The 42,872-nt window shown below is 75.4% G+C and carries 42 protein-coding genes; 24 read left to right on the forward strand and 18 right to left on the reverse strand.

The annotated features are described in order from the left end of the window. The first annotated feature begins 352 nt into the window (after positions 1–352). Both DT057_RS01085 and DT057_RS01090 read left to right on the forward strand, forming a co-directional pair. Entirely contained in the window at positions 353–1,168 is an 816-nt protein-coding gene (locus DT057_RS01085; RefSeq protein WP_128560281.1) for a hypothetical protein, read from the forward strand. Between the two features lie 197 nt (positions 1,169–1,365). Next, complete coding sequence (locus tag DT057_RS01090) at positions 1,366–1,713, forward strand: hypothetical protein (RefSeq protein ID WP_128560282.1); 348 nt, start codon at positions 1,366–1,368, stop codon at positions 1,711–1,713. A gap of 102 nt (positions 1,714–1,815) precedes the next feature. Here DT057_RS01090 and DT057_RS01095 read toward each other — a convergent pair whose 3' ends face one another. Both DT057_RS01095 and DT057_RS36390 read right to left on the reverse strand, forming a co-directional pair. Beyond that, positions 1,816–2,058, reverse strand: a complete 243-nt coding sequence (locus DT057_RS01095) for a hypothetical protein (protein WP_128560283.1) — start codon at positions 2,056–2,058, stop codon at positions 1,816–1,818. A gap of 393 nt (positions 2,059–2,451) precedes the next feature. Next, on the reverse strand, positions 2,452–3,342 hold the full coding sequence (locus tag DT057_RS36390; RefSeq protein ID WP_238312988.1) for a PAS domain-containing protein: 891 nt from the start codon (positions 3,340–3,342) through the stop codon (positions 2,452–2,454). A 238-nt stretch (positions 3,343–3,580) separates the two neighbouring features. On the opposite strand from DT057_RS36390, the gene DT057_RS01110 reads away from it, so the two are divergent. Both DT057_RS01110 and DT057_RS01115 read left to right on the forward strand, forming a co-directional pair. Then, the gene (locus tag DT057_RS01110; RefSeq protein WP_128560284.1) at positions 3,581–4,504 is read left to right on the forward strand and encodes a LysR family transcriptional regulator; all 924 of its coding nucleotides are present in this window, start codon (positions 3,581–3,583) and stop codon (positions 4,502–4,504) included. 394 nt (positions 4,505–4,898) lie between these two features. After that, positions 4,899–5,684: an SDR family NAD(P)-dependent oxidoreductase gene (locus DT057_RS01115; RefSeq protein WP_128560285.1), complete on the forward strand. Its 786-nt coding sequence runs from the start codon at positions 4,899–4,901 to the stop codon at positions 5,682–5,684. Positions 5,685–5,751: 67 nt separating this feature from the next. Here DT057_RS01115 and DT057_RS01120 read toward each other — a convergent pair whose 3' ends face one another. After that, positions 5,752–6,783 (reverse strand): aldo/keto reductase, encoded by a 1,032-nt coding sequence (locus DT057_RS01120; protein WP_128560286.1) that lies wholly within the window; start codon positions 6,781–6,783, stop codon positions 5,752–5,754. Between the two features lie 362 nt (positions 6,784–7,145). Here DT057_RS01120 and DT057_RS01125 point away from each other — a divergent pair, with 362 nt between their 5' ends. From DT057_RS01125 to DT057_RS01170, 10 genes are all read left to right on the forward strand, one after another. Further along, positions 7,146–8,396 (forward strand): urea ABC transporter substrate-binding protein, encoded by a 1,251-nt coding sequence (locus DT057_RS01125; RefSeq protein WP_128560287.1) that lies wholly within the window; start codon positions 7,146–7,148, stop codon positions 8,394–8,396. Positions 8,397–8,417: 21 nt separating this feature from the next. Beyond that, positions 8,418–9,284, forward strand: coding sequence for an ABC transporter permease subunit (locus DT057_RS01130; RefSeq protein WP_128560288.1), 867 nt, complete (start codon positions 8,418–8,420; stop codon positions 9,282–9,284). Next, on the forward strand, positions 9,281–10,375 hold the full coding sequence (locus DT057_RS01135; RefSeq protein ID WP_128560289.1) for an ABC transporter permease subunit: 1,095 nt from the start codon (positions 9,281–9,283) through the stop codon (positions 10,373–10,375). Before DT057_RS01130 ends, DT057_RS01135 begins: the two co-directional genes overlap by 4 nt. Further along, positions 10,372–11,118: an ATP-binding cassette domain-containing protein gene (locus tag DT057_RS01140; protein WP_128560290.1), complete on the forward strand. Its 747-nt coding sequence runs from the start codon at positions 10,372–10,374 to the stop codon at positions 11,116–11,118. Before DT057_RS01135 ends, DT057_RS01140 begins: the two co-directional genes overlap by 4 nt. After that, positions 11,118–11,873 carry an ABC transporter ATP-binding protein gene (locus DT057_RS01145; protein WP_128560291.1) on the forward strand — a complete coding sequence of 252 codons (756 nt, stop codon included), beginning with the start codon at positions 11,118–11,120 and terminating at the stop codon, positions 11,871–11,873. Before DT057_RS01140 ends, DT057_RS01145 begins: the two co-directional genes overlap by 1 nt. Before the next feature lie 165 nt (positions 11,874–12,038). Then, the gene (locus DT057_RS01150; protein ID WP_238313029.1) at positions 12,039–13,547 is read left to right on the forward strand and encodes an amidase; all 1,509 of its coding nucleotides are present in this window, start codon (positions 12,039–12,041) and stop codon (positions 13,545–13,547) included. A 60-nt stretch (positions 13,548–13,607) separates the two neighbouring features. Next, positions 13,608–14,360 (forward strand): DeoR/GlpR family DNA-binding transcription regulator, encoded by a 753-nt coding sequence (locus DT057_RS01155; RefSeq protein WP_128560293.1) that lies wholly within the window; start codon positions 13,608–13,610, stop codon positions 14,358–14,360. After that, positions 14,335–15,639 (forward strand): Zn-dependent hydrolase, encoded by a 1,305-nt coding sequence (locus tag DT057_RS01160; protein ID WP_128560294.1) that lies wholly within the window; start codon positions 14,335–14,337, stop codon positions 15,637–15,639. The genes DT057_RS01155 and DT057_RS01160 overlap by 26 nt, the downstream gene beginning before the upstream one ends. Continuing rightward, entirely contained in the window at positions 15,636–16,574 is a 939-nt protein-coding gene (locus tag DT057_RS01165) for a phosphotransferase family protein (protein ID WP_128560295.1), read from the forward strand. Before DT057_RS01160 ends, DT057_RS01165 begins: the two co-directional genes overlap by 4 nt. A gap of 65 nt (positions 16,575–16,639) precedes the next feature. Next, positions 16,640–17,578, forward strand: a complete 939-nt coding sequence (locus DT057_RS01170; RefSeq protein ID WP_128560296.1) for a choline kinase family protein — start codon at positions 16,640–16,642, stop codon at positions 17,576–17,578. Positions 17,579–17,602: 24 nt separating this feature from the next. Here DT057_RS01170 and DT057_RS01175 read toward each other — a convergent pair whose 3' ends face one another. The 12 genes from DT057_RS01175 to croR form a co-directional block, all read right to left on the reverse strand. After that, entirely contained in the window at positions 17,603–18,376 is a 774-nt protein-coding gene (locus DT057_RS01175; RefSeq protein ID WP_128560297.1) for an SDR family NAD(P)-dependent oxidoreductase, read from the reverse strand. A 59-nt stretch (positions 18,377–18,435) separates the two neighbouring features. Continuing rightward, positions 18,436–19,851, reverse strand: coding sequence for an amidase (locus DT057_RS01180; protein WP_128560298.1), 1,416 nt, complete (start codon positions 19,849–19,851; stop codon positions 18,436–18,438). Between the two features lie 55 nt (positions 19,852–19,906). Then, a complete protein-coding gene (locus DT057_RS01185) occupies positions 19,907–21,031 on the reverse strand; it encodes a glycosyltransferase family 2 protein (protein WP_128560299.1) in 1,125 nt (374 codons plus the stop codon). Then, on the reverse strand, positions 21,028–21,771 hold the full coding sequence (locus DT057_RS01190) for a lysophospholipid acyltransferase family protein (protein ID WP_128560321.1): 744 nt from the start codon (positions 21,769–21,771) through the stop codon (positions 21,028–21,030). Before DT057_RS01190 ends, DT057_RS01185 begins: the two co-directional genes overlap by 4 nt. A 92-nt stretch (positions 21,772–21,863) precedes the next feature. Then, complete coding sequence (locus tag DT057_RS01195) at positions 21,864–23,402, reverse strand: phytoene desaturase family protein (RefSeq protein WP_407068077.1); 1,539 nt, start codon at positions 23,400–23,402, stop codon at positions 21,864–21,866. A gap of 143 nt (positions 23,403–23,545) precedes the next feature. Next, entirely contained in the window at positions 23,546–24,199 is a 654-nt protein-coding gene (locus tag DT057_RS01200; protein ID WP_128560301.1) for a histidine phosphatase family protein, read from the reverse strand. 12 nt (positions 24,200–24,211) lie between these two features. Next, the gene (locus DT057_RS01205) at positions 24,212–25,393 is read right to left on the reverse strand and encodes an ABC transporter permease (RefSeq protein ID WP_128560302.1); all 1,182 of its coding nucleotides are present in this window, start codon (positions 25,391–25,393) and stop codon (positions 24,212–24,214) included. After that, positions 25,390–26,355, reverse strand: coding sequence for an ABC transporter ATP-binding protein (locus DT057_RS01210; protein ID WP_128560303.1), 966 nt, complete (start codon positions 26,353–26,355; stop codon positions 25,390–25,392). Before DT057_RS01210 ends, DT057_RS01205 begins: the two co-directional genes overlap by 4 nt. Before the next feature lie 100 nt (positions 26,356–26,455). After that, positions 26,456–26,869: a DUF2141 domain-containing protein gene (locus DT057_RS01215; protein ID WP_128560304.1), complete on the reverse strand. Its 414-nt coding sequence runs from the start codon at positions 26,867–26,869 to the stop codon at positions 26,456–26,458. Beyond that, the gene (gene crtI / locus DT057_RS01220; RefSeq protein ID WP_128560305.1) at positions 26,866–28,479 is read right to left on the reverse strand and encodes a phytoene desaturase family protein; all 1,614 of its coding nucleotides are present in this window, start codon (positions 28,477–28,479) and stop codon (positions 26,866–26,868) included. Before crtI ends, DT057_RS01215 begins: the two co-directional genes overlap by 4 nt. Positions 28,480–28,608: 129 nt before the next feature. Next, positions 28,609–29,433 (reverse strand): TrmH family RNA methyltransferase, encoded by an 825-nt coding sequence (locus DT057_RS01225; RefSeq protein WP_128560306.1) that lies wholly within the window; start codon positions 29,431–29,433, stop codon positions 28,609–28,611. Between the two features lie 9 nt (positions 29,434–29,442). Beyond that, positions 29,443–29,904 carry a 3-hydroxybutyryl-CoA dehydratase gene (gene croR / locus DT057_RS01230; protein ID WP_128560307.1) on the reverse strand — a complete coding sequence of 154 codons (462 nt, stop codon included), beginning with the start codon at positions 29,902–29,904 and terminating at the stop codon, positions 29,443–29,445. Between the two features lie 233 nt (positions 29,905–30,137). On the opposite strand from croR, the gene DT057_RS01235 reads away from it, so the two are divergent. The 5 genes from DT057_RS01235 (at position 30,138) to DT057_RS01255 (ending at position 34,381) form a co-directional block, all read left to right on the forward strand. Beyond that, the gene (locus tag DT057_RS01235) at positions 30,138–30,743 is read left to right on the forward strand and encodes a cation efflux transmembrane domain-containing protein (RefSeq protein WP_128560308.1); all 606 of its coding nucleotides are present in this window, start codon (positions 30,138–30,140) and stop codon (positions 30,741–30,743) included. A gap of 8 nt (positions 30,744–30,751) precedes the next feature. Further along, entirely contained in the window at positions 30,752–31,597 is an 846-nt protein-coding gene (locus tag DT057_RS01240) for a metallophosphoesterase (protein ID WP_128560309.1), read from the forward strand. A gap of 183 nt (positions 31,598–31,780) precedes the next feature. Next, entirely contained in the window at positions 31,781–32,002 is a 222-nt protein-coding gene (locus tag DT057_RS01245; RefSeq protein WP_128560310.1) for a hypothetical protein, read from the forward strand. Between the two features lie 136 nt (positions 32,003–32,138). Next, entirely contained in the window at positions 32,139–32,819 is a 681-nt protein-coding gene (locus tag DT057_RS01250; protein ID WP_238312985.1) for a GntR family transcriptional regulator, read from the forward strand. A 197-nt stretch (positions 32,820–33,016) separates the two neighbouring features. Beyond that, complete coding sequence (locus tag DT057_RS01255) at positions 33,017–34,381, forward strand: dicarboxylate/amino acid:cation symporter (protein WP_128560312.1); 1,365 nt, start codon at positions 33,017–33,019, stop codon at positions 34,379–34,381. 85 nt (positions 34,382–34,466) lie between these two features. On the opposite strand, the gene DT057_RS01260 is transcribed toward DT057_RS01255, so the two are convergent. Together DT057_RS01260 and DT057_RS01265 are read right to left on the reverse strand one after the other, a co-directional pair. Next, a complete protein-coding gene (locus DT057_RS01260; RefSeq protein ID WP_162501285.1) occupies positions 34,467–35,207 on the reverse strand; it encodes a molybdate ABC transporter substrate-binding protein in 741 nt (246 codons plus the stop codon). Between the two features lie 2 nt (positions 35,208–35,209). Continuing rightward, entirely contained in the window at positions 35,210–35,587 is a 378-nt protein-coding gene (locus tag DT057_RS01265) for a 4a-hydroxytetrahydrobiopterin dehydratase (protein ID WP_128560313.1), read from the reverse strand. A 256-nt stretch (positions 35,588–35,843) separates the two neighbouring features. Between DT057_RS01265 and DT057_RS01270 the strand changes: the two genes are divergently transcribed. The 5 genes from DT057_RS01270 (at position 35,844) to DT057_RS01290 (ending at position 40,518) form a co-directional block, all read left to right on the forward strand. Beyond that, positions 35,844–36,839 (forward strand): ABC transporter substrate-binding protein, encoded by a 996-nt coding sequence (locus DT057_RS01270; RefSeq protein WP_128560314.1) that lies wholly within the window; start codon positions 35,844–35,846, stop codon positions 36,837–36,839. A 108-nt stretch (positions 36,840–36,947) separates the two neighbouring features. After that, a complete protein-coding gene (locus DT057_RS01275; protein WP_128560315.1) occupies positions 36,948–37,682 on the forward strand; it encodes an ABC transporter permease in 735 nt (244 codons plus the stop codon). Further along, positions 37,663–38,448 (forward strand): ATP-binding cassette domain-containing protein, encoded by a 786-nt coding sequence (locus DT057_RS01280; RefSeq protein WP_128560316.1) that lies wholly within the window; start codon positions 37,663–37,665, stop codon positions 38,446–38,448. Before DT057_RS01275 ends, DT057_RS01280 begins: the two co-directional genes overlap by 20 nt. A gap of 128 nt (positions 38,449–38,576) precedes the next feature. Then, positions 38,577–39,803 (forward strand): MFS transporter, encoded by a 1,227-nt coding sequence (locus DT057_RS01285; protein ID WP_128560317.1) that lies wholly within the window; start codon positions 38,577–38,579, stop codon positions 39,801–39,803. Between the two features lie 436 nt (positions 39,804–40,239). Next, the gene (locus DT057_RS01290; RefSeq protein WP_128560318.1) at positions 40,240–40,518 is read left to right on the forward strand and encodes a hypothetical protein; all 279 of its coding nucleotides are present in this window, start codon (positions 40,240–40,242) and stop codon (positions 40,516–40,518) included. A 172-nt stretch (positions 40,519–40,690) separates the two neighbouring features. Here the strand turns inward: DT057_RS01290 and DT057_RS01295 are convergent, their stop codons facing one another. Next, positions 40,691–42,391 carry an MFS transporter gene (locus DT057_RS01295; RefSeq protein ID WP_128560319.1) on the reverse strand — a complete coding sequence of 567 codons (1,701 nt, stop codon included), beginning with the start codon at positions 42,389–42,391 and terminating at the stop codon, positions 40,691–40,693. Between the last annotated feature and the right edge of the window lie 481 nt (positions 42,392–42,872).

The raw sequence follows: 42,872 nt of genomic DNA on the forward strand, positions 1-42,872 counted from the left end.
CGGCCTGCGCGGCCGCGCGGTGGCGAACGGCTCGGCAGCGCCCGCCGCACGGACGGGGAGGCGGCCCGGGATGACGGCGGGTCCGCGACCGCCGCCCCGACCGCGCGGTGACGCGGGATCGCGTGTTGCGGCCTCGCTGTTACCGAACAATGTCGGTTCGCGGCCCGCCGAGGACAGACGAGACGGCCCGGCCTGCGCCCCCGGGCCCGCGCCATCACCGTGATTACCATCGTAACCAAACTTTTCTTCTCGCGTTCCGGCGGGTTTGCTACTTTCGTGCGCGGCGCCACCAGGGGCGCTGGATTGATGGTTGTCTTCAATGTCGCTCAAGAGAACTGGACAGGAGCACGGAGTGCCGACCGGGACTGCGGAGGAGCCGCGCGGCCAAGGTGGCTTGAAGCAGCAGGGGATCCGCCGGCAGAACGAGGCGGCGAACGCGCTGGCCTTCGCGCGCTTCCACGTCGAGCATTCGCCCGAGACGACCGCCCGGGACAACTTGAACAGTTTCAAGGACCCGGATTTCCGCATCGAAGGGCGGATCTTCGACTGCTACTCGCCGGTCGCCAAGTATCCCCGCAACCCGAGGATCGAATTTTTCGCGAATGCCGGCGACAAGCCGCCGGTCCTGAGCCGCCGGGCCCGGGAGCTCCTGGCGCTGTACACGTTCGCCCGCATCGAGCAGCGGGAGGCCGGCACGTTCGACGAGTACGACGATTCCATCGCCGACACCCGCTACCACGAGCGCTTCTCCGAGGCGCTCAAGGATTTCATGCTCGCCAAGATCCACGTGGAGATCCGCGAGAAGGTCAAGTCGGGACAAGCCCGCAACATCGTGCTGAACCTCGCGGATTCCATCTGTTCGCCGGCCGAGGTGCGGGATTTCATCACGCAGAGCCCGATCGAGAAGCTCGAGTGCCTGCTGACCGTGATGCCGAAGCCGGGCGCGAGGCCCCGGGAGACGTTCCGCAGCGGCGACGAATCGTACGGGATCTTCGGACCGGAGGACATCGCGATCGACGAGTTCGAGTTCGCGCCCGGGGCGGCCCCCTTGCCCGAGAGGCCGGCGCCGGGCGCGCCGGGCGTGACCCCCGCGGCCTCCGCGATCCCCGCGGGCGCCGGGACGGCGGCGGGTTCCGGCGGTGCCGGGACGTCCGGGGAGGCGGGATGAGGGCCGGCCCGGGGCGGGCGACGCGAGGCGGCTGCGCCGGCAGGCACCGCCGGCCCGCGGCTCCGGGGCGCGGTTCGTGCGTCATCGCGCCCGCAGGCGAGCGGCCGAACCAGGATCCGCCGGGTTCGTTGACGGAGCCCGTCCGGCCTTCCACGCCGGAGACCGGCGCGGCGGACGGGACCAGGAGGGTTCGCTCAATGCGTGTCGCACTCGTTGCCGCCTCAGGCCTCCTCGCTCTGGCGACGGCGGCGCCCGCCTTCGCGACGCCCTGCGCCGAGCAGATCGCCACCATCGAGCGACGCCTCGAGAGCCCGGGCGCCGCCTCGGTGACGGGCAGCACGCCGACGCAGACGGGCTCCCCCCGGGCGCTGCCGGCCCCACCGGCCGGCCCGCCGAGCGACCCGGCGAGCAAGCCCACGGCCGCCGGGATCGAGCAGGCCCGGACGCTGATCGCCGCCGCGAAGGACCAGGACCGCGCCGGCAACGCCGCGGCCTGCGAGGATACCATGACGAGGGCCAAGGAGATGATCGGCGCGCTGCCCTGACGGGGCGGCGCGGCGGCCGCGCGAGGGCGGCGGGCGGGGCGGCGCCGGCCGGGCTTCCCGCGCCCGGTGCGGGCTCCGCGCCCGCCGGCGACCCCGGCGGGGTCACGCGGCGCGCCGGCGCTCCGGCGTCTCGAGCCGCGTGACGAAACGGGCGCGGTCCCAGACCTCGATGGCGTGCCGTTCGAGCATCGTGCGGGCGAACGTCACAGCGGCCTTGTCATCGTGCACCGGAAGCAGCCCCGACCAGACGAGCCTCTCGTTCGCGTCGAGCATCGAGGCTCGATAGGCGGGCTCGCTGCTGCGGAAGACTCGGCCGAATGTCGATGTGGCTTGCTGCTCGTCCACGATGCCCTCCTGCAAACGATCGGGTGCAGTTGTCAGAAATGCACCCGCGGCCGGCTCCCTGCCCGATGCGCCTCGATCTCTCGAAACCCGGGCGGGGCGGCCATCGGTACGACTAGGGCGCTTCTGTTACGCGATGATTGCATCGCCGCTCGACTGCCGGGGACGGGTTCCGCGTCCGGATCCGACGGCCTTCCCCATGGTGAGGAGCACCGCTTGGAGGGGCGTCGCGCCGAGGATCGGTCATGGGCGCTCCTCCGCGATTCCCGCGCGCCCGGCGTCACGCCGCAGCGCCGCGGAACGGCGCTCTGCGCGGCACGGGCTGCGCCGGCCCGAGGCCCGCTCCGCACCGCTCGAGAGGCTGCCCGCGGCCGGGGAGCGGACCGGCGCCGGGCATCAGGGTTTGCCGACCACGAGGGTCGCGCCCTCCGTCAGGGTGAAGACGATGCCGGCGGCCCGCAGGGCCGCGAGGAGCGCCCGGCGGCTGCGGGCCGAGCCGGGTCCCTCGGTGTCCTCCTCCAGCCTGCGGACCGTCGAGAGGGACACCGCGCTCGCCCGGGCGAGGTCCGCCATCGACCAGTCGAGGAGCGCCCGGGCGGCGCGCAGGTGATGGCCCGCGATGGCCTGGTCGAGGCCGCGCTCCGGGGGCGGCCCGGCCGCGTCCCCGGGGGCGTCGCCCGGGCGGGGCGGGCTCCCGGCCGGGAGCGCCGGGGCCGCGCCGGGGGGAGGACCGGCCGGCGTCCCGGCGGGCCGGTCCGGCCCGGCGGGCCCGGGTGGGCGCTCGAGGGCCGAGAGGTAGGGCTGGAGGGAGGCCACCGTCCGGGCCTGCTCGGCGAGGGCGCGCTTCCAGCGCCGCTCGGCCGCCTGAGCCGCGGCGAGCCGCTCGCGGTCCGTGACGTCGAGCACGATCCCGGCGGCGCCCCGGGGGCTGCCGTCGGGCGCGAAGTAGGCCTCGCCGCGGCACGACAGGATGCGCGCGGCCCCGTCCGGGCGGATCACCCGGATCGTGTGGTCGGACAGGAGGCCCTCCCGCACCTGCGCGGCACTCTCGATCGCGAGCCGGTCCTCGGGATCGACGAGGCTGAGGAACAGCTCGTAGCTCGGGCGCACGGCGCCCGGGTCGAGCCCCAGGAGACGGTAGAGGCCCGGCGACCAGACATGCGCGTCCGTGGCGAAGGTCCAGCCCCAGTTGCCGGTGAGGCCGAGGCCCTCGAGGAGCCGCAGGAACTCGCGCGACGAGAAGGCGAGGTCGAGGGGAGCGGTCACCTCGGGCGGGTCGGAGGCCATGGTGGGGCATCGCGGGCGCCGGGTCCGGCGGGAGGCGCTCAGCCTAGTCGATCGCACCGGCCCGGAGCGAGGCCCCGGCGCGACACTCGCCCGTGAAGGGCGCAGGACGCCGCACCGTTGAGGGAGGAGGGCGCCGCCGGGGCGCCCGCGGACTTGCGCGCCGGGACCGGGTGCGCAGTACTCCGGCGGCGGTGCCGCCGCGATCGGGCGGCCCGTGCCGCCGCGGGACGAGAGACCGATGGACCGCATCGACGCCATGAAGGTCTTCGTCGCCGCCCTCGACGAGGGCAGTCTCGCGGGGGCGGGGCGCCGGCTCGGCCGCTCGCCCGCCGCCGTGACCCGGGCCGTCGCCTTTCTGGAGGCGCGTGTCGGCACGCCGCTGCTCCACCGGACCACCCGCTCGCTCCGCCTGAGCGAGGCGGGGGAGCGCTACGCCGCCGCCTGCCGCCGCATCCTCACGGACCTGGAGGAGGCCGACATGCTGGCGGCCGGCGAGCGCTCGGCGCCCCGCGGCACCCTCGCGCTGACCGCCCCGGTCGTGAGCGGGGAGGAGGTGCTGCGCCCGACCCTCGACGCGTTCCTGGACGCCTTCCCGGCGGTCTCGGCGCGGCTCCACCTCCTCGACCGGCCCGTGAACCTCGTCGACGAGGGCATCGACGTGGCGCTGCGCATCGCGCACCTGCCCGATTCGGCCATGGTCGCCGTACGCGTCGGCGAGGTCCGGCGCGTCGTCGCGGCCTCGCCCCGCTACCTGGCGGAGCGCCCCGTGATCGCGGAGCCCGCCGACCTCGCCGGGCACCGCATCGTCGCCATGAGCCAGTTCGGGCTCGACTCCTGGAGCTTCCCGCCGGCCCCGGGCTCCGCCGTCCCGCGCAGCGTCGCGTTCACGCCCCGCCTCGTCCTCAACAGCGTGCGGGCGGCCGTGGCGGCGGCGGCGGAGGGGCACGGGGTCACGCGGGTGCTCTCCTACCAGGTCGCCGGGGCGGTGCGGGAGGGGCGCCTGCGGATCATCCTGCGCGAGGCCGAGCCTCCGCGGCTCCCGGTCCACGTCATCACGCCGGAGGGGCGCCTGTCGGTCCCCAAGGTCCGCGCCTTCGTGGACTTCGCGGTGCCGCGCCTGCGCGCCGACTTCGCGCGGCTCGCCGCGGAGGCGGACGCCTGACGCCCGGGCGACCCGCGGCGGCCCGCGGCGGCCCGCGGGCCCCGGCGCGGCGTCCCGGCCGCGGGGCCGGGTCCGCGACAGCGTCGGGGCGGTGCTCTACCGTGGCGCCGCGCAGGATCGCGGGACGCCGGGATCCGGGCCGCCGCGGCCCGAGAGGAGACCAGCCATGACCGTCTCCGCAAGGCCGCCGCGCGGCCCGCCGCCGCCTGCGCCGCCACGTACGCCGCCACGTGCGCCGCCGCACCCGGCGGGGGCGTCGTCGCGTTGACATCAAACATGATGGTTATCATCAATAGAGGCGGCGATGGCCCCTCCGGGGCCGGGCCGGCGGGAGCCGGACGCGCGTCCGGGCCCGCCCCGGCGGCCATCGCGAAAGCCCCTGAGGAGACCTGCCATGTCCCACAAGCTGCCCGCCGCCCTCGTCACCGGCGCCTCGTCCGGCATCGGCGCCACCTACGCCGACCGGCTCGCCCGCCGCGGCCACGACCTCGTCCTGGTGGCGCGGGACGCCGCCCGCCTGGAGACGCTCGCCGCGCGCCTGCGGGCGGAGGCGGGCGTCGCCGTCGACGTGCTCCCGGCCGACCTCACCGACGCGGGCGACCTCGCCCGCGTCGAGGCGCGCCTGCGCGAGGACACGCGCCTCGGCCTCCTCGTGAACAACGCCGGCGCGGCGACGCCGGCCGGCTTCTCGGATCCGGACCTCGCGCCGCAGTACCGGCTCGTCGACCTCAACGTCGTGGCGCTGACCCGGCTCGCGGGGGCGGCGGCCCAGGCCTTCCTCGGCCGCGGCGCGGGCGCCATCGTCAACATCGGCTCGGTGGTGGCCTTCGCGCCGGAATGGCTCCCGGGCGTCTACGGGGCCACCAAGGCCTACGTGCTCACCCTGTCGCGGGCCCTGCAGGCGGAGCTCGGCCCCCGCGGGCTCTACGTGCAGGCGGTGCTGCCGGCCGCGACCCGCACGGCCATCTGGGAGCGCTCCGGCCGGGACGTGGCGAGCCTCGCGGGCGTCATGGAGGTCGGCGAGATGGTCGACGCCGCCCTCGTGGGCTTCGACCGGCGCGAGACCGTCACCATCCCGTCGCTGCCGGATGCCGGCCAGTGGGAGGCGCTGGAGGCCGCGCGCGAGGCCATGCTGCCGAACCTCGCCCGGGAGCACGCGGCCGCGCGCTACCGGGCCTGAGTGGCGCCGGCCGCCCCGGACGCGCCGCCCCGTCGGCGGCCCGCCCGGGCCCGTCCCCGGCGCCGCGTCACCACGGGGTCGGCTTGGGGTTTCGCGCGTCGAAGCCCCTCTGGTGCCAGTAGGGGTAGGTCGGCGTCTCCTGGCTCGCGGCGTCGAGCCGCGCGACCTGCTCGGCGGTGAGGGACCAGCCGACGGCGCCGAGGTTCTGCCTGAGCTGCTCCTCGTTGCGCGCCCCCACCACGATGTTGGCGACCGTCGGCCGCCGGAGCAGCCAGTTGAGCGCCACCTGCGTCACGGTCCTGCCGGTCTCGGCCGCCACGGCGTCGAGGGCGTCGACGACGCCGAACAGGTAGTCGTCCGCCACCGGCGGCCCGCCCTCGGCGCCGCCCGCCGCGATGCGCCCGCCCGACGGCGCCTGGCCGCGGCGGATCTTGCCCGTCAGCCGGCCCCAGCCGAGGGGGCTCCACACCATCAGACCGACGCCCTGGTCGAGCCCGAGGGGCATCAGCTCCCACTCGTAGTGCCGGCCGATCAGCGAGTAGTAGCCCTGGTAGGCGACGTAGCGCGCCAGCCCGTGGCGCTCGGAGGTCGCGAGCGCCTTCATCAGCTGCCAGCCGGAGAAGTTGGAGGCGCCGATGTAGCCGATCTTGCCCGCCCGCACGAGGTCGTCGAGCGCCCGCAGGGTCTCGTCGACCGGGGTGAGGGCGTCGAAGCCGTGCATGAAGTAGATGTCGATGTGGTCGGTGCCGAGGCGCCGCAGGCTCGCCTCGCAGGCCCGCACCAGGTGGTAGCGCGAGGAGCCGACGTCGTTGGGCCCCTCGCCGACCGGGAAGGTCGCCTTGGTGGAGATCAGGGCCCGCTCGCGCTTGCCCGTGAGGGCCTGGCCCAGGATCTCCTCCGAGGCGCCCTGCGAGTAGATGTCGGCGGTGTCGAAGAGGTTGACCCCCGCCTCGAGGCAGAGGTCGACGAGCCGCGTCGCCTCCGCGACGTCCGTCCGCCCCCAGCGCTCGAAGAACGGGTTGGTGCCGCCGAACGTGCCCGTCCCGAAGCTCAGGGCGGGAACCTTGAGGCCGGATCGCCCGAACTGCCGATACTCCATCTCACCCTCGCTGCGTCTCGCGGCGGCCCGGCGGGCCGCGCCCGGGGCGGGGNTGTCATAGGGCCCGGGACCGCCGCGGCAACGCGCGCCCGCCGGGCGCGCATTGCCCTGCCGCACCCGGCGGCCCGATTTGCACGATTTGTGACATCGCGCCGCCCCGCGCCGGCCTGCCCGCGCGGACCGCACCAGCTGCCCACCGGCCGGCCGATCTGACCGCCGCGTCGGCACGCGGGCGGCCCGGGCCCGCCAATCCTGCCGGCTGACCGATATGTGGGATTTGTTGGCATCGGACTTGCGACGCCGCCGACCGGGGCGGGGCGGCGGGCCCGGGCCCTCCGGGCGGCGCAGCAGCGGAGAGTGGGATGACACACGGGACGATCAGCCGGCGCGGTGCGTTGAGGCTCGGGGCCGGGGCGGCGGCCGGCGCGCTGGCGACGCCGTTCCTCGCGCGCCACGGCCTCGCGGCGGAGCCGATCAAGCTCGGCAGCCTGCTCGACGGGTCCGGCGCCCTCGGCCTCGAGGGCAAGCGCATGATCGAGACCACCGAGTACGCGGTCGACCTCATCAACAAGGCGGGCGGGCTTCTCGGCCGGCAGATCAAGCTGATCGCCTACGACACCCAGTCCAACATGCAGCTCTACACCCAGTACGCCCAGCAGCTCGCCCTCAAGGAGAAGGTCGACGTCATCCAGGGCGGCATCACCTCGGCCTCGCGCGAGGCGATCCGCCCGATCTTCGGGCGCTCGAAGACCCTGTACTTCTACAACACCCAGTACGAGGGCGGCGTCTGCGACCGCAACGTGTTCTGCACCGGCTCGACGCCGGCCCAGACCGTGAATCACATCGTGGATTACGGCCTCAAGAACTGGGGCAAGAAGGCCTACATCATCGCGGCCGACTACAATTACGGCCACATCACCGCGAGCTGGATGACGAAGTTCATGAAGGACGGCGGCGGCTCGGTGCTCGGCACCGACTTCTTCCCCCTCGACGTGACGAACTTCTCCTCCGCCATCAGCCGCATCCAGCAGGCCCAGCCCGACCTCGTGCTCTCGGCCCTCGTGGGCGCCAACCACTCGGGCTTCTACCGCCAGTGGGACGCCGCCGGCATGAAGGGCAAGATCCCGATCGCCTCGAGCGTGTTCGGCCTCGGCGACGAGCTCACCACCATGGACACCTCGACCACGAACGGCATCGTCACCTGCTACGGCTGGTACAACGACCTCCCGGCGCCCGCGAGCCAGGCCTTCGTCAAGGGCATGCAGGCGAAGTTCGGAGCCGACGTCACGGACCTGAGCGAGCTCGACACCGCCACCTACGAGGGCGTCATGCTGTGGGCCGAGGCGGTGAGGAAGGCCGGCTCGGTGGAGCGCGACAAGGTCGTCGAGGCGCTCGAATCCGGCCTCTCCATCGAGAGCCCCACCGGCAAGGTCACCATGGACCCGGCCACCCACCACACCATCCGCAGCACCTACCTGGCCCGGCCCAAGGACCGGAAGTGGGAGATCCTGGCGAGCTACCCCGACCAGTTCCCGGCCGACACCGGCGGCGCCTGCGACCTCCTCAAGAATCCCAGGACCAACAAGCAGTTCACGCCCGACCTCAAGGGCTGACGGACAGGGGACGCGCGCGACATGGACCTGGCCGGCCTCCTGGCCTTCAACGTGATCGCCGGCATCGCCACGCTGGTGCTGATCACCCTCGGCCTCGGCGTCATCTACGGGATGATGCGCATCATCAACCTCGCCCACGGCGAGCTCATGATGCTCGGCGCCTACACGGCGGTGACGGCGAGCGAGGCGGGCGCCAACATCTGGGTCGCGATGCTGGTGCTGCCGCCCCTGGTGGTCGGCCTCGTCGGCCTCGTCCTCGAGCGCACCGTGATCCGCTTCCTGTACGGGCGGATGATGGACACCATGCTGGCGACCTGGGGCCTCAGCCTCGGGCTGATCGGCCTCGTGACGTCGCTCTACGGCAACGTGGTGCGGGGGGTCTCGACGCCCGTCGGCAGCTTCGAGATCGGGCGCTACGGCGCCAGCCTCTACAGCCTCGTCATCATCGCGGCGGCCCTGGCGGCGCTCGCCGCCGCGTACCTGCTCCTGCGCCTGACGCGGTTCGGCCTGATCCTGCGGGCCACCATGCAGAACCCCCGCATGGCGGCGGCCCTCGGGGTCTCACCCGACCGGGTCTACATGGCGACCTTCGGGCTCGGGGCCGCCCTGGCGGGCCTCGCCGGCGGGGTGCTGGCGCCGATCTCCGGCATCTCGCCCGCCATGGGGGCGTCCTACATCGCCCGCGCCTTCATCACGGTGCTGGGCGGCGGCCCGGCGATCGTCGCCGGCACCGGGCTCGCCTCGACGCTGTTCGGCGTCATCAACGAGCTCGTCTCCTTCAAGACCACCCCGGTCATCGGCGACGTGGCGCTCCTCGTCGCCGCGGTGCTGCTCATCCGCGTGCTGCCCCAGGGCATCACCGGCCGCTACCTGAGGCGCAGCCTATGAGGCCATTCCCCCCACGCGCCGGCCCCCCGGGGCCTGCCGGCGGCCTCCGGGCGGCCGGCGGCTTCCTGGCGATGCTCGCCGCCGGCCTCGCCGTCCTGCTCGGCGCGCCCCACCTCGTCGACACCTTCGGCCTCGTCCAGCTCACGGGCTTCTCCGCCATGGCGATGTTCGCCCTGAGCCAGGGCTTCATCTGGGGCTACGGCGGCGTCATGTCGTTCGGGCAGGCCGCCTTCCTGGGGCTCGGCGGCTACGCCTACGCGGTCGCGGTCCTGAACCTCGGGGACAGCACCGTGCCGGTGCTCCTCGCCATGGCGGTGCCGATGCTGTTCGCGCTCCTGCTCGGCTACTTCATGTTCTACGGCCGGATCAGCGACGCCTATATCGGCGTCATCACGCTCACCGTCTCGGTGATCCTGTTCCAGCTCGTCAACGCGACCTCGGGCCGCCAGTACCGGATCGGCGACGCGGAGCTCGGCGGCTTCAACGGCATCCCGGCGATCCCGGCGCTCAACCTGCCGGGCGACCCCGGCAACCCCCTCGACCCGGAGGGCATCTGGTACGCCGCGATGGGCAGCCTGATCCTCGTCTACGCGGCCCTGCGGGCGATCCTGGCGAGCCGCTTCGGCCGGGTCGTCGTGGCGATCCGCGAGAACGAGACCCGGGCCCAGCTCATCGGCTACGACCCGCGCCTCTACAAGCTCCTCGCCTTCACGATCTCGGCCGGCATCGCGGGGCTCGCCGGCTGCCTGTTCGCCAATTGGGGCGGGTTCATCAGCCCGACCGTGTTCGGCCTCACCATGTCGGCCCAGGTGATCATCTTCGTGCTCGTGGGCGGCCTCGGCACCCTGCTCGGGCCGATTCTCGGCGCGGTGCTGATCCAGTGGCTGATCATCCAGGCGGGCGGGCAGCGCGTGATCGACGCCAATCTCGGCCTCGGCCTCGTGCTGGTGGCCTTCGTGCTCCTGGTGCCGCAGGGGCTCGTGCCGGTGATGCGGGCGCTCCTGGGGCGGCTCGCCGGCGCCGTGCGCCGGCCGGCGCCGCAGGAGCCGGCCGCGCCCGGCCGGGCGCTCGCCGGGGAGGCGCCGCGATGAGCGCGGGACGGGCCGCCCCGGCGGGAGCCCGGCCGCTCCTCGAGGCGCGGGGCGTCACCATGCGGTTCGGCGGCGTGACGGCGGTGCAGTCGGTCGACCTCGTCCTCGGCGAGGTGGAGCTGCGCTGCCTGATCGGGCCGAACGGCGCCGGCAAGAGCACCTTCTTCAAGATGCTCACCGGCCAGCTCACCCCGAGCGAGGGCCGCATCGCCTTCCGGGGCACCGACATCACCGGGGCCGAGCCGCACGCCATCGCGCGCCTCGGCGTCGGCATCAAGACGCAGGTGCCCAACGTCTTCAACGGCCTGTCCGTGCGCGAGAACGTCTTCGTGGCGGCCGGCCGGCGCAAGTCCCTGGCCCGCGCCCGCGCCATCGTGGGCGAGACGCTGGCGCGCCTCCAGCTCGAGGCCATCGCGGACCGGACGGTCGGGCAGCTCGCCCACGGCCAGCGCCAGTGGGTCGAGATCGCGACGGTGCTGGCCCAGGAGCCCGAGCTGATCCTCCTCGACGAACCCGCCGCCGGCATGACCCACGACGAGGTCCACCGGACCGCCGCGCTGATCCGCGAGATCAACCGCACCCACGCCCTGATCGTGGTGGAGCACGACATGCCCTTCATCCGGATGATCGCCAAGACCGTCACGGTGTTCAACCAGGGCCGCATCCTCATGGAGGACGAGGTCGGCCGCGTGCTGGCCGACCAGCGCGTGCGCGACGTCTACCTCGGCAAGCAGGCGGCGTGATGGGCGGGCCGCAGAGCCGCCCTCCGGGCGGGGAACCCCGGACCGGGGAGCCCCTCCTGGCCGTCGCCGGGCTGCACGCGGGCTACGGCCGCATCCCGATCCTGGGCGGCGTCTCGCTCGGCGTGGGGGCGGGCGAGTTCGTGGGCATCCTCGGCCACAACGGCATGGGCAAGACCACGCTCCTGCGCACCCTGATGGGCTACCTGCCGGCGACCGCCGGCACGGTGGCGCTCGCGGGCCGCCCGATCACGGCCCTGTCCCCGACCGCCCGGGCCCGGGCCGGGATGGGCTACGTGCCGCAGGGCCGCGAGATCTTCCCGGCGCTCAGCGTGCGCGAGAACCTGCGCATGGGCTGCCTGCTCGCCCGCGCCGGCGAGGAGGCGACCATCGCGGAGATCCTCGAGACCTTCCCGCGCCTCAAGGCCTACCTGGACCGGCCGGGGGGCGCCCTCTCGGGGGGCGAGCAGCAGCTCCTGGCGCTGGCGCGCTGCCTCTGCGGCGGCCCCCGCATCGTCCTCCTCGACGAGCCGACCGAGGGCATCCAGCCCTCGATCATCGAGGAGCTCGTCGAGACGCTCGGGGCGATCGGGCGGGCCCGCGGCCTCACGGTGCTCCTCGTCGAGCAGAACCTCGGCTTCATCTCGGCGCTCTCGAACCGGGTCCTGATCCTCCAGAAGGGGGTGATCACCCGGGAGGTCCCGCCCGACGTCGCCCGGGACCGGCAGATGATGGACGAGTTCGTCGGGATGGCCTGACGCGCGCCGCCCCTTGAGCCGGACGGGCCCGGGCGCCCGTCCGGCTCAAGGGCGAGCGTCCCGCAACCCAGCACGCAACCGGAGACCCGCGCCATGACGCCAGCCCGCGACCCGCTCGACCAGAGGCCCGACCAGGCCTTCGACCAGGCCTTCGACCCCGTGGAGATGACGCTGGCGGACGTCGCGGCCGCCTTCGCCCGCGGCGTCACCGCCGAGGCCCTGGCGACGGCCTTCCTGGACCGGATCGCCACCTACAACCCGCGCTACAATGCCCTCATCGTGATGAACCCGGACGCCCTGGAGGACGCCCGCGCCGTCGACCGGCGCCGCGCCGCGGGCGAGGCCCTCGGGCCGCTCGCGGGTGTGCCGGTGGTGATCAAGGACACCATGGACGTGGCCGGGCTGCCGAGCACGGCGGGCTGGCACTTCCTCAGCGCGCGCAGCGGCGGCGTCGACCTGATCCCGCAGACCGATTCCCCCGTGGTGGCCCGGATGCGGGCGGCCGGCTGCGTCATGCTCGGCAAGACCAACGTGCCGGTCCTCAGCGCCACCGGCAGCCACGCCAACGACAGCTGGGCCGGCCCGACCCTCAACGCCGCCGCCCCCGACCGGCTGCCGGGCGGCAGCAGCGCCGGCACCGCCACGGCGGTGGCGGCGAGCCTCGCGGTGCTGGGGCTCGCCGAGGAGACCGGCGGGTCGATCCAGAACCCGGCCTCCGCGCAGGGGCTCGTCGGCGTCAAGCCGACCTTCGCCCTCGTGCCCAATGCCGGGGTGGTGCCGCTCGCCGGCAGCACCCGCGACGTGGTCGGGCCCATCGCCCGCTGCGTGCGCGACGCGGCGCTCACCCTCGACGTGCTCGCCGGCTACACGGCGGAGGACCCCAAGACCGTGGCGGGGATCGGGCGCCGGCCCCGCGGCGGCTACGCCGGCCGGCTCGACCCGGAGGCCCTGGCGGGCCGGCGCCTCGGCCTCTACGGGCCGGGCTGGCGCGACCGGCCGCTCTCGGCCGCGTGCACGGCGCTCTACGGGCGGGCGCAGGGCGAGCTCGCGGCCCGCGGCGCGACCCTGGTCGAAGACCCGTTCCGGGATTCGGGCTTCGCCGCCATCGGCCGGCCGGTCGCGGGGCTCGACCATTACGACGCCCGCGGCATGGAGGGCGTCGCTCACGACCTCGACCAGTACCTGCGGCGGCTCGGGCCCTCCGCCGCCATCCGCAGCTTCGCCGACTTCGCCGCCGCCACCGCGGCCGAGGACGCCTTCGGGCCGCGGGGCGTCCTGCACTTCATGCACCAGCTCCCGCAATTCGCCGGGAGCCTCGCCGACCCGACGGCGCCCCCCGACCTGTCGGACTTCCTCGCGGCGCGGGAGGCCTACCTCGCGACCTTCGCGGACGTGATGGCCCGCCACGGCCTCGACGCCCTGGTGTTTCCCCAGATGCGGGACGCCCTGCCGCCCCTGCACGGGAGCGAGACCATCCACGAGACCACCGTCTGCGAGATCAACATCGCGGGCCTGCCCGGGGTCACGGTGCCGGCCGGCGCCTATCCCTGCGGCGCGCCCTTCAACCTGATCTTCGTCGGGCCCCTGTGGAGCGAGGCCGACCTCCTCGGCCTCGCCTACGCGTACGAGTCCGCGACGCGCCACCGGCGGGCGCCGCACCTCGCGGCCGCGTGATGGGCCCGGCGACGCGCGCGCCCGGCGGCGCCCCCGTCCTCCGGGAGAGGACACGCCACGATGCTGACGGACCATCGCCATCAGGAGATCCTCGCGCGCCTGCACGGCGCGGGCCGGGTCGGGGTCGCGGACGTGGCCGCCTACCTCCGGGTGTCGGAGGAGACGATCCGGCGCGACCTGAAGCTCCTGGAGGAGCGCGGGCTCCTGCGGCGCATCCACGGCGGGGCCGTGTCGCCCCGGCTCGACCAGGAGCGGCCCCTGCTCGAGCGCGGCAAGATCAACCCGCGGGAGAAGGCCCGGGTCGGCGCCCTGGCGCTCGGCCTCGTGCGCGACGGCATGTCGATCTTCATCGACACCGGGACCACCACCCTGGCCTTCGCGCGCCGGCTGCTGGGGCGCAACCTCACGGTGACCACGAACTCCATCGACGTGGCGCTCCACCTCGGCGGCGGCCCGACCCGGGTCAACCTGACCCCCGGCACCCTGCGGGCGAACGACAACGCCCTCGTGGGCTACGAGACCGTGGCGTATGCCCGGCGCTACTTCTTCGACGTCGCCTTCATGGGCATCGCGGCCTGCGACATCGACCACGGCTGGATGGACTACGAGGAGCACGAATCCGTGCTCCGGCGCACCCTCCGGGACCAGGCGCGCCGCGCCGTGCTGCTGGCCGATTCCCGCAAGTTCGGGCGCCAGGCCAACCTCCACACCTTCGCTCTCGGCGATCGCCTGGGCGTCGTGACGGACAAGCCCCCGCCGAAACCCTTCCTGGACATCTTCGCCAAGCATGAGATCGACCTCATCTGCTCCTGAGGGCGACCCGGCGGCGCGCCTCCTCGACCTCCTGGCGCGCTTCTCCGCCTGCGGCGCGACGCCGGCCGGGGGCGTGACGCGCCTGTGCGGCTCGCCCGCCGACGGCGCGGCGCGGGGCCTGCTCGCCCGCGAGCTCGCCGCCGCCGGCGCCCGCGTCGCGGTCGACGCCGTCGGCAACCAGTTCGGGCACTTCGCCCTGGCGGAGCGGGCCGGCGCGCCCCTGGTGATGATGGGCTCGCACCTCGACAGCCAGGTCCGGTCAGGCAGGCTCGACGGCACGCTCGGGGTCGCGGCCGCCCTCGGCGTCGGGCGGGCCCTGATGGCCGCCAAGGCCGCCGGCGCCGTCTTCGACGCCGATTTCTGCGCCGTGAACTGGACCAACGAGGAGGGCGCGCGCTTCCGCCCGAGCCTGCTCGGCAGCGGCACCTACGCGGGGCACCACGACGCCGCCTTCGCGCTCTCGCGCCGGGACGACGACGGGGTCAGCCTCGGCGAGGCGCTGGCGGGGATCGGCTACCGCGGGGAGGATGCGGCCCCGGCCGTCCCGGCCTGCTACCTCGAGCTGCACGTCGAGCAGGGCAGCGTGCTCGAGCAGGCCGGCGCCGCGATCGGCGTCGTGACCCGCTGCTGGGGCGCCCTCAAGCGCGACGTCGTCTTCACGGGCGAGCAGGCCCATACCGGCCCGACCGCCATGCCCCGCCGCCGCGACGCCCTCCTGGCGGGCGCCTACCTGATCGCCGAGGTGCGGGCCATCGCCGAGCGCTGGCCGGGCCTCGTCCACACCTCGGTCGGGCGCGTCCGGGTGGCGCCGAACTCCGCGAACGTCGTGCCGGCGCGGGTCGAGCTCTCGCTCGAGGTCCGCTCGGCCGACGACCGGGCCCTCGCCGAGGCCGGCCGGCTCGCGGACGCGGCGGTCGCCGCCGCGGCGGCGCGCGCCCGGGTCGAGGCCGCGGTCGCGTCCCGCTCCGAGCGGCCGATCCGGGCCCTGCCGGCGGCGCCGTGCGACCTCGTCGCCCTCTGCGCCGCCGAGGCGGAGCACCGCAGCCTGCGCATGGACACGGTCGCGGGCCACGACGCGCTGAGCCTGCTCGGCACCTGCCCGACGGGAATCGTCTTCGTGCCGAGCCTCGGCGGCATCGCCCACAACGAGGCCGAGGCCACCGACGCGGCCGACCTCGCGGCCGGCCTCGCCGTCATGACCCGCGCCGCCCACCGCCTGTGCCGCGCCGGCGGCTCGCCCGAGCGGGCGAGCCGCCTCGACCGGGGAGAGCCGACATGAGTGCCGCCGCGCCCCTGGAGGCCCGCGTCGCGGCCGCCCTCGCCCGCGTGCCCGCCTGGCGCGAGGCCCCGCCGCGCTTCGCCCTCGCGGCCGCGCCCGTCGCCTCGCCGCTCCACCGCGGGGTCGCCTCGGATTGCGTGCGCGTCGAGCCCGAGGGGGGCGCGCCCGTCTTCCTGAAGATCCGCCACCCCGACATGGCCCGCGACGTCGTGCCGTGGGCCGCCGAGGCCGCCCGCAAGGCCGCAAGCCTCGGCGTCGGGCCCCGGGTCGTGCTCGACGAGGACGGGCTCCTCGGCCTCGACTACCTGCCCGAGCCCTGGCGCTACGCCCGCCTCGGCGACCTCCAGGACCCGGGCGTGATGGCGGGCATCCTCGACGCCAAGAAGCGCCTGCACGCGGACGCCCCCCTCGGGCGGCGCTTCTGCCCCTTCGCGCGCCTCGACGCCCTCGCGGCCGAGGCCGGCGCGGCGGGCGTCGTCCTGCCGGACGGCACGGAGCGGCTCGTCGGGGTCGCCGGGCTCATCCGCGAGGCGATCCGGGCGGCGGGCCTCGACCTCGCGTTCTGCCACAACGACGGGGTCGCCTCGAACGTCATGCTCGACGGCGCCGGCGTCCGGCTCGTGGATTTCGACCTCGCCGGCGACAACGACCCCTGGTTCGACGTCGGCGTCCTCATCAACGAGGCCTGCGCCTTCGAGGCGGAGGCCTGCGCGGCCGTCGAGCACTACGCCGGCCGCTTCGAGGAGCGCCTGCTCAACCGCTGCCGGCTCTACGGCGCCCTCGACGACCTCGCGTGGGGCCTCTGGGGGGTGACCCGGGCGGCGACCTCGGCCCGCACCGGCATCGAGTTCCACAAGTACGGCACCTGGCGCCTCCTCCACGCCCGCACGACGCTCGGCGCGCGGGGGTTCGAGACGTGGCTGCGCCGGCTGTGAGAGCCCGGGCCGCGAGGCCCCACCGGCGCCGGGCGGCGGCGAGGATGCGATCGGGAGGACCTGCGATGGGCTGGAAACGCGTGGGCGAGGCTGCGAGCGAGAGCGAGCGCGCCCTCGAGGCGATCCTCGCCGGGATCGGGCGCTGGCAGGGGCGGCCCCTGCGCTACCACCCGGTCCCGGGCGGCATCAGCAACACGAACTGGCGCATCGATAGCGGGGAGGCGGGGGACTGCTTCCTCAAGGTCCCGGGGCGCGGCACCGAGATGTTCATCGCCCGCGCGGCCGCCCACGACGCGAGCCGCCGGGCGCAGGATTGCGGGTTCGGGGTCGCGGTGGTCGACTTCCTGCCCGAGGCGGGCGTCGAGATCTTCGCCTTCGCGGACGGCTTCCGGGCCTCCCAGAACCTCGACTTCCTGCGCCCGGCCGTGCGCGGCAACGCCGTGCGGGCGCTCAGGGCCTTCAACGACGCGCCGGCCCTGGGGCTGACGAAGACGATCTTCGACATGATCGAGGAGCACGTCGCGCAGGTCGCGCAGGTGGGCGGGCGGGTGCCGGCGGACAGCGCGCACCTGATGCGCTGCTGCGCCGAGGCGAAGGCGGCGCTCCTCGCCTCCGGCCTCGACCTCGTGCCCTGCATGAACGACACGCTCGCGGGCAACTTCCTCATCGACGAGGCCGACCGGGTGATCCTGGTCGATTTCGAGTACGCCTCGAACAACGAGCGCGCCTACGAACTCGCCCTCTGGTTCACCGAGATGGCGTTTCCGGAGGCCGTCGAGCGCGAGATGATCGAGGCGTATTTCGGCCGCCTCGACCGCCGGATCGAGGCCCGCATCGCCGTGCTGCGGGCGCTCGCCGACCTCAAATGGGCGACCTGGGCGATGATCCAGGAGGCCGTGTCCACCCTGGACTTCGACTACTGCAAGTACGGGACCTGGAAGCACCGGCGGGCGCGCACGCTGTTCCACCACCCCGACTGGCCGCTCTGGCTGCGTCGCCTGTGACGTCGCCGGGGCCCGGGCGCCCCTTCAGGCCCCGCCCCAGTTCATGGTGAGGCCGCCGTCCATGGTCCAGGTCTGGCCGGTGACGTAGTCGCCGTGGTCGGAGGCGAGGAACAGCGCCAGGCGGGCGATCTCCACCGGCTGCCCGGGCCGGTGCCAGGGGATCTCCCGCATCGAGGCGTCCCGCTTCCCGGGGTCGTCCAGGCGGTCCTGCGTCATCGGGGTCTGGATCAGGCCGGGCGCGATGCCGTTCACGTTGATCCGGTCGGGCGCGACCTCGACCGCGAGGCTGCGGGTGAGGGAGCCGAGACCGGCCTTGGCCATGCCGTAGGGCGCGGAGCCGGCGGTCGGCAGGTGCTGGGCCACCGACGAGACGTTGACGATGCGCCCGCCCCCGCCGCGCCGCTTGCGCAGGGCCACGAAGGCGCGGGCGCAGTGCAGGGGGCCCTTCAGGTTGGTGTCGAGGATCACGTCGAGCTGGTCCTCGGGCAGCGACGCGACCGGCGTGCGCGCGCCCATGCCCTTGCCGGCGTTGTTGACGAGGACGTCGAGGGTGCCGAGCTCGGCCTCGACGCGCCGCACGAGGGCGTCGACGGCGGCGGCGTCGCGCACGTCGAGCTGGGCCACCAGGGCCCGGCGCCCGGCCGCCTCGACCCGCCGGCGCGTCTCGGCCGCGCCCTCGGCGTCGGTGTGGTAGGTGATGCAGACGTCCGCCCCGGCCTCGGCGAACACCGCCGCGATGGCCTGCCCGATGCCGGAATCGGCGCCCGTCACCAGGGCTATCTTATTGTCGAGCTTCATGAAAAACTCCTGTCCGGCAGCCAAACGCCGGCCCCCGACAGGCGTTCCTCCCGCCCCGGTCAGGGACGGTGCCTCACCCGGGGCGCGTCGAGGACGGGCCAGGGCCGGGCCGCCTCGAAGGCCCGCGAGGCGCGCAGCACGCCGGCATCCGCCCCCATCGGGCCGACGATCTGCAGGCCCACCGGCAGCCCGGCCGCATCCAGCCCGCACGGCACCGTCGCGGCCGGCTGGCCGGTGAGGTTGAAGGGGTAGGAGAACGGCGTCCAGCCGAGCCAGTCCTGGCCGAAGCGCCCGTCCGGCGGGGTGAGGTGGCCGGTCGGGATGGCGGGCGTGGCGACGGTCGGGGTCAGGAGCAGGTCGTAGGTGGCGTGGAACCGCGCCATCGCGGTGAACAGCGCGCCGCGGGCGGTGAGGGCCGCGACGAAGTCGGGGGTCTCGATCCGCCGGCCGCGCTCGGCCGCCTCGCGCAGGGCCGGCTCGACCTCGGCGCGGCGGGCCTCCGGGATGCCCCGCAGCACGCACCAGGCCCCCACGAGCCAGATCCCGTTCAGGGTCTCGACCGGGTCGGGGAAGCCGGGATCGGCCTCCTCCACCGTGGCGCCGAGCTCCGCGAAGGCCCGGGCGGCGGCCTCGGTCAGGCGCGCCACCTCCGGGTCCACGGTCCCGGCGTAGCCGAGGCGCGGGCTCCAGGCGATGCGCAGCCCGCGCACGCCGTCCTCGAGGCCGGCGTCGTAATCGGGCGGCTCGGCGAGGCTGGCCGCCATGTCGCGGGCGTCGGGCCGGGCCATGGCCCGGAGCATCAGGGCGGCGTCCCGGACCCCGCGGGTGATCGGGCCGAGATGGGCCACCGGGCCGAAGGGCGAGGGCGGGTAGGCCGGGACCCGGCCGTAGCTGGGCTTGAGGCCGTAGACGCCGCAGAACGAGGCCGGGATGCGGATCGAGCCGGCGCCGTCGGTGCCGATGTGCAGGAGGCCGAGGTTGAGGGCCGCCGCCGCGGCCGCCCCGGCCGAGGAGCCGCCCGTGGTGAGGCGCGTGTCCCAGGGGTTGCGGGCCGCGCCGGTGAGCGTCGAGTCGCCGAGGCCCTTCCAGCCGAATTCCGGCATCGTGGTCTTGGCGACCGGGATCGCCCCGGCCTCGACGAGGCGGTCCACCGCGGGCGCGCTCTCGGCGAGGGGCGCCTCCGCGGTGGTGGGCGAGCCGCGCCGCATCGGGTGGCCGGCCCAGGCGATGTTGTCCTTGACGGTGAAGGGCAGGCCGTCGAGGGGGCCGCACGGCCGGCCCGCGGCCCAGCGCGCCTCCGACGCCGCGGCCGCCGCGAGGGCCGCCTCCCCGTCGACGAGCACGAAGGCGCCGAGGTCGGGGCCGTGCCGGGCGACGCGCGCGAGGGCGTCGCCGACCACCTCCCGGGGCGAGAGCGAGCGGTCGCGATAGCGTCCCAGGATCGCCGTGCCGTCGAGCTGCCAGATCTCGGTCATGGGGGTGTCCTCGCGGGGGGCGGCCTGACGGAGCGCGGCCGGCGGCCGGGCTCCGTCAGGCCGCCGGGTAGGTGCGGCCCTTCCAGGTCGCGACGCCGGCCCGGCGCGGCCGCAGCAGGGCGTTCCACTGCAGGGCGAGCGCCAGCGCCACGGTGACGGGGTGCAGCAGGATCGTGCGCGGGTCCTCGCGGGTGGCGAGCGTGATGGCCGCCCGGGTGGCGAGGGAGAGGGCGAGGCTCCCGGAGGCGAGCGGGAGGCTGCCGGCGCCCGCGAGGGCCGCCAGGACGAGGAGCGGCGGCAGGACGTGGCCGCCGCCGAGGAGCAGGGTCCAGACCGGGAGGGCGCGCGGGGTCGCCAGGCCCTCGTGGGCGTTCTTCGAGAAGCCCGCCCAGGCCTGCCCGAAGGCGGTGTACATGCGGCAGGTGGCGAGCCCGGCCCCGGCGACGAGGTCGGTCGCGAGGCCCGCGCGCCGGAACGCCCGGGGCAGCTGCACGCCGTCGTGCAGGCTCGCCCGGATCGCGCCGTGGCCGCCGGCGGCCCGGTAGGCGCCCGCCTCCACGAGGACGAGCTGGCCGCAGGCCGCGCCGAGGGCCGGGTCGCGCAGGCGCCGCATCAGCGGGACCGGCAGGTAGCCGAGGAGGAGGAGGTTGATCATCGGCACGGTCAGGCGCTCGCCGAGGCTGCCGGTGACCTGGCGCGGCACGCCGCTGACGAGGGCCGCGCCCCGCGCCCGCGCGGCGGCCGCGAGCGCCGCGGCGGCGCCGGCCTCGAGGCGCACGTCGGCGTCGACGAACAGCAGGTAGCGCCCCGCCGCGGCCTCGGCCAGGACGTGGCAGGCGTGGTTCTTGCCGGTCCAGCCCGGCGGCAGGGGCGGCACCGCGATCAGCCGCAGGCGCGGGTCCCGGGCGGCGTGCTCCGCCACGAGGGCGGGGGTCGCGTCGGTCGAGTGGTCGTCGGCGACGATCACCTCCACGGCGACGCCGGTGCTGGCGCAGGCCGCCGCCAGGGTCGGGCCGAGATTGGCGGCCTCGTTGCGGGCCGGGATCAGGATCGAGACGGTCCCGTCGGGGTCCGGCCCTGCGGGCGCCCTCCGGGGCGGCCGAAGGGCGACGAGGTTCGCGAGTGCCAGGGCGGCCGGCAGGAGGGCGAGGAGGAGGGCCGCGAGGGCCAGCAGGGTCACGAGGGCAGGCCCTTGCCGTGCCCGGGCTCGAAGGACCGCCCGGTGAGCCCCGCCGCCAGCCGGCGCCAGGCATCGTAGACGCCCCCGACGCCCCGCCGCCCCTCCAGCAGGGAGGCGAAGCGGGCGGGATCGCGGCTGCGCACGTCGGCGCCGAGGCGGTCGACGGCGCGGGTCAGGTCGGCCTCGAGGCGCGCGAGGCGGTCCGGGCGCGGCAGGGCCAGGAGGTCGGCCCCCGGGATCCCGGCCCCGAAGGCCGCGAAGGCCTCCGCCCCGCGCTCGTCCCAGAACGCGTACTCGAGGGCGAGCGGCACGAAGAGCGCGCCGGGGGCGATCTCGGGCAGGCGGGCGACGCCGGGGCGCAGGCCGAGGGGCCGGTCGCGCACGTCGCTGAAGCGGCCCTGCGCGGTGATCCACAGGACCGGGGCGGGCCGCGCGAGGATCCGGCGCGAGGCGGCCAGGAACGCGGCCGCCCCGCGGGGGCTCGCGAGGTCGACCCCGAAGGCCCCCATGCGGGCGAAGATGCGGTAGCGCGCCAGCATGGCCGCGTCGAAGGGCGCGTAGCTCTCGGCCCGCGGGAAGAAGCGGTGCCCGAGCAGGATGATGACGGCCGCGTCCCACCAGGCCGGATGGTTGCAGTAGACCACCACCGGGCCGGCGGGGGCCGCCGGCGGCAGGCCCCAGGCGGGCACCCGCAGGGCGTTCATGTGCCGGCGCAGGTAGCGCGCGAAGTAGAGCCCCATGAAGCGCCAGACGAGGGGGGACCGGGCCTCGACCGGGTCGTCGATTCCGGCGCGGGGCGGCGCGCCCCGCGCGAGGCCGCGCGGGGCGCCCCTCACGAGGCGGCCCGCAGCGCCTCGCCGGCGGTCTCGCCCCGCGCGTCCTGGTCGAGGGCGTCGGCGGCGATCCAGCCCGACATCATCACCATGGGCATGCCGGGCCCCGGATGGGCGGCGCCGCCCGCGAGGTAGAGCCCGCGCACCTCGCGCGAGCGGTTGCCGGGCTTGAACGCCCCCATGATGCGGCCGTGGGAGGCGAGCCCGTAGATCGCGCCGTTGAGCACCCTGTAGCGGGCGTGGATGTCGGCGGGCGTGAGGTGGCGCTCGACCACGATGCGCTCCTCGAGGTCGGGCATGCCGGCGGTGCGCTTGAGCTTGTCGAGGATCGTCTGCCGGTAGGCCGGCAGCATCCTGGACCAGTCGTGGTGGGGGCGCAGGTAGGGGGTGTGGACCAGCACGTAGAGCGCCTCGCCGCCCTCCGGGGCCACCGAGGGGTCGGTGGCGCTCGGGGCGGCCAGGTAGGCGGTCGGGTCGGGGGCCGGCTCGCCCCGGCGGTAGATCGCGTCGAACTCCTCCTCCGGGTCGCGCGAGAACACGAAATCGTGGTGGGCGAGGTGGTCGTAGCGCTTGTTCAAGCCGAGGTAGAGCACCACGCCCGAGCAGGCGGGCTCGAAGCTGCGCTTCTCGTAGGCGCGGCCGACCGGGCCGCCGACGAGCTCGCGGTAGGTGCGCACCGCGTCCATGTTCGAGATCACCCGGTCGTAGGCGACGAGGCCGTCGCGGGTGCGCAGGCCCTTGACGGCGCCGTCCTCGACCGCGACGCCCTCGACCTCGGCGTCGGGCTTCAGGGTGGCGCCGAGCTCGGTGGCGAGCCGCATCAGCCCCTCGGCCACCGCCCGGGTGCCGCCCATCGGGTACCAGACGCCGTCCGCCGTCTGCATGTGGGCGATGGCGCAGAGCACCGCCGGCGCGCCGTAGGGCGAGGAGCCGACGTACTGCACGAAGTGGTCGAGCATCTGGGCGAGGCGGGCGTCCCGGACCTTGCCCCGGATGGTGCTGGCCACCGAGGCGTGCATGCGCAGCGAGAGCACGTCGCGCAGGGTGCCGGGGTTCATGTTCGCCCGGATGTTGATGGTGTCGAACAGGTCCTGGACCGGCTTCCAGAAGAAGAACCGCTCCGAGATGCCGTGCAGGTGCTCGGACACGGCCTGGAAGCGCCGGTAGCCCTCGCCGGCGCCGGCGCCCGGCGCGAAGCGGTCCATCTCGGCCGCCATGGCGGGCACGTCCTCCTGGAGGTCGATGCGGCCGCCGTCGTCGAAGAAGCAGCGCCATTGCGGGTCGAGGCGGCGCAGGTCCATGTAGTCGTGCACCGAGCGGCCCGCCTCGGCGAAGATGCGCTCCAGCACCCGGGGCACCGTGAGGATGGTCGGCCCCATGTCGAAGCGGAAGCCGCCCTCGTGCAGCACCGCCGCCTTGCCGCCGAGCCAGGCGTTCTTGTCGTAGAGGGTGACCCGGTGCCCCCGGGCCGCCGCCACGCAGGCCGCGGCCAGCCCGCCCAACCCACCGCCCACCACCGCGACCGAGGACCCTGCCATCACGACGTCACTCCCGGACCATGGGCGCGGCGCGCCGCGGCCTCCCTGCGTCAAGCTAGGAGTCCGGCGGGGTGGGTCAACGCTTCACCGGGTCGCGCACCCCGGGGCCCGCGGCCGCCCCGAAGGGACCGCGGCCGCGCGCCTCAGGGCACGAGGCGCCCGACGACGGCGGCGCCCCCCGGGCCGGGCCGCAGGACCAGCACCTCGCCCTCGGCCGGGACCGCGCCGGTGAGGGCCGTGACGTTCACCTGGTGCGTCACCAGCACGAGGGCGCCCGAGCCCCGCCAGCCCGCGAGGATCTCCCGGACGGCGCGGGTCTGCGGCTCGGCCGCGGCCTGGTCGGAGAAGAACGAGTCGAGGGTGGGCTCCTCCCGCGTCGCCTCCCCGAAGGCGAGGCGGGCGGTCTCCAGCGCCCGGCACCACCGGCTCGACAGGACGCGGCCGACGGCCACGCCCCGCGCCCGGAAGGCGGCGCCGATCCGACGGGCCTGGGCGCGGCCCTCGTCCGCGAGGTTGCGCTGCGTCGTGCAGTCGCCGAGGCGGAATCCCGGCGGGTCGCCGCCGCCGGGGGCGCGGGCGTGGCGCAGGATCGCGACCGCGCCATCCGCCCGCAGGGCCGCCCACGCGGCCTCGTCCGCCCGGGCCGCGCCCGGCCACGCCGCCAGGAACGCGGCCAGGCACGCCGCGGCCAGGCCCTTGGACGCCGGGCCCTTGGACGCCGGGCCCCTGGACGCCGGGCCCCTGGACGCCAGGCCCTCGGGCACCCGGCCGGGACGGAGGCGGGCGGTCCTGCGCATCGTGCGTCTCCCTCACGTTCCCCGCCGGGACGCCAGGGCCACCGCGGCCCCGAGCCCCGCGGCGGCGAGGCCGGCGAGCACGCCCCAGGCCGGCCAGGCCGCGGCCGCGCCCTCGCCGAGCGCGTTCTGGTAGGCCTCGATCGCCCAGGCGTTGGGGGTGAGCCAGCCGAGGGTCTGGAGCCAGGGCGGCATCAGGAAGCGCGGCACCATGCTGCCGCCGACGGCGGAGAGGAGCAGGACCCCGAAGGTCGAGACGAGGTGCGCCTGCTGGCGGGTGCGGGCCGCCGCGCAGGCCGCGAGGCCGAGGCCCGCCGCCATGCCGGCGACGAGCACCCCGGTGACGAGCCAGGGCAGGAGCCGGGGCCCGACCGCGACCCCGTAGAGGATTCCCGCGGCGGCGAAGATCAGGGCGCCCTGGGCGGTGCCCTGGAGCACCAGGAACAGGAACTTGCCGACCACCACGACGGCGAGGCCGCCGGGCCCGGCGGCGAGCCGGTCGGCGATGCCGGACTGGCGCTCCTCGACGAGGGAGAGCGCCCCCTGCATGGCGGCGAAGAGCAGGAAGACCGCCGTGATCGCGCCCGCGTAGTAGCCGACGCGGTCGTTGCCGCCGCCCTCGGCGGTGGTGGTGCGGGCGACGAGCGCCCCGAACGAGAACGCCTCGCGGCGCTCGCGGCTCTCCGCGAAGGTCTGGTCGAGGAAGGCGCGCTCGTCCGGGCCGATCCGGCCGCTGCGCTCGACGTCGGCGACGACCCGCGACAGCACCACGTCGGGCAGGGCCTCGTTGAGCACCCGCTGCACCTGGCCGAGGGCGATCGGGGTCGCCAGCGCCCGGGCGGGGTTCTCCACCACGAGGATCGGCGCGTCCGCGGAATCCCGGCCGGAGGCGAGGTCGGCGCGCAGCACCAGCGCCACGTCGACCTCGCCCCGGCGCACCGCCGCCACGGGGTCGCCGTGCAGGATCGCGACCCGGAGGGCCGGGTCGGCCTGGAGCGCGGCGACGAGCCGCCCGGTGGTGCGGGTCCGCGCCGCGTCGACGAGCCCGACATGGAGGCGGATGCGGTCGCCGATGGCGCCCGAGAAGATCGCCGCGAAGACGCAGAAGATCACGGTCGGCAGCACGAACGCCATGACGAGGGCGGCCCGGTCGCGCAGGAGGTTCAGCAGCATCACCCGGAAGGACGCGGCGATCACGGCGCGGCCCCGGCCAGGGCCGCGGCGGGGGCGGGCCCGACCACGTCGCGGTAGAGGGCGTCGAGCCCGGGCTCGCGCACCCGGATCTCGCGCACCGGCACGCCGTGCTGGCGCAGGGAGGCGAGGAGGGCGGCCCCGTCGCGCCCGTCCGCGACCGCGTCGCCCGCCCGCCAGGTGAGCGCGCCGGCCGGGTGGAAGCCGGCGGCGCGCAGGGCCGCGGCCGCGGCCGGGCCGGCGGGGTCGCTCAGGGCCACCTCGTGCTCCGGAGGTCCCGCCCGCAGGGCCGCGAGCAGGTCGGTGAGGCGGCCGTCGAGGCGGATGCGGCCGTCGCGCAGGACCGCGACCCGGTCGGCGAGGCGCTCGGCCTCGGCGAAATCGTGGGTGGCGACGAGGAGCGCGGCGCCGGAGGCGGGCAGGCGCTCGAGCACCGCGTGGATGGCCGCGCGGGCAACCCGGTCGACGCCCTGCGTCGGCTCGTCGAGGAGCACGAGGGCGGGCTCGCCGAGGAGCGCCACCGCGATGTTCGCCCGGCGCTGGTAGCCGCCCGAGAGCACGCCGACGAGGCGGTCCTCGACCTCGCCGAGGGCCGCCTGCGCGAGGGCGCGGGCGACGGCGGGGCGGCGCGCCGCCCGCGGCAGGCCGGCGAGGCGGGCGAAGACCTCCAGGTTCTCCCGCACGGTCAGGCGCGGGTAGAGGGCGACCGCCTGGGGCACCCAGGCGATCGCCCGCCGGGCCGCGGCCTCGCGGAACGGGTCGCCGCCGCCCACCCGCACGGTGCCGCGGCCCGGGGCGAGGCGCCCGGCGAGGAGCCGCATCAGCGAGGTCTTGCCGGCGCCGTTGGGGCCGATGAGCGCGACGGCCGCGCCGCGCGCGAGCGTCAGGTCGACGCCGTCGAGGACCATCACGCCGCGGTAGCTGAGGGCGAGGTCGCGGACGATGGCCGCCGGGTCGGGCCGCATCATGCCGCCACGACAGCAGGGCTTCGCGGATTGCCGCGGGGGTCCCCGCCGCAGGAGTCCCCGCCGCAGGAGAGCCCGGGGGCCGCCGGGCCGGGCCCGGCGCTCACCGGGCCGGCAGCGCGCGCGAGAGCCGGACCCGCGCCGACGTCCCCGGCTCGCCGACCCGGAAGGCGGCGGCGGCGAAGTCGGGGCGGCCGCGCCGGCCGGCCCCGTTCGAGAAGCCGTAGGGCTCGGTCGGCAGGCCGAGGGGCGTGCGGCCGAGGCGGCCGTCGCCGTCGAGGTCCTGGTAGGCCGCCACCGCGTAGGTGCCGGGGGGGACCTGCGCGAAGGCGAAGCGCAGGCTCTCCCCGGCGGCCGGGCCGCTCTGCCCGATGCGGCAGGCCTCCTCCGCCAGGGATCCGGTGCAGAGTGCGACGTAGACGCGGCCGGCCCCCGCCTGCACGCCCGCGACGTCCACCGTGACGGAGGCCGCCGCCGCCGGGCCCGCGAGGGCGAGGAGCGCGAGGGCGGTCCTCACGACGCTTCCCCGAGGGGGCCGGCCTCGCCGAGGGTGCGGGATTCGGAGCGGGCCCGGGCCTCCGAGAGGGCGTGGTCCGGCTCCGCCGCCGCCCGGGGCCGGCGGGCGAGGTCCTCGATCATCAGGCGCGCGGTGATGCGGGCGCCCTCGTAGATCACCGGCAGCCCGGAGCCCGGATGGGTCCCGCCGCCGACGAGGTAGAGCCCCGGGCCGAACCGGTTATGGGGCCGGAAGTAGAGCATCTGCCCGAGGTCGTGCGAGAGGTTGAAGGTGGCGCCCTCGTGGACCGAGAACTCGTCGCGCCAGTGGGTCGGGTCGACGATGCGCTCGTAGCGGATGCGCGACGCGATGTCGGTGAGCCCGAGGGCCTTCAGGCGCTCCAGCACCAGGGCGCGGAAGGAGGGGCCGACCGCCGCCCAGTCGATGCCGGCGCGCAGGTTCGGCACCGGCACCAGCACGTAGAGGCTGGTGTGGCCGGGGGGCGCCATGCCGCCGTCCGTGTAGCCGGCGTGCTGGACGTAGAGCGAGGGCTGCATCGGCAGGATGCCCTCCGACACCTCCCGGATGTTGCGCCGGTAATCGTCGGCGAGCAGGATGGTGTGGTGGCCGAGCGCCTCGGGCATCCGCCCCTCGATGCCGAGGTAGAGCATGAAGGTCGAGCAGGAGAGCCGGGCCTTGGCGACCTTCTGGTCGCGCCAGCGCGGCCGGTGCCGCTCGGGCACGATCTCCGGCACCACCTTGGCGAAGTCGCCGTTGATCACGACCGCGTCGGCGTCGAGGCGCTCGCCCCCGACCTCGACGCCCACGGCGCGGGTCCCCTCGAACCGCACCCGGTCGACGCTGGTGCCGAGGCGGATGTCGACGCCGAGGCGGCGGGCGAGGCCCGCCATCGCCTCCGAGACGGCGCCGCAGCCGCCGACCGGGTGGTAGACCCCGTGCTCGTACTCGAGGAAGCTCAGGATGGTGAACAGGCTCGGGCACCGGAACGGCGACATGCCGAGGTACTTGGTCTGGAACGAGAAGGCGAGCCGCACCCGCGGGTCCTTGAAGTAGCGCTTCAGGTCGCGGTCGACGGTGGCGTGCGGGCGCAGGAGCGGCAGGGCGGCGAGCATCGCCGGGGAGGCGAGGCTGCGCAGGGAATCGAAGGCCTGCTGCAGCACCGGCGTGAAGGCCGCGAGCTTGGCGCGGTTGTCGGCGAGGAAGCGGCCGACGTGGCGGGCGTCCTCCGGCGCGATGCGGGCGATCTCGGCCTCCAGGCGCGCGACGTCCGGCGTCGCCCGGATCTCGCCGCCGCCCTCGAAGACGATGTGGTACTGCGGGTCGAGCCGCTCCAGGACGAGGTGGTCCTCCAGGCGCTCGCCGCAGGACTCGAAGATGTCGGCCAGGATGCGGGGATAGAGGAAGAAGGTCGGCCCGATGTCGAAGCGGTAGCCGCCCGGCGCCGTCACCGTGCGGGTGCGGCCGCCGACCTGCTCCTCCTTCTCGATCACGGTGACCTGGACGCCCTCGCGCGCCAGGAGCAACGCCACCGCGAGCCCCCCCGGCCCGGCCCCGACCACGACCGCACGGCGTCCCGACAGGGTGCGGTATCCATCCCGCGGCTGCAACAACGCTTCAACTCCCGACAAAGCGCGTGACCGGACGCGAGCCCGGCCCGTCCCCAACGGCCTAGTTTTGGTGCGGGGGGGCCGGCCGGCAATTGCCGCTCTTTGTCGCGCGGGGGTGCGCCGGCGGGCCGCTCATGACGCCGACGGGCGCGCCGGCCCCCCGGAGAGGCGCGCGCCCGCGAGCCGGTGCAGCGCCACCGCCCCCGCCGCCGCGACGTTGAGCGAATCGACCCCGGGCGCCATCGGGATGCCGACCCGGCGGGCCCGGGCCATCAGGGCCTCGGGCAGGCCGGTCCCCTCGCTGCCGAGGAGCAGGAGGGCGCGGGGCAGGGGCGGCAGGGACGCGATGTCGTCGCCCCCGGGCGTGAGCGCGACCGGCGCGAGGGCGTGGCGCGCGCAGAGGTCCAGGAGCGCGGCGCCGGTCGCCGCGCGCCCGAACGGCACGGTGAGGCACGTGCCGGCCGAGACCCGGATCGCCTTGCGGTAGAGGGGGTCGCAGGTCGCGCCGTCGAGCAGCACGGCGTCCGCCCCGAACGCGGCGGCGTTGCGGAAGAGGCCCCCGACGTTGTCGTGGTTGGCCAGGCCGACGAGGCCGAGGAGCAGGGCCGGGCCGGGCGGCACCAGGGCGTCGGGGTCGGGATCCGCTCCCCGGATGCCGATCCCCAGGACCCCGCGGTGGATGGGGAAGCCCGCGACCGCGCCCATCACGGCCCGGGGCGCGACGTAGACCGGGGCCGCGAGGCCCTCGAGCGCCGGCGCCAGCCCGGGCAGGCGCTCGGGGGAGACGAGCACGGACTCGATCCCGAAGCGCGACCGGCCGGAGAGGAGCACCCGCAGCACCACCTCGCCCTCGGCCACGAAGCGGCCGCGCCGCCCGACGAGGTCGCGCTCGCGCATCGCCGCGTAGGGCGCGAGGCGGGGGTCGCCGGGATCGTCGATGGCGACGGGGGCGGCCACCGGGCCCGCTCAGCCCTTGCGGGCGCCGAGGGGATCGGCCTCCTGCCGGGTCGGCACCTTCACCAGCGCCTCGCCGTCGAGCACCGTCTCGCCGCCGACCGCGCAGGTGCAGATCAGCCGGGCGCGGCGGCGCTCGGGCACGAGCTCGGCCACCTCCACGGTGACGTCGACGGTGTCGCCGATCCGCACCGGCGCGCGGAAGTTCAGGCTCTGGCTGATGTAGACCGCGCCCGGGCCGGGCAGGCGGGTGCCGAGCACCGCCGAGATCAGGCCCGCCGTGTAGAGCCCGTGGGCGATGCGGGTGCCGAAGGGGGTGCGGGCGGCGAAGTGCTCGGAGAGGTGGATCGGGTTGCGGTCGCCGGTGATCTCCGCGAAGCCGACCACGTCCGACGAGGCGATGGTCTTCGACAGCGTCTCGGACATGCCGACGCTCAGGTCCTCGAAGTACAGCACGCGCAGCTCTGGCATCATCGGCGTGTCCCCCTCACGGTCGACGGCGACCGGCCGGCCCGGGTTCGCACGGGAGCGGGGTCGGAATCCAGTGGCGAAAAGGCCGGGTCCGACCGACCGGACGCCCGGCCTCGTCCCGTCTCGTGCTTGGCCTCGTGCTTGGCCCCGTCCCTGGCCTCGTGCTTGGCCTCGTCCCTGGCCTCCCGGCCGCAACCGGGGCATAGACGGGCCCGGACCCCGACGCGAGGCGCCCGTTGCATCCGCCCGATCCCGACCCGGCCCTCCGCCGCGCCGTGCGCGCCGTCGCCCTGCTCAACCTCGGCTATTTCGGGATCGAGGCGTCGGTGGCCCTGGCGATCGGCTCCGTCGCCCTCGTGGCCGACAGCGTGGACTTCCTCGAGGACGCGGCGATCAACCTGCTGATCCTGGCGGGCCTCGGCTGGCGGCCGGCGGCCCGCGCCCGGCTCGGCGCCGCGATGGCCGGCATCCTGCTGGTGCCGGGCCTCGCCGCGCTCTGGACCGCCTGGGACAAGCTCGGCGCCTTCGTGGCCCCGGCGCCGGTGCCCCTGACCCTCACGGGGCTCGGGGCGCTCGCCGTCAACCTGGCCTGCGCGCTGATCCTCGCCCGCCACCGCGGCGGCAGCGGCAGCCTGACCCGGGCGGCCTTCCTGTCGGCCCGCAACGACGCCTTCGCCAACGTGGCCATCGTGGCGGCGGGGCTCGCCACGGCGGCGACGGCCTCGCCCTGGCCCGACCTCGCGGTCGGCCTCGGCATCGCCGCGCTCAACGCCGACGCCGCCCGCGAGATCTGGCAGGCCGCCGCCGCCGAGCGCCGGGCCGCGCGGGCGGCCGGGCCCTGAGGGCCGCCGTGCGGCTGTTCCCGATCTCCGACCTCCACCTCGAGCGGCGCGCCCTCGCGGCGGTCCCGCCGCCCGCGGCTGCCTTCGACGTCCTCGTCTGCGCCGGCGACGTCTGGGAGGGCGAGCCGGAGCGGGGGTTGGCGGCGCTCCTGCGGCTCGCGGGCGAGCGGCCGGTGATCCTCGTGCCGGGCAACCACGAGCGCTACGCCCCGGCGGGCGATCCCCGCACGGCCCCGGACCTCCTGGCGGCCCTGGCGGCCGAGGCGGCGCGGATCAACCGCCGGGCCGGGCGCGAGCGCGTCGCCCTCCTCGGCGAGGGGGCCGCCCGGGTGATCGCCGGCGTGCGCTTCGTCGGCGCGACGCTGTGGAGCGACTGGTCGCTCGCCGGGCGCTGGCTCCCGGCCGACGCGCCGGGCCGGCCGGAGGACCCGGTCGCCGACGCGGCGGCCCGCATGACCGACCCGGCCACCGGCTCGCGGGAGTACCGGGCGATCCGGCAGGCCGACGGGCGCCCCTGGACCCCCGCCGCCGCCATGGCGGCCCACGCGGCGGACCGCGCCCGCCTCGCCGCGTCCCTGGCCCGGCTCCATCCCGGCCCGACCGTGGCGGTCACCCACCACCCGCCCGTCGCCGAGGCGGCCGACGCCTTCCGGGACGCGCCGGGGGTGCCCTGGTGGGTGCCGGCCTTCTACGCCACCACGATGCTCGCCGACCTGCCCCCGGGCGACCGGCCGGACCTGTGGATCTCCGGGCACTTCCACGCCGGCCACGACCGCGTGCTGCACGGCACGCGCTGCGTGGCGAACCCGGTCGAGGGCAGGACCTTCGACCCGGACCTCCGCCTCGCCGTGTGACGGCGCGCGCGGCGGGCCGGGCGCGCCGCGGCCCCCGCGGCGGGCGGGGGCTCTCGGGCGGGGGATCGCGGGATGCGGGCGAGGGAAGCGCGCGAGCCCCGCGGGCCGGGGTTGGCGCGCGGCCGGTGCGCCCCATGATGGGGCGGGGCGTCCTCGGAGGACCCGGGCGCGGGGATCGCGGCGATGGACGGCTTCCTGGCGGTCGTGCTGGTCTGCGCCGCGACGGTCCCGGTGCAGGACTGCACGGAGGCGACCGCCGCCGACGTGCGCAAGGTCCGGGTGGCGAACGAGATCGGCTGCGCCGTCGGCTGGCAGGAGATCGTCGCCCGCTCCGACCTGCGCGAGGGCCTCGGCCGCGCCGCCTACCTGAAGACCCTGTGCCGGCGGGTGCGGGCGGAGCCCTGAGGGCGCCGGCGCCGCCCGGACGGGCGGCTCTCGAGGCGCCGCCCGGACGGGCGGCCGGGAGAGCGTTGGCACGGCGCCTGCATGCCGGGAGACCTGCATACACGCCTTGTATGCAAGCGTGACGAGCGAGCGGGCCGTGGAGCCGGCGACAGCCACCATCGACCGCGTCGTCGTGGACGCGATCCTCTCCGGGCGCCTCGGCCCGGGAGCGCGCCTGGGCGAGCAGGACCTCGCCAGGCTGTTCTCGGTCTCGCGCACGGTCGCCCGCGAGGCGCTGATCCGCCTGGAGGCGCGCGGCATCGTGCAGGTGAGCCCGCGCCGCGGCTGGTTCGTGATCAAGCCCTCCTTCAAGGAGGCGCAGGAGGCCTTCCAGGCGCGCCGCGCCATCGAGGCGGGCATCCTCGCCACCGTCGACGCGGTCGGGCCCGAAATCGTCGGGGCCCTGCGGGACCACGTCGCGCGCGAGCGCGCCGCCATCGCGGCGGGGGATGCGGAGGCCCGCAGCTTCCTCCTCGGCGACTTCCACGTCTGCCTCGCGGAGGCGTTCGGCAACCGCATCCTGGCCGACATCCTGCGCGACCTCACCGCCCGCACGGTGCTGATCTCCGCGCTCTACCAGTCGGGCCACGACGCGACCGCGTCCTGCGACGAGCACGCGGCGATCACGGACCTGCTCGCGGCGGGCGACCTCGCGCGGGCGGCCGACCTGATGGTCGCGCATATCGGCCACGTCGAGGCGGGCCTGACGCGGGCCAAGGACGACGACCCGCTGCTCAACCTGCGCCGCGCGCTCCGGCTCCCGGACGAGGGGGCCTGACCGGGGACGCGAGAGGCCCCGGACCCGCCGCGAGAGCCCCTGCCGCCCGGCGAGGCACCGGGGCCGGGGAGACCGCCGGGGAATGCCGCCCAAGCCCGTCACCGCCTCGACCCCAGGAACAACCGCGTAGACCCCAAGAACAACCGCGTCGATCCCAACAAGAACCCCTCGACCCCAAGGACCAGGAGCGCGTGCCCATGTCAGCCTCGATCGCAGCCCCGGCGGCGTCCGCCAAAGCCCCGACCCCGCTCTACCGATCGCTCTTCGCGCAGGTCGTCGCCGCGCTGATCCTCGGGGTCGCCGTCGGCATGGCCGCCCCCGACTTCGCGCAGGGCCTGAAGGTGCTGAGCGACGCCTTCCTCAAGCTGATCTCGATGATCGTCGCGCCGATCGTGTTCTGCGTCGTCGTGCACGGCATCGCGGGCGCGGGCGACCTCAAGAAGGTCGGGCGCGTCGGCGTGAAGGCGCTCGTCTACTTCGAGGTGATGACGACCGTCGCCCTCGCGCTCGGGATCGTGCTGGCCTACCTCGCCGGGCCCGGGCACGGCATGCACATCGACACCGCGACGCTCGACGCCAAGGCGCTCGGCAGCTACGCCGACAACGCCCACAAGCTCCAGGGCGGCGGCCTCTCGGCCTTCCTCCTCAACATCATCCCGACGACCTCCTTCGACGCGCTCGCGCGCAACGACGTGCTGCAGGTGCTGTTCTTCGCGGTCCTGTTCGGGGTCGGCCTCGCCCTCGTCGGCGGCCCGGCGGGCGAGAAGGTCACCGGCCTGATCGAGGCGGTCTCGACCGTGCTGTTCAAGGTCATGGGGCTGATCGTGCGCGTCGCCCCCCTCGGCGTGCTCGGCGCGGTGGCCTACACGGTCGGCAAGTACGGGGTCGGCTCGCTCAAGCAGCTGCTCTCGCTCGTCATCCTCTACTACATCTCGGTCGCCCTGTTCGTGTTCGTCATCCTCGGCGCGGTGATGCGCCTGGCCGGCGTCAGCATCGTCAAGTTCATCGCCTACCTTCGCGAGGAATTGACCATCGTGCTCGGCACCGCCTCGTCGGATGCCGTGCTGCCGCAGATCATGCGCAAGCTGGAGTACCTCGGGGTGAAGAAGTCGACGGTCGGCCTCGTGGTGCCCACCGGCTACTCCTTCAACCTCGACGCCTTCTCGATCTACCTGACGCTCGCCGTCGTGTTCATCGCCCAGGCGACGGGCACGCCCCTGTCGCTCGGGGACCTGCTCCTCGTGCTCGGGGTCTCGCTGGTGACCTCGAAGGGGGCGCACGGCGTGCCGGGCTCGGCCATCGTCATCCTGGCGGCGACGCTGAACGCGGTGCCGTCGATCCCGGCGATCGGCCTCGTGCTGGTGCTCTCGGTCGACTGGTTCATCGGCATGGCCCGCGCCCTCGGCAACCTGATCGGCAACTGCGTGGCCACCGTGGTGGTGGCGGCCTGGGAGGGCGACCTCGACCGGGCACGCGCCCGGCAGGTCCTCGACAGCCCGGCGCCGGACATGACCCAGATCGCCGCCGAGGCCGACGCGAGCCCGGTCCCGCAGCCGGCGTGAGCGCGGCCGGGCCCGGCGGCCCGAGGCGCCCGCGGGGCCTCGCCGGAGCGCCCCGCGCGCCCGGCCCGGGACGCGCGGGGCGGCGTCAGCCGGCGGGCTCCGGCCGGAGGCCCCACGCCGCCAGCACCCCGGCCCGGTCCGGATGGGTGAGGTGGGCGACGAGGGCCTCCGCCTCCCGGGCGCGGGGCCCCGGGAGCAGGGCGGCCGCGAACACGGCCCGGCTCTGGGCCTCCTCCGGCAGGGGCGCGACGGGCCCGATCCCGGGGACGAACAGGAGCTCGCTCACCTGCTGGACCGCGTAGGCCGCCTCCCCGGAGACCACGCGCTCGGCGGTGAAGCCCGACGGCACGATCACCGCCTTGGCGTCGACCACGGCGCGCAGGGCGAGCCGGTCGAGGAGGGCGGCGAAGAACCGGCCGCTCGCCCCGCTGCGCGAGTAGGCGATGGAGGGCGCCGCGCGCAGGAAGCGGACGAGCGCCGGAAGGGAGCCGATCTCGGGCGCGGATCCGCCCGGGGCCGCCGCGATCCCGAGGGACGAGCGCACCAGCGGGCGGGGCGCGCCCCGCAGGAGGCCGCGGGCGTCGAGCTCCGCGGCGGCCTCCGCGGTGAGGAGCGCCAGGTCCGGCCGCTCGCCCGCGGCGATCCGCTCCATCAGGAGCGCCGTCGGGGCGAAGGCCACCGTCAGGACGAGGCCCGAGGCGGCCTCGAACGGGCCCCTCAGCGCCCCGACGACCCCCGCGAGCGCCAGCGTGGAGTGGACCGCGAGGCCGCCCGCGTCCCCCTCGCGGCGCCCGCGCTCCGCCGGCTCGTGCGCGCCGCCCGGCACCGCTACCGGTCGTGCTTGACGTAGGCGAAGCGCGGGTCGGACGGGGTGCCCTCGAGGGCGCCGCCCTCGAGGCCGGGCTGCCAGCCCACCACCTCCTCGATCTTGCGCGCCAGCGCCAGGTCCTTCTCGGTCAGGCCCTTGGCCGAGTGGGTGGTGAGGCGCACCTCGACCCAGGCGTAGGAGGCCGTGAGGTCGGGGTGGTGCCAGGCGGCCTCGGCGAGGTGCCCGACGGTGTTGATCACCATCAGGGTGCCCTTCCAGCCGTGGGTCTTGTAGGTGCGCTTGATCCAGCCGTCCTCGTAGTGCCAGGCGGGCAGATCGCGGGCGATGCGGTCGGCGATCTGACTGGGGTCCAGCAGCGGGTCCTTGGGGGTCGTCATCGCGTCCGTCTCCATCTGACCATAGTACAAGTGACCGCCAGGGCAGGGGTGCCCGATGGTGAGGCCGCCGGAGGGTGCGGCGTCGCGGGCGGGGGCGCAAGCGGTGGACGCGGCGGCCCGGCCCGCCTAACTGAGACGGGACGGCACGCCGCGGGCCGATGCGGCGGGCTCCGGGCCGGCAGCACCGGCAACACCGGCGCGGGCGCGCCGGCAACACCGGCGCAGGCGCGCCGGCAGGCAGGCAGGGAGGTGCGCCATGCTCTCACGGCGCGGGATGCTGGCGGCGGCCGGGCTCTGGCCGCTGTCTCTCGGCGCGGCCGGGGCGGGCGCGGCGGGCGAGGGCGCCGCCCTCCGGGTCGGGCTCCTGCCCTTCGGCACCGTCTCCTGGGAGGCGGCGGTGATCAAGGCGGGGGGACTCGACGCCGCGCAGGGCTTCTCCCTCGAGGGCGTGCGCCTCGCCGGAAGCGACGCCGCCCGCATCGCCTTCCAGGGCGAGCAGGTCGACACCATCGTGTCGGACCTGCTCTGGGCCGCCCGCCTGCGGGCCGAGGGGCGGCCCGTGAAGTTCCTGCCCTTCTCCTCGACCGAGGGCGCCCTGATGGTGGCCGGGGGCAGCGCCCTGACCCGGGTGGCCGACCTCGCGGGCAAGCGCATCGGGGTCGCGGGCGGCCCCCTCGACAAGAACTGGCTCCTCCTGCGGGCGCGGGCGCGCGACCGGGACGGGCTCGACCTGGAGCGCGAGGCGCGGCCCGCCTTCGGGGCCCCGCCGCTGCTGATGCAGAAGCTGGAGACGGGCGAGCTCGACGCCGCGCTCCTCTACTGGACGTTCTGCGCCCGCCTGGAGGCCAAGGGCTTCCGCCGCCTGATCGGGGCCGACGCGATCGCGGAGGCCTTCGGGGTCGCCGGCCCGATCGCGCTCCTCGGCTACGTCTTCGACGAGGACCTGCTGCGCCGCCGGCCCGGCGCCGTCGCGGCCTTCGCGCGGGCCTCCCGGAGCGCCAAGGACAGGCTCGCCGCGGAGGCCGCCGCCTGGGCGCCCGTGCGGCCGCTGATGGCGGCGGAGGACGAGGCGACGTTCGCGGTGCTCAAGCGGGAGTTCCTGGCCGGCATCCCGCGCCGCCCGGTCGCGGTCGAGCGCGCCGACGCCGAGCGCCTCTACGCGGTGCTGGCGCGGCTCGGCGGCGAGCGCCTCGTGGGCAGCGCCGCGGCGCTGCCGGCCGGGCTGTACTGGGACGGCGCGGCGAATGGCTGAGGCGCCCCCGCCGCGCGGGCCCGTGCGGCGGGCGGGGCCCGCGCGGCGGGCGGGGCTCGTCCCGGTGGGCCTTGCCGGTCACCCTGCCGCCGCCCGCCCCCGCCCCGCATGGCGGTAGCCGCCCGCCTCCTGTCCGGCCTCGCGCTGCTGGCGGCCTGGTGGCTGGCGAGCCGCTTCACCGACGTCCGCACCCTGCCGACGCCGGAGGCCGTGGCGGCGTTCATCCTGCGCGAGGCGCGCTCCGGCGACCTGCTCGCCAACGTGGGCATCACGCTCTGGCGCGTCGCCGCCTCGTTCTGCCTCGCCATGGCGACCGGGGCCGTGCTCGGCATCGTGCTCGGCCGCTCGCGGGCGGCCGACCGGGCGCTCGACACGCCGCTCCTCGTGCTCCTCAACACCCCGGCCCTCGTGATCACGGTGCTGGCCTACATCTGGCTCGGCCTGACCGAGACCGCCGCGATCCTGGCGGTCGCCCTCAACAAGATGCCGAACGTCGCGGTGATCCTGCGGGAGGGCGCCCGGGGCCTCGACCCGGGCCTGGAGGAGATGGCGCGGGCCTTCCGGTACGACCGCCGCACCTGGATGCGCCACGTGCTGCTGCCGCAGCTCGAGCCCTTCGCGGTGGCGGCCGCCCGGTCGGGGCTGTCGCTCGCCTGGAAGATCGTGCTGGTGGTCGAGCTGCTCGGGCGCCCGAACGGCGTCGGCTACGCCATCTCGTACTACTTCCAGCTCTTCGACGTCGCGGCGCTCCTCGGCTACAGCCTCGTGTTCAGCGCCGTGATGCTGGCCGTGGACGCGCTCGTGCTCCAGCCCCTCGACGCCCATGTCCGCCGCTGGCGCTGAGCCCGACGCTGGCGCTGAGCCCGGCGCCGCGGCCCGGGCCGCCGTCGCGCTGTCGGTCGCGATCCGGCGCAAGGCCTACGGCTCGGCCCGGGCCGCGACCGTCGAGGCGGTGCGCGACCTCAGCTTCACGGTCCGCTCCGGCGAGACCGTCTGCCTGATCGGCCCCTCTGGGGCGGGCAAGACCACGACCCTGCGCATCCTGCTCGGCCTCGACCGCGATTTCGAGGGCAGCGTCGTGCCCGATCCGGCCTCCCTGCGGGTCGGCATGGTGTTCCAGGAGCCGCGGCTCCTGCCCTGGCGCACCGTGGAGGAGAACGTGCGCCTGTCCCTGCCGCGGGCCGAGCGCCGCGCCGCCCTCGACGTCCTGTTCGAGGAGCTCGGCCTCGCGCCCTGGCGGCGGCACTACCCGGGGGCCCTGTCCCTCGGCATGGCCCGCCGGGTGGCGCTGGCGCGCGCGCTCGCGGTCGCGCCGACCCTGCTCGTGCTCGACGAGCCCTTCGTGTCCCTCGACGACGCCGCGGCGGCCTCGCTGCGGGCCCTGGTCTTCGGGGCGGCGCGGGCCCGGCGGGCGGCGGTGCTGATGGTGACCCACAACGTCCCGGAGGCGCTCGAGGTCGCCGACCGGCTGCTGCTGCTCTCCGGCCGGCCCGCCACCCTGGTGGCCGAGGTGCCGCTGGCGACGCCGCGGGCCGCCCGCGACCGGGCCTGGAGCGAGGCCCTGCGCGGCGACCTCGCGGCCCGCTACCCGGCCACCGTCGCGGGTTAGACCGGCCCCCCGCGTCCCGGCCGGCGACGCCGCGCCGCGCCGGGGAGGGTTGCGCCCCGGCCGCTACCGTCCCGGTGGCGCGGCTGCTAGAGCCGGCCAAAAGCGAACGCATCGAGGAAACCCCGCCCGTGCCCCTCCCTCTGCCCGCCGACGGGCCGGATTCCGCCGCCGCGTGGCGGCGCCTCGTCGTCTCCGTCCTGCTCACCACCATCGGGGGCGTCGGCATGTGGTCGGTGGTCGTGGTGCTGCCGGCCGTGCAGGCGGAGTTCGGCGCCGCCCGCGGGGCCGCCGCGCTGCCCTACACCCTCACCATGGTGGGCTTCGCCTTCGGGGGCGTGCTGATGGGGCGGCTCGCCGACCGCTTCGGCATCGTGGCGCCCCTCGTGCTCGGCGGCCTCTGCCTCGTGCTCGGCTACGGCGCGACGGCCCTCGCCGGGAGCCTGTGGCAGTTCGCCCTCGCGCACGGGCTCCTGATCGGGATGCTCGGCAGCGCGGCGGCCTTCGGGCCCCTGATGGCCGACATCTCGCTCTGGTTCGAGCGCCGGCGCGGCATCGCGGTCTCGCTCTGCGCCTCCGGCAACTACCTCGCGGGTACGCTCTGGCCGCCGCTCGTGCAGCGCGCCATCGAGGCCTACGGCTGGCGCGCCACGCAGGCGGGCATCGGCCTGTTCTGCGTCGCCACCATGCTGCCGCTGGCGCTGCTGATGCGGCGGCGCCCGCCGCAGGCCGCCGGGGCTGCCGCCGCGGGCCGGCCGGGCGGCGCGGCCCTCGGCCTGTCGCCGGGCCTCCTGCAGGGCCTGCTCGTCCTCGCCGGGCTCGCCTGCTGCGTCGCCATGGCGATGCCCCAGGTCCACATCGTGGCCTATTGCGGCGACCTCGGCTACGGCGTGGCGCGGGGCGCCGAGATGCTGTCGCTGATGCTCGGCTTCGGCATCGTCAGCCGCGTGGCCTCGGGCTTCCTCGCCGACCGGATCGGCGGCCTCGCCACGCTCCTCGCCGGCTCCGTGCTCCAGGGGGTGGCGCTGCTCCTCTACCTGATCTTCGACGGGCTGACCTCGCTCTACGTGATCTCGGCCCTGTTCGGCCTGTTCCAGGGCGGCATCGTGCCGGCCTACGCCATCATCGTGCGCGAGCTCTTCCCCGCGCACGAGGCCGGGGCACGGGTCGGGATCGTCATCATGGCGACCCTGTTCGGGATGGCGCTCGGCGGCTGGCTCTCGGGCGTGATCTTCGACCTCGCCGGCTCCTACTCCGCCGCCTTCGCCAACGGCCTGCTGTGGAACCTCCTCAACGTCTCGATCACCCTCTGGCTGGTCCAGCGCTTCGCCGCGCGCCGGAGCCTCGCGGCGGCCTGAGCGGCCCCGCGGCCGCGGGCCAGGACGCCGGGCGCGCGCGGACGAAGGTTGAGCCCGTGCCCCCCGCAGGTCGGCGGCCGCTCCCGCCAAGCGGGCACCGTCACGGGCAAGCTTCGCCGCCCCGCAGGGCCTCCTCTGCTTGGCCGATCGACGAAATGCCCCAGAGGCAGGGAACCTGCGGACTGGACGCCAGTTGACCGACGATCATCAGCTCCGTCCGAGCTGGAATCGCCCGGGGAAGACCCCGCAACGGCCCGGCGCCGATGTGCGGGATGTCACCTCGCTGTTGCCCGCGCGTGTTTACCGTTTTCGCAACGGACACGCCTGTGGGGCGCAACTCTTCGGGCGCTCGCGACTTATCCATGGCAAGAGAGCGACGCCGGGCTCCGTTCCCCGGCCTTTCCCGCTCGACGGTCAACGAACAGGAATTCCGATCATGCGTGCGCGACCCGGCGCCCGGCTGCCTCTGCTCGCCCTTCTGGCCCTCGCGGCCGGCCTGACGCTCGCGGGCGGCGCCCAGAATCCGGCGGCGGCGGCCCCCGCGGTGGACAAGGCGCCCGCCAAGACGTCGGGCCGCGCGCCCGCCCGGGACGTCACCACGACGGCCTCGGCCACCGCCGAGGACGCCGACGACGCCAACTGCACCACCTCGCGCAAGCGGCTCTGGCTCGACGGCGAGGGCTGGATCGTCCGCCGCGTGACCACCTGCCGCTGACGCGGCGCCCCCCACGCCATCGCCCTGACGCAACAAGAGGGCCGGCTCCCCGGGGAGCCGGCCCTCTTGTTGCGTCGTCGCGGGGTGCGTCGTCGCGGCGGCGGCCCCCCGCGGGAACGGGGGGCCGCGCTCCGGCGGCTCCCCCGGCGGGCGGGGGGAGCCGCCCGTCCGTTCAGCGCGCGACCTCGCCCTCGTCGCTGAAGATGTCCCGGTCCTTGGTCTCGGGCACGAACAGGAGCCCGATCACGAAGGTCATCAGCGCGATCACGATCGGGTACCAGAGGCCGTAGTAGATGTCGCCGGTCTGGGCCACCATCGCGAAGGCGGTGGCCGGCAGGAGGCCGCCGAACCAGCCGTTGCCGATGTGGTAGGGCAGGGACATCGAGGTGTAGCGGATGCGGGTCGGGAAGAGCTCGACCAGGGCGGCGGCGATCGGCCCGTACACCATCGTGACGAAGAGCACGAGGACGAACAGGAGCCCGACCACGCCCGCGACCTGCGGCCGGAAGATGTCGAAGGGATGGGACATCTTCACGATCTGGGCGTCGCCGCCCTTCGGGTAGCCGGCGCCCTGGAGGGCGGCGGTGGCGGCCTTGTTGAAGTCGGCCGCCGGTGTGCCCTGCGCGAAGGGCACGTCGGTGCCGTTGACCCGCACCACGGTCGGCTGGCCCGCCGGGCCCGTCTCGGTCGCGTACTTCACCGAGGACTTCGCCAGGAAGTCGCGGGCGAGGTCGCACGGCGCCGTGAACACCCGGGTGCCGATGGGGTTGAACAGGTTGCCGCACTCCTTGGGGTCGGCCACCACCGTGACCTTCACGGACTCGATGGCCTTCTCGAGGTTCGGGTTCGCCAGGGTGGTGATCTGCTTGAAGACCGGGAAGAAGCTGAGCGCCGCGATCAGGCAGCCGGCCAGGATGATGGGCTTGCGGCCGATCTTGTCCGAGAGCCAGCCGAAGACCACGAAGAAGCCGGTCCCGAGCAGCAGCGACCAGGCGATCAGGAGGTTGGCGGTGTAGCCGTCGACCTTCAGGATCGATTGCAGGAAGAACAGCGCGTAGAACTGGCCGGTGTACCAGACCACGCCCTGGCCGGCGACGAGGCCCATGAGGGCGATGAGGGCGATCTTGGCGTTGCGCCACTGGCCGAAGGCCTCGGTGAGGGGGGCCTTCGAGGTCTTGCCCTCGTCCTTCATGCGCTGGAAGGCCGGGGATTCGCTGAGCTGCATCCGGATCCAGACCGAGACGCCGAGGAGCAGCACCGAGACCAGGAACGGGATGCGCCAGCCCCACTCGGCGAAGGCCGCCTCGCCCGTGAAGGTGCGCACCGCCAGGATCACGATGAGCGACAGGAACAGGCCGAGCGTCGCCGTGGTCTGGATCCAGCTCGTGTAGAAGCCGCGGCGTCCCTGCGGCGCGTGCTCGGCCACGTAGGTGGCGGCCCCGCCGTACTCGCCGCCGAGGGCGAGCCCCTGGGCCAGCCGCAGGACGATCAGGATGATCGGCGCCGCGATGCCGATGCTGGCGGCCCCGGGCAGGATGCCGACGATGAAGGTCGACAGGCCCATGATCAGGATCGTGACCAGGAAGGTGTACTTGCGCCCGACGATGTCGCCGACCCGCCCGAAGACCAGCGCGCCGAAGGGCCGGACCAGGAAGCCCGCCGCGAAGGCCAGGAGCGCGAAGATGTCCCGCGTCGCCGGCGGGTAGGACGAGAAGAACTGGGCGCCGATGATGCCCGCGAGGGAGCCGTAGAGGTAGAAGTCGTACCACTCGAAGACGGTGCCGAGGGAGGAGGCGAGGATGACCCGCCTCTCCTCCCGGGTCATCGGGCGCGCGGGGTCGCTCGCGTGCCCGAGTGCGGTCGCTGTTGCCATGGGGTTTCCTCCTTCTCGCGCGGGCCTTGTGATCCGCACGGCCTTGTCTCGCCGTGTCGGACCGGGCGGCGGCCCGCCGCCGCCTCGCGGATCCCGTGCACGCGGCAGGGACCGGCGCCCGGGTGGCGACGCCATCGGGCACCGGGCCGCGGTGACGCCCCGATGGTTAAGCCAGGGCGGGCATCCGGCCCAATCGACAATTCGTCGTGAGACTTAGGTCGTGAGACTTCCGTAGGCCCCCGGCCGCCCGGCGCGGCCGGGGGCCCGCCGGGCGGCGGGCGGCCTGCGCACTCTGCCACGGCTGGCGCCGGGCGGGCCGGCGGAACGAGGATGGGGACCGGGCGTTTGACGAGCGCAGCGCCGGCCGAGGGACACGAAACGCATGCGTCGCGACCTGTTCGGGCTCGGGCTCGCCGCCGTCCTGGCGGGCGCCGGCGCCGGCGCGGAGGCCCGGCCGGCCGGCGGGCCGGGCGGCCCGCAC

The organism is Methylobacterium crusticola (assembly GCF_003574465.1).
Classification (GTDB): domain Bacteria; phylum Pseudomonadota; class Alphaproteobacteria; order Rhizobiales; family Beijerinckiaceae; genus Methylobacterium; species Methylobacterium crusticola.

Bases quoted from the DNA above. Each gene is read 5' to 3' on its own strand.
- DT057_RS01090 (WP_128560282.1), top strand. From the start codon at position 1,366: ATGCGTGTCGCACTCGTTGCCGCCTCAGGCCTCCTCGCTCTGGCGACG.
- DT057_RS36390 (WP_238312988.1), bottom strand. From the start codon at position 3,342: ATGGCCTCCGACCCGCCCGAGGTGACCGCTCCCCTCGACCTCGCCTTC.
- DT057_RS01110 (WP_128560284.1), top strand. From the start codon at position 3,581: ATGGACCGCATCGACGCCATGAAGGTCTTCGTCGCCGCCCTCGACGAG.
- DT057_RS01115 (WP_128560285.1), top strand. From the start codon at position 4,899: ATGTCCCACAAGCTGCCCGCCGCCCTCGTCACCGGCGCCTCGTCCGGC.
- DT057_RS01120 (WP_128560286.1), bottom strand. From the start codon at position 6,783: ATGGAGTATCGGCAGTTCGGGCGATCCGGCCTCAAGGTTCCCGCCCTG.
- DT057_RS01125 (WP_128560287.1), top strand. From the start codon at position 7,146: ATGACACACGGGACGATCAGCCGGCGCGGTGCGTTGAGGCTCGGGGCC.
- DT057_RS01130 (WP_128560288.1), top strand. From the start codon at position 8,418: ATGGACCTGGCCGGCCTCCTGGCCTTCAACGTGATCGCCGGCATCGCC.
- DT057_RS01135 (WP_128560289.1), top strand. From the start codon at position 9,281: ATGAGGCCATTCCCCCCACGCGCCGGCCCCCCGGGGCCTGCCGGCGGC.
- DT057_RS01140 (WP_128560290.1), top strand. From the start codon at position 10,372: ATGAGCGCGGGACGGGCCGCCCCGGCGGGAGCCCGGCCGCTCCTCGAG.
- DT057_RS01145 (WP_128560291.1), top strand. From the start codon at position 11,118: ATGGGCGGGCCGCAGAGCCGCCCTCCGGGCGGGGAACCCCGGACCGGG.
- DT057_RS01150 (WP_238313029.1), top strand. From the start codon at position 12,039: ATGACGCTGGCGGACGTCGCGGCCGCCTTCGCCCGCGGCGTCACCGCC.
- DT057_RS01155 (WP_128560293.1), top strand. From the start codon at position 13,608: ATGCTGACGGACCATCGCCATCAGGAGATCCTCGCGCGCCTGCACGGC.
- DT057_RS01160 (WP_128560294.1), top strand. From the start codon at position 14,335: ATGAGATCGACCTCATCTGCTCCTGAGGGCGACCCGGCGGCGCGCCTC.
- DT057_RS01165 (WP_128560295.1), top strand. From the start codon at position 15,636: ATGAGTGCCGCCGCGCCCCTGGAGGCCCGCGTCGCGGCCGCCCTCGCC.
- DT057_RS01170 (WP_128560296.1), top strand. From the start codon at position 16,640: ATGGGCTGGAAACGCGTGGGCGAGGCTGCGAGCGAGAGCGAGCGCGCC.
- DT057_RS01175 (WP_128560297.1), bottom strand. From the start codon at position 18,376: ATGAAGCTCGACAATAAGATAGCCCTGGTGACGGGCGCCGATTCCGGC.
- DT057_RS01180 (WP_128560298.1), bottom strand. From the start codon at position 19,851: ATGACCGAGATCTGGCAGCTCGACGGCACGGCGATCCTGGGACGCTAT.
- DT057_RS01190 (WP_128560321.1), bottom strand. From the start codon at position 21,771: ATGGGGCTCTACTTCGCGCGCTACCTGCGCCGGCACATGAACGCCCTG.
- DT057_RS01195 (WP_407068077.1), bottom strand. From the start codon at position 23,402: ATGGCAGGGTCCTCGGTCGCGGTGGTGGGCGGTGGGTTGGGCGGGCTG.
- DT057_RS01200 (WP_128560301.1), bottom strand. From the start codon at position 24,199: ATGCGCAGGACCGCCCGCCTCCGTCCCGGCCGGGTGCCCGAGGGCCTG.
- DT057_RS01210 (WP_128560303.1), bottom strand. From the start codon at position 26,355: ATGATGCGGCCCGACCCGGCGGCCATCGTCCGCGACCTCGCCCTCAGC.
- croR (WP_128560307.1), bottom strand. From the start codon at position 29,904: ATGATGCCAGAGCTGCGCGTGCTGTACTTCGAGGACCTGAGCGTCGGC.
- DT057_RS01245 (WP_128560310.1), top strand. From the start codon at position 31,781: ATGGACGGCTTCCTGGCGGTCGTGCTGGTCTGCGCCGCGACGGTCCCG.
- DT057_RS01255 (WP_128560312.1), top strand. From the start codon at position 33,017: ATGTCAGCCTCGATCGCAGCCCCGGCGGCGTCCGCCAAAGCCCCGACC.
- DT057_RS01265 (WP_128560313.1), bottom strand. From the start codon at position 35,587: ATGACGACCCCCAAGGACCCGCTGCTGGACCCCAGTCAGATCGCCGAC.
- DT057_RS01270 (WP_128560314.1), top strand. From the start codon at position 35,844: ATGCTCTCACGGCGCGGGATGCTGGCGGCGGCCGGGCTCTGGCCGCTG.
- DT057_RS01275 (WP_128560315.1), top strand. From the start codon at position 36,948: ATGGCGGTAGCCGCCCGCCTCCTGTCCGGCCTCGCGCTGCTGGCGGCC.
- DT057_RS01280 (WP_128560316.1), top strand. From the start codon at position 37,663: ATGTCCGCCGCTGGCGCTGAGCCCGACGCTGGCGCTGAGCCCGGCGCC.
- DT057_RS01290 (WP_128560318.1), top strand. From the start codon at position 40,240: ATGCGTGCGCGACCCGGCGCCCGGCTGCCTCTGCTCGCCCTTCTGGCC.
- DT057_RS01295 (WP_128560319.1), bottom strand. From the start codon at position 42,391: ATGGCAACAGCGACCGCACTCGGGCACGCGAGCGACCCCGCGCGCCCG.